46 protein-coding genes (2 of these 46 cut by a window edge) are annotated in these 57671 nt (G+C 73.0%); 35 read left to right on the top strand and 11 right to left on the bottom strand.

Annotated features, from left to right (window positions below):
• Window positions 1-1389 carry the 3' portion of an alkaline phosphatase gene (phoA, locus tag PD653B2_RS11230; protein ID WP_085872464.1) on the top strand. Its footprint begins 297 nt before the window's first position, so 1389 of the gene's 1686 nt are visible here — the last part of the coding sequence; its start codon lies off the left edge, out of view; the stop codon is at window positions 1387-1389.
• Between the two features lie 91 nt (window positions 1390-1480).
• On the opposite strand, the gene PD653B2_RS11225 is transcribed toward phoA, so the two are convergent.
• Window positions 1481-2242 (bottom strand): SDR family NAD(P)-dependent oxidoreductase, encoded by a 762-nt coding sequence (locus PD653B2_RS11225; RefSeq protein ID WP_085872517.1) that lies wholly within the window; start codon window positions 2240-2242, stop codon window positions 1481-1483.
• 194 nt (window positions 2243-2436) lie between these two features.
• Here PD653B2_RS11225 and leuS point away from each other — a divergent pair, with 194 nt between their 5' ends.
• The 5 genes from leuS (at window position 2437) to holA (ending at window position 10223) form a co-directional block, all read left to right on the top strand.
• Entirely contained in the window at window positions 2437-4929 is a 2493-nt protein-coding gene (gene leuS, locus PD653B2_RS11220) for a leucine--tRNA ligase (protein WP_085872463.1), read from the top strand.
• A 19-nt stretch (window positions 4930-4948) separates the two neighbouring features.
• The gene (locus PD653B2_RS11215; protein WP_085872462.1) at window positions 4949-5803 is read left to right on the top strand and encodes a DegV family protein; all 855 of its coding nucleotides are present in this window, start codon (window positions 4949-4951) and stop codon (window positions 5801-5803) included.
• A 185-nt stretch (window positions 5804-5988) separates the two neighbouring features.
• Window positions 5989-6876 (top strand): helix-hairpin-helix domain-containing protein, encoded by an 888-nt coding sequence (locus tag PD653B2_RS11210; protein WP_085872461.1) that lies wholly within the window; start codon window positions 5989-5991, stop codon window positions 6874-6876.
• 1 nt (window position 6877) lies between these two features.
• Complete coding sequence (locus PD653B2_RS11205; RefSeq protein WP_242665246.1) at window positions 6878-9184, top strand: ComEC/Rec2 family competence protein; 2307 nt, start codon at window positions 6878-6880, stop codon at window positions 9182-9184.
• Between the two features lie 46 nt (window positions 9185-9230).
• Window positions 9231-10223, top strand: a complete 993-nt coding sequence (holA, locus tag PD653B2_RS11200) for a DNA polymerase III subunit delta (protein ID WP_085872459.1) — start codon at window positions 9231-9233, stop codon at window positions 10221-10223.
• Between the two features lie 193 nt (window positions 10224-10416).
• Here the strand turns inward: holA and rpsT are convergent, their stop codons facing one another.
• Window positions 10417-10677, bottom strand: a complete 261-nt coding sequence (rpsT, locus tag PD653B2_RS11195; protein ID WP_085872458.1) for a 30S ribosomal protein S20 — start codon at window positions 10675-10677, stop codon at window positions 10417-10419.
• A 130-nt stretch (window positions 10678-10807) separates the two neighbouring features.
• The gene (locus tag PD653B2_RS11190) at window positions 10808-11773 is read right to left on the bottom strand and encodes a phosphotransferase family protein (protein ID WP_085872457.1); all 966 of its coding nucleotides are present in this window, start codon (window positions 11771-11773) and stop codon (window positions 10808-10810) included.
• 75 nt (window positions 11774-11848) lie between these two features.
• Between PD653B2_RS11190 and PD653B2_RS11185 the strand changes: the two genes are divergently transcribed.
• The 9 genes from PD653B2_RS11185 (at window position 11849) to PD653B2_RS11145 (ending at window position 21389) form a co-directional block, all read left to right on the top strand.
• A complete protein-coding gene (locus PD653B2_RS11185; protein WP_085872456.1) occupies window positions 11849-13429 on the top strand; it encodes an FMN-binding glutamate synthase family protein in 1581 nt (526 codons plus the stop codon).
• Window positions 13430-13452: 23 nt separating this feature from the next.
• Window positions 13453-15177, top strand: coding sequence for a thiamine pyrophosphate-dependent enzyme (locus PD653B2_RS11180; protein WP_085872455.1), 1725 nt, complete (start codon window positions 13453-13455; stop codon window positions 15175-15177).
• A 148-nt stretch (window positions 15178-15325) separates the two neighbouring features.
• A complete protein-coding gene (gene lepA, locus PD653B2_RS11175; protein ID WP_089503940.1) occupies window positions 15326-17197 on the top strand; it encodes a translation elongation factor 4 in 1872 nt (623 codons plus the stop codon).
• Between the two features lie 240 nt (window positions 17198-17437).
• Window positions 17438-18022 carry a hypothetical protein gene (locus tag PD653B2_RS11170; protein ID WP_133059026.1) on the top strand — a complete coding sequence of 195 codons (585 nt, stop codon included), beginning with the start codon at window positions 17438-17440 and terminating at the stop codon, window positions 18020-18022.
• Complete coding sequence (locus PD653B2_RS11165; RefSeq protein WP_085872452.1) at window positions 18019-18744, top strand: hypothetical protein; 726 nt, start codon at window positions 18019-18021, stop codon at window positions 18742-18744. The genes PD653B2_RS11170 and PD653B2_RS11165 overlap by 4 nt, the downstream gene beginning before the upstream one ends.
• Window position 18745: 1 nt before the next feature.
• Window positions 18746-19159 carry a hypothetical protein gene (locus PD653B2_RS11160; protein WP_085872451.1) on the top strand — a complete coding sequence of 138 codons (414 nt, stop codon included), beginning with the start codon at window positions 18746-18748 and terminating at the stop codon, window positions 19157-19159.
• Window positions 19156-19464: a hypothetical protein gene (locus tag PD653B2_RS11155; RefSeq protein ID WP_085872450.1), complete on the top strand. Its 309-nt coding sequence runs from the start codon at window positions 19156-19158 to the stop codon at window positions 19462-19464. Before PD653B2_RS11160 ends, PD653B2_RS11155 begins: the two co-directional genes overlap by 4 nt.
• Window positions 19461-20378 (top strand): aminoglycoside phosphotransferase family protein, encoded by a 918-nt coding sequence (locus PD653B2_RS11150; RefSeq protein ID WP_085872449.1) that lies wholly within the window; start codon window positions 19461-19463, stop codon window positions 20376-20378. The genes PD653B2_RS11155 and PD653B2_RS11150 overlap by 4 nt, the downstream gene beginning before the upstream one ends.
• A 138-nt stretch (window positions 20379-20516) precedes the next feature.
• Complete coding sequence (locus PD653B2_RS11145; RefSeq protein ID WP_085872448.1) at window positions 20517-21389, top strand: JmjC domain-containing protein; 873 nt, start codon at window positions 20517-20519, stop codon at window positions 21387-21389.
• Here PD653B2_RS11145 and PD653B2_RS11140 read toward each other — a convergent pair.
• Window positions 21358-22410, bottom strand: coding sequence for a GNAT family N-acetyltransferase (locus tag PD653B2_RS11140; RefSeq protein ID WP_165763435.1), 1053 nt, complete (start codon window positions 22408-22410; stop codon window positions 21358-21360). The two genes, PD653B2_RS11145 and PD653B2_RS11140, sit on opposite strands and share 32 nt — an antisense overlap.
• A 187-nt stretch (window positions 22411-22597) precedes the next feature.
• Between PD653B2_RS11140 and PD653B2_RS11135 the strand changes: the two genes are divergently transcribed.
• The 9 genes from PD653B2_RS11135 (at window position 22598) to PD653B2_RS11095 (ending at window position 33894) form a co-directional block, all read left to right on the top strand.
• Window positions 22598-23302, top strand: a complete 705-nt coding sequence (locus PD653B2_RS11135) for a hypothetical protein (RefSeq protein WP_085872446.1) — start codon at window positions 22598-22600, stop codon at window positions 23300-23302.
• A 7-nt stretch (window positions 23303-23309) separates the two neighbouring features.
• Window positions 23310-24107, top strand: coding sequence for a hypothetical protein (locus PD653B2_RS11130; protein WP_085872445.1), 798 nt, complete (start codon window positions 23310-23312; stop codon window positions 24105-24107).
• A gap of 10 nt (window positions 24108-24117) precedes the next feature.
• On the top strand, window positions 24118-26979 hold the full coding sequence (locus PD653B2_RS11125) for an oligosaccharide flippase family protein (protein WP_085872444.1): 2862 nt from the start codon (window positions 24118-24120) through the stop codon (window positions 26977-26979).
• Window positions 26976-27794: a polysaccharide deacetylase family protein gene (locus PD653B2_RS11120; protein ID WP_165763434.1), complete on the top strand. Its 819-nt coding sequence runs from the start codon at window positions 26976-26978 to the stop codon at window positions 27792-27794. Before PD653B2_RS11125 ends, PD653B2_RS11120 begins: the two co-directional genes overlap by 4 nt.
• Window positions 27795-27813: 19 nt before the next feature.
• A complete protein-coding gene (locus tag PD653B2_RS11115) occupies window positions 27814-29190 on the top strand; it encodes an O-antigen ligase family protein (protein WP_133059027.1) in 1377 nt (458 codons plus the stop codon).
• A gap of 2 nt (window positions 29191-29192) precedes the next feature.
• The gene (locus PD653B2_RS11110) at window positions 29193-30314 is read left to right on the top strand and encodes a glycosyltransferase family 4 protein (RefSeq protein ID WP_085872442.1); all 1122 of its coding nucleotides are present in this window, start codon (window positions 29193-29195) and stop codon (window positions 30312-30314) included.
• Complete coding sequence (locus tag PD653B2_RS11105; protein ID WP_085872441.1) at window positions 30302-31363, top strand: glycosyltransferase family 4 protein; 1062 nt, start codon at window positions 30302-30304, stop codon at window positions 31361-31363. The genes PD653B2_RS11110 and PD653B2_RS11105 overlap by 13 nt, the downstream gene beginning before the upstream one ends.
• Window positions 31364-31516: 153 nt before the next feature.
• Entirely contained in the window at window positions 31517-32782 is a 1266-nt protein-coding gene (locus PD653B2_RS11100) for a Wzz/FepE/Etk N-terminal domain-containing protein (RefSeq protein ID WP_085872440.1), read from the top strand.
• 20 nt (window positions 32783-32802) lie between these two features.
• Window positions 32803-33894, top strand: coding sequence for a glycosyltransferase family 4 protein (locus PD653B2_RS11095; protein WP_089503937.1), 1092 nt, complete (start codon window positions 32803-32805; stop codon window positions 33892-33894).
• Here the strand turns inward: PD653B2_RS11095 and PD653B2_RS11090 are convergent.
• Window positions 33839-35281 carry a sugar transferase gene (locus PD653B2_RS11090; protein WP_165763433.1) on the bottom strand — a complete coding sequence of 481 codons (1443 nt, stop codon included), beginning with the start codon at window positions 35279-35281 and terminating at the stop codon, window positions 33839-33841. The two genes, PD653B2_RS11095 and PD653B2_RS11090, sit on opposite strands and share 56 nt — an antisense overlap.
• Window positions 35282-35813: 532 nt before the next feature.
• On the opposite strand from PD653B2_RS11090, the gene PD653B2_RS11085 reads away from it, so the two are divergent.
• The 4 genes from PD653B2_RS11085 to PD653B2_RS11070 all read left to right on the top strand — a co-directional run bounded on the left by PD653B2_RS11085 (window position 35814) and on the right by PD653B2_RS11070 (window position 43423).
• The gene (locus PD653B2_RS11085; protein WP_085872437.1) at window positions 35814-37631 is read left to right on the top strand and encodes an AMP-dependent synthetase/ligase; all 1818 of its coding nucleotides are present in this window, start codon (window positions 35814-35816) and stop codon (window positions 37629-37631) included.
• 178 nt (window positions 37632-37809) lie between these two features.
• Window positions 37810-38499 (top strand): hypothetical protein, encoded by a 690-nt coding sequence (locus PD653B2_RS11080; protein WP_085872436.1) that lies wholly within the window; start codon window positions 37810-37812, stop codon window positions 38497-38499.
• The gene (locus tag PD653B2_RS25875; RefSeq protein WP_165763432.1) at window positions 38499-40025 is read left to right on the top strand and encodes a DNA polymerase Y family protein; all 1527 of its coding nucleotides are present in this window, start codon (window positions 38499-38501) and stop codon (window positions 40023-40025) included. The genes PD653B2_RS11080 and PD653B2_RS25875 overlap by 1 nt, the downstream gene beginning before the upstream one ends.
• A complete protein-coding gene (locus tag PD653B2_RS11070) occupies window positions 40025-43423 on the top strand; it encodes an error-prone DNA polymerase (RefSeq protein WP_085872435.1) in 3399 nt (1132 codons plus the stop codon). Before PD653B2_RS25875 ends, PD653B2_RS11070 begins: the two co-directional genes overlap by 1 nt.
• 37 nt (window positions 43424-43460) lie before the next feature.
• Here PD653B2_RS11070 and PD653B2_RS11065 read toward each other — a convergent pair whose 3' ends face one another.
• Window positions 43461-44384 carry a hypothetical protein gene (locus PD653B2_RS11065; protein ID WP_133059028.1) on the bottom strand — a complete coding sequence of 308 codons (924 nt, stop codon included), beginning with the start codon at window positions 44382-44384 and terminating at the stop codon, window positions 43461-43463.
• A gap of 133 nt (window positions 44385-44517) precedes the next feature.
• Here PD653B2_RS11065 and hemW point away from each other — a divergent pair, with 133 nt between their 5' ends.
• The 4 genes from hemW (at window position 44518) to PD653B2_RS11045 (ending at window position 51650) form a co-directional block, all read left to right on the top strand.
• Window positions 44518-45744: a radical SAM family heme chaperone HemW gene (hemW, locus tag PD653B2_RS11060; RefSeq protein ID WP_085872433.1), complete on the top strand. Its 1227-nt coding sequence runs from the start codon at window positions 44518-44520 to the stop codon at window positions 45742-45744.
• Window positions 45745-45772: 28 nt separating this feature from the next.
• Window positions 45773-46288 carry a TM2 domain-containing protein gene (locus PD653B2_RS11055; protein WP_085872514.1) on the top strand — a complete coding sequence of 172 codons (516 nt, stop codon included), beginning with the start codon at window positions 45773-45775 and terminating at the stop codon, window positions 46286-46288.
• A 105-nt stretch (window positions 46289-46393) separates the two neighbouring features.
• The gene (locus PD653B2_RS11050) at window positions 46394-48031 is read left to right on the top strand and encodes an MFS transporter (protein ID WP_085872432.1); all 1638 of its coding nucleotides are present in this window, start codon (window positions 46394-46396) and stop codon (window positions 48029-48031) included.
• An 88-nt stretch (window positions 48032-48119) separates the two neighbouring features.
• Entirely contained in the window at window positions 48120-51650 is a 3531-nt protein-coding gene (locus PD653B2_RS11045) for an adenylate/guanylate cyclase domain-containing protein (RefSeq protein ID WP_165763431.1), read from the top strand.
• Between the two features lie 2 nt (window positions 51651-51652).
• Here the strand turns inward: PD653B2_RS11045 and PD653B2_RS11040 are convergent, their stop codons facing one another.
• Window positions 51653-52309: a Crp/Fnr family transcriptional regulator gene (locus PD653B2_RS11040; protein ID WP_085872430.1), complete on the bottom strand. Its 657-nt coding sequence runs from the start codon at window positions 52307-52309 to the stop codon at window positions 51653-51655.
• A 47-nt stretch (window positions 52310-52356) separates the two neighbouring features.
• Between PD653B2_RS11040 and PD653B2_RS11035 the strand changes: the two genes are divergently transcribed.
• A complete protein-coding gene (locus PD653B2_RS11035; protein WP_085872429.1) occupies window positions 52357-53592 on the top strand; it encodes a S8 family serine peptidase in 1236 nt (411 codons plus the stop codon).
• Window positions 53593-53689: 97 nt separating this feature from the next.
• The gene (locus tag PD653B2_RS11030; protein ID WP_085872428.1) at window positions 53690-53929 is read left to right on the top strand and encodes a hypothetical protein; all 240 of its coding nucleotides are present in this window, start codon (window positions 53690-53692) and stop codon (window positions 53927-53929) included.
• A gap of 57 nt (window positions 53930-53986) precedes the next feature.
• On the opposite strand, the gene PD653B2_RS11025 is transcribed toward PD653B2_RS11030, so the two are convergent.
• The 4 genes from PD653B2_RS11025 to PD653B2_RS11010 form a co-directional block, all read right to left on the bottom strand.
• Complete coding sequence (locus PD653B2_RS11025; protein ID WP_085872427.1) at window positions 53987-54832, bottom strand: DUF3097 domain-containing protein; 846 nt, start codon at window positions 54830-54832, stop codon at window positions 53987-53989.
• A 49-nt stretch (window positions 54833-54881) separates the two neighbouring features.
• Window positions 54882-55097 carry a hypothetical protein gene (locus PD653B2_RS11020; RefSeq protein ID WP_085872426.1) on the bottom strand — a complete coding sequence of 72 codons (216 nt, stop codon included), beginning with the start codon at window positions 55095-55097 and terminating at the stop codon, window positions 54882-54884.
• A gap of 117 nt (window positions 55098-55214) precedes the next feature.
• Window positions 55215-56075: an MBL fold metallo-hydrolase gene (locus tag PD653B2_RS11015; protein WP_085872425.1), complete on the bottom strand. Its 861-nt coding sequence runs from the start codon at window positions 56073-56075 to the stop codon at window positions 55215-55217.
• Between the two features lie 18 nt (window positions 56076-56093).
• The gene (locus PD653B2_RS11010) at window positions 56094-56813 is read right to left on the bottom strand and encodes a hypothetical protein (RefSeq protein WP_085872424.1); all 720 of its coding nucleotides are present in this window, start codon (window positions 56811-56813) and stop codon (window positions 56094-56096) included.
• Window positions 56814-56963: 150 nt separating this feature from the next.
• Here PD653B2_RS11010 and hrcA point away from each other — a divergent pair, with 150 nt between their 5' ends.
• Window positions 56964-57671 carry the 5' portion of a heat-inducible transcriptional repressor HrcA gene (hrcA, locus tag PD653B2_RS11005; protein ID WP_085872423.1) on the top strand. 306 nt of this gene lie beyond the right edge of the window, so only the first 708 of its 1014 coding nucleotides appear in the window; it begins with the start codon at window positions 56964-56966; its stop codon lies beyond the right edge, outside the window.

The following is a 57671-nucleotide window of genomic DNA, read 5'->3' as shown; positions in this document are numbered from 1 at the left end:
TCCCTCCCGCTGACCGGCCAGTACACGACGTACTCCCTCGACAAGACGACCGGGCTCCCCGACTACGTCCCTGACTCGGCAGCGACCGGCTCGGCGTGGTCGACCGGCACCAAGACCTACGACAACGCGGTCTCGGTCGACCTCGCCGGTGAGCCGCAGCAGACGCTGCTGGAGCTGGCCAAGCAGAACGGCCTCAAGACCGGCGACGTCACGACCGCGGAGATCCAGGACGCCACTCCCGCCGTCATGGTCTCGCACATCTCGCAGCGGTCCTGCTACGGACCGGTCAAGACGTCGGCGACCTGCCCGGAGGCAGCCCTGGAGAACGGCGGCCTCGGCTCGATCACCGAGCAGCTGCTCGACACCCGCCCGGACGTCACCCTCGGTGGCGGTGCCGCCACCTTCGCGGAGACCGCGGCCGCGGGTGAGTACGCGGGCAAGACGCTCGCCGAGCAGGCCACGTCGCGCGGCTACCAGATGGTCAGTGACAAGGCCGGCCTGATGGCGGTCACCGAGGCGGACCAGGACAAGCCGCTCCTCGGGCTCTTCTCCGAGGGCAACATGCCGGTGCGCTACGCCGGCCCGGCGGCCACCGTCGGTGGCTCCAAGCTGCCGGCCGAGACGTGCACGCCGAACCCGGACCACGCCGACACCCTGCCGTCGCTCGCGGACATGACGACGAAGGCGATCGACCTCCTGGACAACCCGAACGGGTTCTTCCTCCAGGTCGAGGGCGCGAGCATCGACAAGCAGGACCACGCCGCCAACGCGTGCGGCCAGATCGGTGAGACGGTCGACCTCGACGAGGCGGTCCAGGTCGCCATGGAGTACGCCAGGACGCACCGCGACACCTCGGTGTTCGTCACCGCCGACCACGCGCACTCCAGCCAGATCATCGAGGTCGGCAGCACCAGCCCCGGCCTGAGCGTCACGCTCACGACCGCGGACGGGGCCCCGATGACCGTCAACTACGGCACGGCTCCGGCGGGTGGCTCGCAGCAGCACACCGGCAGCCAGCTCCGGGTGGCGGGCTTCGGCCCGGGTGCGGCGAACATCGTCGGTCTCACCGACCAGACGGACCTGTACTTCACGATGCGCAACGCCCTGGGTCTCTCCGACAACCCGAGCAGCTCGAAGGCCACCGTGCAGGCGACGCCGTCCTCGGTGAGGTCGGGCCGGACCGTGACCATCACCGCGTCGAAGTTCTTCGCCGACCGGCGGGCAACGATCACGATCACGGGTCCGAGCAAGTCGAGCGCGACGCGCGACGTCTCCGGCGGCACGCTCGTCGCGACGATCACGCCCACGAAGGCCGGCACCTACACCGTCACGGTGCAGGGCGCCGACTCCGGCAAGACCGCGAAGGACACCTTCAAGGTCAAGAAGTAGCTTGCCCTGGCAGCCGGAACCCGCGCGACACGCCGTACCCACTCGGCGTGTCGTGCGGGTTCCGGCGGCCGCCCGGTGAAACCCGCGCGCGTCAGGTGATGGTCAGCCCGCCGTCGACGGCCAGGGTCTGGCCGGTGATGTATCCCGCGGCATCGGAGGCGAGGAAGACGGCGGTCGCGGCCAGCTCGGCGGGGTCGCCCTTGCGGCCGCTGGGGATCCGCGGCGCCTGCGACTCGAGGTAGCCGGGCGGGTACTGCTCGGTCATCTCCGAGTCGAAGAACCCGGGCGCGATCGCATTGACCCGGATCCCCTTGCGGCCGGTCCACTGCTGCGCCAGGTCGCGGGTCAGGCCGATCAGGCCGGCCTTCGACGCGGCGTACGCCGCCTGGGGGAGGCCGGCGGTGGTGATGCCGAGGACCGAGCTGATGTTGATGATGCTCGAGCCCGGCTGCATCACCCGTCCGCAGGCCTGCGCCATCCAGTAGCAGCCGTTGAGGTTGACGTCGATGACCCGGCGGAAGTCGGCGGGCGGCTCGCGGGTCGCGGGCATCGCCGTCGCGATCCCGGCGTTGTTGACCAGGATGTCGACCCGGCCGAACTCCTCCAGGGCGAGGGCGACCAGGTTCGAGCACGAGTCCGGGTCGGCCACGTCGGTGGCGACGGTGAGCGCTCGGCGGCCGGTGGCCTCGACCAGCGCGGCGGTGTCCTTCAACCGGTCGGCACGCCGGGCGCCCAGGGCGACGTCGGCGCCGGCCTCGGCCAGGCCCTGCGCGAAGGCGACGCCGAGACCGCTGGAGGCGCCGGTCACGACGGCGACCCTGCCGTCGAGGCGGAACATGTCGGGGACAGTCATGGTCGCCACCCTAGAGGCGGAGCGGGCAGGCGGAGGTCGTGGTCGGGTACTCTGGGCCCATGCGCAGGAACCTGCTCCTTAGCCAGCCGCACTGATCACCTTCCAGTGCGGCCACCCCTCACGCCCGAGGGGTTTTTTTGTGCCCCGGGCCAGGACGAGCAGAGATCCCGACCGAACGCGGAGAGAGAACACAGATGAGCGAGCAGGAGACCCACCCCGCCGAGGCAGCGACGTACGACGTCGCCGCGGTGCAGGACAAGTGGCTGCCCGTGTGGGACGAGCTGCAGCCGTTCCGCGCCGACGACGACTCCCCGCGGGAGAAGCGGTACGCGCTGACGATGTTCCCCTACCCGAGCGGCGACCTGCACATGGGTCACGCCGAGGTGACCGCGCTGCACGACGTGATCGCCCGCTACTGGTGGCAGCGCGGCTTCGAGGTCCTGAACCCGATGGGCTGGGACTCCTTCGGGCTGCCCGCCGAGAACGCCGCGATCCGCAACAACGAGCACCCGGCGACGTACACCTACGCGAACATCGAGACGCAGTACGAGTCCTTCCGGCGCTACGGCATCTCCTTCGACTGGACCCGCCGGCTGCACACCTCCGACCCGGCGTACTACCGGTGGACGCAGTGGCTGTTCCTGAAGTTCCGCGAGCGCGGGCTGGCCTACCGCAAGAACAGCCCGGTCAACTGGTGCCCGAACGACCAGACCGTCCTGGCCAACGAGCAGGTCGTCGACGGCCGCTGTGAACGCTGCGGGCACGAGGTGACCAAGCGCGAGCTGACGCAGTGGTACTTCAAGATCACCGAGTACGCCCAGGAGCTGCTGGACTGCCTGGACGACCTGGAGCCCACCTGGCCGGCGCGGGTGGTCTCGGCGCAGCGCAACTGGATCGGCCGCTCCGAGGGCGCCCACGTGGACTTCGCCGTGGAGGGCCGTGCCGAGCCGATCACGGTCTACACCACGCGGCCGGACACGATCTTCGGCACGACGTTCCTGGTGGTGGCGGTCGACTCCCCGCTGGCCGAGGAGCTGGTCACCGACGAGCAGCGCGCGGCCTTCGAGGCCTACCGGGAGGAGATCCGCAAGGAGACCGAGATCGAGCGGTTGTCGACCGACCGCGCGAAGACCGGCGTCGACCTGGGCGTCACCGCGACCAACCCGGTGACCGGGACGCAGATCCCGGTGTGGGCGACCGACTACGTGCTGGCCGACTACGGCACCGGTGCGGTCATGGGCGTGCCGGGCGGCGACCAGCGCGACTGGGAGTTCGCGACCACGATGGGCCTGGAGATCGTCCGTACGACCCAGACGCCCGAGGGCTTCGACGGCGAGGCGTTCCACGGCGAGGGCCCGGCGATCAACTCCCCGGCCCCCGGTGTCGACGCCCCCCTGGACATCAACGGGCTGTCGGTCGACGAGGCCAAGCGCGCCACCATCGACTTCCTGGAGCAGCAGCGGGCGGGCGAGGGCACGGTGAACTTCCGGCTGCGCGACTGGCTGCTGAGCCGGCAGCGCTACTGGGGCGTCCCGATCCCGATCATCCACTGCGAGAAGGACGGCGAGGTCGCCGTCCCCTACGACCAGCTGCCGCTGGAGCTGCCGGAGCTGCGCGGCGCGGACCTGAAGCCGAAGGGCGTCTCGCCGCTGGCCGCGGCCGAGGAGTGGGTCAACGTCGCGTGCCCGACCTGCGGCGGTCCCGCCAAGCGGGACAGCGACACGATGGACACCTTCGTCGACTCGTCGTGGTACTTCCTGCGCTTCTGCTCGCCGGACTACACCGACGGGCCGTTCGACGTCGCCAAGGCCAACGCCTGGATGCCGGTCGACATCTACGTGGGCGGCGTCGAGCACGCCGTGCTGCACCTGCTGTACGCGCGCTTCTTCACCAAGGTGCTGCGGGACATGGGGATGCTGGAGGTCGGCGAGCCGTTCTCCGCCCAGCTGAACCAGGGCTTCGTCATCAACCGCGGCAAGAAGATGAGCAAGTCGCTGGGCAACGGCGTCAGCCTGGGGGACCAGCTGGCGGAGTTCGGCGTGGACGCCGTACGCCTGACCCTGGTCTTCGCCGGTCCGCCGGAGGACGACATCGACTGGGCCGACATGTCGCCGGCCGGGTCGCTGCGCTTCCTGCAGCGCGCCTGGCGGCTGTCCGGTGACGTGACCTCGCCCGCCGGCACCTCGCCGGAGGGCGGCGACGTCGCGCTGCGCCGGGTGACCGCGCGGACCGTGCACGACGCGGCCGAGCTGATCGAGGCCTACCGGTTCAACGTGATGGTCGCGCGCGTGATGGAGCTGGTGAACGCCACCCGCAAGGCCATCGACTCGGGCTGCGGTCCCGCGGACCCGGCCGTGCGCGAGGCGGCGGAAGCGGTCGCGATCCTGCTGTCCCTGGTGGCGCCGTACACCGCCGAGGAGATGTGGTCGCGGCTGGGCCACGAGCCGACCGTGGCCCGGGCCGGCTGGCCGGTGGTGGACCCGGCGCTGCTGGTCGAGGACTCGGTCGTCGCCGTCGTGCAGATCCAGGGCAAGGTCAAGGCCCGGCTGGACGTCGCGCCCGACATCGGCGACGCCGACCTGGAGCGGCTGGCGATGGCACACCCCGACGTGGTGCGCGCGATCGACGGTCGCGAGGTGCGCAAGGTCGTCGTCCGCGCACCGAAGCTGGTCAACGTGGTGGTGTGACCCGGCTACCCTCGCCGTCATGCCGGCCGTGATCGTCACCGACTCGACCGCCAGCCTCCCTCCGGAGGTGGCGGCCGAGCGCGGGATCGTCGTCGTACCCCTCCAGGTGGTGATCGGCGCGACGGTGTACGACGAGGGCGCCGACGGGGCCACGCCCGACCTGGTGGCCGCGGCCCTCAAGGAGTGGAAGCCGGTCAGCACGTCGCGGCCCGGCCCGGCCGCGCTGCTCGAGGTCTACGAGAAGGCGGCGCGCGACGGCGCCACCGAGATCGTGTCGATCCACCTGTCCGGCGACATGAGCGGCACCTTCGAGTCCGCGCAGGTCGCGGCGCGCGACGCGTCGGTCCGGGTGATCCCGGTCGACACCCGCCAGGTCGGAGTGGCGACGGGGTACGCCGCCCTGTCGGCCGCCGACGTCCTCCACGCGGGCGGGTCCGCCGATGATGCGGCCGAGGCCGCGCGTGAGCGGGCGGCACGGGCGTCGTCGCTGTTCTACGTCGACACCCTCGAGTACCTCCGTCGCGGGGGTCGGATCGGCGCCGCCGCAGCGCTGCTCGGCGGAGCGCTGTCGGTGAAGCCGCTGCTCCAGATCGAGGACGGGAAGGTCGCCTCGCTGGAACGGGTGCGGACGTCGTCGCGCGCGCTGAGCCGGCTCGAGGAGCTGGCCGTCCAGGCCGCGGGGGAGGCGCCCGCCGACGTCTGCGTCGCCCACCTCGCCAACCCCGAGCGCGCCGGCCAGCTCACCGAGAAGCTGTCGCAGCGGCTCGAGGTCAACCTCGAAGGCCGCGACGTCTGGTGCGGCGAGCTCGGGGCGGTCCTCGGCGCCCACGTCGGGCCCGGCATGATCGCCGTCTGCGTGGCGCCGCGGCTCTGACCGGGACCGGTCAGCCCGACCGGAAGGCAGCCGGTTGCCGGGGACCTGCTCTCCCACGGCCGTCGACCCCACGGCGTAGCGAGGAGTCGGCCCACTTTCCATCCCCCGTGGTTCTCCCTCCATCCCTCTCCACAGGACGCCGAGACGAGGCTGCGCAGCGAGCCGCCGCTGCCTAGCGTCGGCGCATGCCGAATCGCCGTCCGAGCCCCGAGCACCAGGAAGCCGTCTCGCGACGGCTCGCGCTGCTGAGCGCCGAGCTGGCCGCGGCCCGACCGGAGCCCGACCCGGACGAGTGGTCCTCCCACCACACCCGGATCCGGCCGCTGCGCGTGGTCGACGACGCCGACGACGACCCCGCGGCTGCCCCGCCGCTGGTCCCGACGCCGGGCCGGCACGCGTCCCGCCGGGTGCTCACCGGTGTGGTGCCCGAGACGTTGCGGGGCCGGTTCGCGCTCGGGCCGGCCCACGTCGCGGTGGTCGCGGTGCTGGTCGCGGTCGCCCTGGCGGCGACCTGCTGGTGGGTGCTGCGCGGCGACGCCGACAGCCTGGAGGCCCCGACCATCAGCACCCCCTCGGCCGCGGGCACGGGGGAGACCCTCAGCGACGCCTCGCCGGTGGCGGCTCCTGCCGCGGCCGCCGCCGGCGGGTCGGTCACGGTCGACGTCGAGGGCAAGGTGCGACATCCGGGCATCGCCGTGCTCGATGCCGGCGACCGGGTCGTCGACGCGATCGAGGCGGCCGGCGGCGCCCGCCCGGGTGCGGACCTCACCGGGCTGAACCTGGCCCGCGTGCTGATCGACGGCGAGCAGATCCTGGTGGGGATGCCGGCGCCGACCGGCGTCGCGGCCTCGGCGGTGCCGACACCGGGTGCGCCGGGCGGACCGCTGGTCAACCTCAACACCGCCTCCCAGAGCGAGCTGGAGGCGCTGCCCGAGGTGGGGCCGGTCACCGCGCAGGCCATCCTCGCCTGGCGCGACGAGCACGGTGGCTTCACCGCGGTCGACGAACTGCTCGAGGTGGACGGCATCGGCGATGCGACCCTGGGCCAGCTCGCGCCCTACGTCACGGTGTGAGGTGCCGACGCCCGATGCGCGACGTGAGCCCCCCGACCTGCGGATGCTGCTCCTCGGTGCGTGCGCCTGGGCCGGCGCGCTCGCGGGTCGGTGGGCCGGGTGGTGGGCGCTCCTGCTCCCGGTCGCGATGGTCGTCGGCGCCGCGCTCGGCCGCCGGGGGAGCGGCCGGGTCTGGCGGACGGGCGCCGCCGCGGCCCTCGTGCTCGGGGCGGTCACCACGGTCGCCGCGCTGCGCCACGACCAGCTGGCCGGGAGCCCGGTGACGCGGCTCGCCGCCGAGCGGGCGGTGGCGGGCGTGACCGGCACGGTCGCCTCCGACCCGCGCCGGACCGAGGGTCGGTTCGGCGACGTGGTGCTGACCCGGCTCGAGGTCCGGGAGGTGACCGGGCGCGGGACGACCTACGCGCTGTCGGTGCCGGTGCTGGTCATGGCCGACGACGCCTGGGGCGACGTCGCGCTGGGCAGCACCGTGCGGGTCACCGGCCGCCTGTCGCCGGCCGACGGCGACGACCTGGCCGCGGTCCTGGGTGCCCGGGGGCCGCCCGAGGTCGTCGCGGCCCCGGACCTGTGGTGGGACGGTGCGGCCGCTGTGCGGGCGTCGGTCCGGAGCGCGGTCGCGCACCGGCCGGCCGACCAGCGCGCGCTGGTGCCGGCGCTGGTGGACGGCGACGACGCCGGCCTCGACCCCGCCCTGGCCGACGACTTCCGGACCACCGGCCTCACCCACCTGCTCGCCGTCTCGGGGACGAACCTGACCCTGGTTGTCGGCTTCCTCCTGGTGCTCGCCCGCTGGGGCGGGGTGCGCGGGCGCTGGCTGTACGCCGTCGGCGCGGCCGGCATCGTCGGCTTCGTGCTGCTGGCGCGCACCGAGCCGAGCGTGCTCCGGGCCGCGGTGATGGGCACGGTGGCGCTGTTCGCGATGGGGACCAACGGCCGGCAGCGCGGCACCCGCGCCCTGGGTGTGGCCGTCCTCGCCCTGGTGCTGGTCGAGCCCGGGCTGGCGGCGTCGGTGGGCTTCGTGCTGTCCGTCCTCGCGACCGGCGGCATCCTGCTGCTGGCGCCCGGCTGGCGTGACGCCCTGGCGCGGTGGCTGCCGCGCTGGGTGGCCGAGGCGGTCGCCGTGCCGGCCGCGGCCCAGCTCGCGTGCACGCCGGTCGTGGCCGCGATCTCCGGTCAGGTGAGCCTGGTGGCGGTCGCCGCCAACCTGGTGGTCGCGCCCGTCGTCGGCCCGGCCACGGTCCTCGGGCTGGGCGGTGGCCTGGTCGGCCTGCTGTGGGACCCGGCCGGCCGGGTGCTCGGCACGCCGGCCGCCTGGTGCGTCGCCTGGATCGTGACGGTCGCCGAGCACGAGGCGGGGCTGCCGACAGCCTCGCTCGCGTGGGGGACCGGGGCCGGCGCGCTGGTGCTGCTCACGGTGGTGGTCGTCGTGGTGGCGCTCGGGGCGCCGTACCTGCTGCGCGGCCCGGCGACCGGCGTCGGCTGCTGCCTGCTGCTCGTCGTCGGCGTCCTGGTGCGGCCGCCGACGCCCGGTTGGCCGCCGGACGGGTGGTTGCTCGCCGCCTGCGATGTCGGGCAGGGCGACGCGCTGGTGCTCAACGCCGGCCCCCACGCCGGGGTGGTCGTCGACGCCGGGCCCGACCCGGCCGCAGTAGACGCGTGCCTGGACCGGCTGGAGATCCGGGTGGTGCCGCTGGTGGTGCTCACGCACTTCCACGCCGACCACGTCGACGGGCTGTCCGGGGTCCTCGACGGACGACAGGTCGGCGCCATCGAGACCACCCGGCTGCTCGACCCGCCGCAGGGCGTGCGCGAGGTCGACACCCTCGCCGCCGCGGCCGGGCTGGCGCCGGCACCCACGCCGTACGGCGTGACCCGCGTCGTCGGCGACGTCTCCCTCCAGGCGCTGTGGCCGCCCCCGGACTCGCCGACCGCCGGGCCGGGCGACGGCAGCACCGCCAACGAGGCGAGCGTGGTGCTGCTGGTCGAGGTGCACGGGGTGCGGATGCTGCTCACCGGCGACGTCGAGCCCGAAGGACAGGAGGCGCTCGCGGCGGCGCTGCCCGGGCTCCAGGTCGACGTGCTCAAGGTGCCGCACCACGGCAGTCGCTACCAGGACGAGGACTGGCTGGTCTCGCTCGGCGCCCGGGTGGCGCTGGTGTCGGTCGGCGCCGACAACGACTACGGCCACCCTGCGCCGGAGGCGCTGGCACCGCTCGCGGCGACCGGGGCGCGGGTGCTGCGCACCGACCTCGACGGTGACCTGGTGGTGGCCGAGCGGGACGGTGCGCTGAGCACCGAGACGCGCTGACGCCCGGTCCTCGGACGTCGGCGCGCTGTGGCAGGCTTGCCGCACCATGGCAGGTCCCTCGCATCCGCGCGCAGCAGACGTCCTCGGCCGGGTCACGCTCGTGACCGGCAAGGAGGAGTTCCTCAACGAGCGCACGGTCGCCGCCGTCCGCGACGTCGTGCGTCACCACGACGCCGAGTCGGAGTTCTCCGAGACGGTCGGCTCCGACCTCTCGCTGGCGACGCTCGGCGAGCTCGCCGCCCCGTCGCTCTTCTCGAGCATCCGGTGCGTGGTCGTCCGCGGGCTGGAGAACCTGCCCGAGGAGTCGGTCGAGGGGCTCCTGGCGTACGCCGCGGCGCCGGCCGACGAGGTCGCGCTGGTCCTCGTGCACGGCGGCGGGCAGAAGGGCAGTGGCACCCTCACCAAGCTGCGCAAGCTCGACACGGTCTCCGAGTCGAAGTCCGGCGAGCTCCGGGCCTCGGAGTACGTCAACTTCGTCGCCGCCGAGGTCCGCAGCCACGGCTCGACGATCGACCAGGACGCCGCCGACTTCCTCGTGCAGGCCGTCGGTCAGGACCTGCGCTCGCTGGCGGCGGCGGCCGACCAGCTGACCAGTGACTTCGCCGGCGCGGCACTGACCGTCGAGAAGGTCAAGCAGTACTTCGGCGGTCGCGCGGAGGCGAAGTCCTTCGCGGTGGCCGACGCGGCGTTCTGGGGGCGCCGCACGGTAGCGCTCGAGGAGCTCCGCTGGGCGCTCGACGGCGGCACCGCGCCGGTGCTGGTCACGTCGGCGTTCGCGGGAGGTGCGCGCGGGGTGGCCCGCTACAAGTCGGCGCCGCGCGGCATGCGGGAGGCGGACCTCGCGCGCGAGGTCGGCGTGCCCCCGTGGAAGCTGCGCACGATCCGTGACCAGTCCCGCGGCTGGTCCGACGGCGCCATCGCCCGGGCCATCCAGGCGATCGCGCGCGCCGACGCCGACATCAAGGGCGCCGCCAGTGACGCGTCGTACACCCTGGAGCGGCTGGTGCTGACCGTCACCGGCCTCCACGACCAGCGCTGACGTGGCCTGATCTCGACACGCCGGTCGCGGCCTCCTCCGTCGGCCGCGCGGCTGCTCGATCTGGCTGCCGGGTCTCGGCCTTCGCACGCTCAGGCCGAGGCACCTCAAAATGACGTCGACCCGCCCGTCAGAGTGACGAGCGGGTCGACCAACGACCGACGTGCCGCCCGAGGTGCTCAGGCGGCGGGGTGGATCAGAGCGAAGCGGCCTTCTTGGCGATCGCGGACTTGCGGTTCGCGGCCTGGTTCTTGTGGATGACGCCCTTGGAGGCGGCCTTGTCGAGCTTGCGGGCCGCGTCGCGGCCGGCCGCCAGCGCGACGTCCTTGTCCCCGGCCTCGGCGGCCTCGCGGAACTTGCGGACGGCGGACTTCAGGCCCGTCTTGACGGCCTTGTTGCGCTCGTGCGCCTTCTCGTTCTGCTTGTTGCGCTTGATCTGGGACTTGATGTTCGCCACTGGTGTGCCTTTGCGTCGAGGATGATCGGTCGTTGTGAACGTCGGGTCGCGCGCACGGTGCAACCACACGTGACGCGACGGACAAGGCTAGCAGCGGCGCTCGGCACCGCCAAAATGGCCGGCGCCCGGCTCACGTCCAGCCACGCCGGTCACCCAGCCAGCGCCAGCACACCTCGCCCTGCCAGCGCTGCGCCTCCCGGATGTAGGGAGAGGTCGGGGGCACCGGCTGCTCCGCGGACATCAGGAAGTAGCCCGTCACGAGCGCCAGCACGATGTCGACCGCCTCGGCCGGCACGTCCCTGGTCAGCGCGGCCCCGGCGAGCACCCGGTCGACGTCGATCCCGTCGCCGCGCGGGCCGATCATCAAGAACACCGTGTCGAGCCACGCGGCGCCGACGACCGGCCAGTTCCAGTCGCAGAGCAGCACCCGGCCGTCGGCGGCGAGCATCAGGTTGTCGTCGCGGATGTCGGTGTGGACCAGGGTCGAGCCGCCGGTGACCTCCCGGAAGCGCGCCGCCAGCGCGGCCGCCTCGTCGAGCCGCTCGGCGAGTGCGGGCAGGTCCGGCATCGTCCGGCGGACCTGGTCCCAGTACGCCGGCCACCCGGCGAACTCGGTCGCGAAGTCGTCGGTGACCAGCGCGGCCGGCGGGGGAGTGAGGACGGCGGCCATCTGCTCGGCCATCGCGACGCACGCCTGCAGGTCGGCCTCGCGCCAGGGCCGGCGCGGCTGCCGCGACTCGACGTGCTCGGTCGCGAGCACCACCCAGTCGTCGGCGTCGTGCAGCCAGAGCAGGCGCGGCGCGGGCGCCGCGTCAGGGAGGCCGGCGAGCTTGGCGGCCTCGACCCGGTAGGCCTCGGCGAACATCCGCTGTGCCTTGAGGGAGGCCGCCTTCACGAAGTGCCGGGTGCCGTCCGCGCAGGTCAGCACGGACGCGAAGCCCGGCGTGAAGCCGGCGCCCTGCGACCGGGCCTCGACCACCGGCGAGCCACACCGCCGCTCGACCAGGGCACGCACGTGCGGCGGCAGGTGCGCCCACTCGAGCCGCCGGGCCGTGCGGCCGTGCGGGATGGTCGTCGGGAGGGGTACGGCGCTCACGCACCCATCCTCGGACATGCGCCGGCCCGCTCCATCACGCGGGGCGATGGCGGGCGCGGTGGTAGAACTCGACACGTGCTGCGCTTCTTCGTGATCGGCGTCCTGGCGTTCCTCGGTGCTGTCGCGACGCTGGCGGCCACGATCGGCGGACCCGGATGGTGGTTCTTCCTCGCCGTGATCGTGGTGCTCCTGGCCGTCGGGGTCTACGACCTGCTGCAGAAGAAGCACTCGATCCTGCGCAACTACCCGGTCCTGGGCCACATCCGGTTCCTCCTCGAGGAGGTCCGGCCCGAGCTCCAGCAGTACTTCATCGAGCGCAACTTCGACGGCCGCCCGTTCGACCGCAACACCCGCTCCTCGATCTACCAGCGTGCCAAGGGTGTGAAGGAGGAGCAGCCGTTCGGCACCGAGCGCGACCTCTACGCGGTCGGCTACGAGTACCTCGTCCACTCCACCGTGCCGGTCCCGAAGATGGCGGAGCCGCCGCGGGTGCGGATCGGCGGGAAGGACTGCACGCAGCCCTACGACATGGCGATGCTCAACGTGTCGGCGATGAGCTTCGGCAGCCTCAGCGGCCACGCGATCGAGGCGCTCAACCGGGGAGCGGCGGCCGGCGGCTTCGCGCACGACACCGGCGAGGGCGCGATCAGCCCCTACCACCGCCACGGCGGCGACCTGGTCTGGGAGATCGGCTCCGGCTACTTCGGGTGCCGCACCGACCAGGGGGGCTTCGACGAGCGCGAGTTCGCCGACAAGGCCGCCGACGACCAGGTGAAGATGGTCAGCCTCAAGCTCAGCCAGGGTGCCAAGCCCGGCCTCGGTGGGGTGCTGCCCGGCGCGAAGGTGACCCGTGAGATCGCCCAGACCCGCGACGTCCCGGAGGGGGAGACGGTGATCTCCCCGCCGTACCACCAGGTGTTCTCCACCCCGCGCGAGCTGGTCCAGTTCATCGGGCACTTCCGCGAGCTCGCGGGCGGCAAGCCCGCGGGGTTCAAGCTCTGCTTGGGCTCGCGCACCGACTTCCTCGCGATCTGCAAGGCGATGGTCGAGGAGGACACCTATCCCGACTTCGTGATCGTCGACGGGGCCGAGGGCGGCACCGGTGCGGCGCCCTTGGAGTATGAGGACCACGTCGGCATGCCGCTGACCGAGGGGCTGATGACCGTCCACAACGCGCTCCGGGGCGCCGGGGTGCGGGACAAGGTCAAGGTCGGCGCCTCCGGCAAGGTCGCGACCGGCGTCGACGTCGTCAAGCGGGTCATCCAGGGCGCCGACTACACCAACGCGGCGCGGGCGATGATGATGGCGGTGGGCTGCATCCAGGCCCAGACCTGCCACACCAACACCTGCCCGGTCGGGGTCGCCACCCAGGACCCGAAGCGGCAGCGGGCGCTCTACGTGCCCGACAAGACCCAGCGGGTCACCAGCTACCAGCGCGGCACCGTCGAGCAGGCCATGCAGGTCATCGCCTCGATGGGCCTGCACTCCTTCGACGAGCTGCGGCCGCACATGCTCCGGCGCCGGATCGACCACGGCACCATCTCGTCGTACGCCGAGATGTTCGAGCACCTCGCTCCGGGCCAGCTCTACCGCGACCCGCCGCGTTCCTGGGAGCGCGACTGGGTACAGGCGAACCCCGACCGTTTCAATCCCTGAGCCGGTCGACTCCGAGGAGGACCATGCCCACCGTTGCCGAGCTGCTCATCGACGCCCTCGCCGAGCACGGCGTCACCCAGGTCTGGGGAGTGGTCGGTGACGCGCTCAACCCCGTCACGGACGCGATCCGTCGCGAGGACCGCATCGCGTGGATGGGCGTGCGCCACGAGGAGGCCGGCGCGTTCGCGGCCGGGGCCCAGGCCCAGCTGACCGGCCGGCTCGGTGTCTGCATGGGGACCGTCGGGCCGGGTGCGATCCACCTCCTCAACGGCCTGTACGACGCGAAGAAGTCGCACGCGCCGGTGCTCGCGATCTGCGGGCAGGTGCCCCGCGAGGAGATCGGCAGCGACTTCTTCCAGGAGGTCGACAACGACGTGCTCTTCGCCGACGTCTCGGTCTTCTCGGCCACCGTGTCCAGCCCCGACCAGCTGCCCGGGCTCATCGAGCAGGCCGCCAACGCCGCGCTCCAGGAGCGTGGCGTCGCGGTCCTGACCCTCCCCGGTGACGTCGGTGGGATGGACCTGCCGAAGCACACGGCGACACCGAGGTTCGTGACCGACCGTCCCGCCACGCCCCCGAGCGACGCGTCGCTGTCCGAGGCTGCGGCGGCGATCAACGCGGCCGGCGCCGTCACGCTCCTCGTCGGCCAGGGCGCGAGCGGCGCCCGCGCCGAGGTGCTCGAGCTCGCCGAGCGCCTCTCCGCGCCGATGGTGGTCACCCTCAAGGGCAAGGAGGCCTTCGACGCCGACAACCCCTACGAGGTCGGCCAGTCCGGGCTGCTCGGCAACCGGGCCAGCGCGGTCGCCTTCGACGGCTGCGACCTGCTGCTGATGGTCGGCACCGACTTCCCCTACAAGGACTTCTACCCGCAGGGGAAGGTCGTCGTGCAGATCGACGTCGACGGCAGCCACGTCGGACGGCGTACGCCGGTCGACCACGCCGTGGTCGGCGACGCCCGGCTGGCCGTGCGCGGACTGCTGCGGCTGGTGGACGAGAAGCGGGACACCGGCCTCCTCGAGAAGGCGCGCTCGTCGTACGCCCACTGGCGCGAGCGGCAGCAGCACCTCACCAGCCCGGACTACGAGCGGAAGCCGGTGGGCCTCCTGCGCCGCAAGGTCGAGAACCCCGAGGGCCGGGTCCGCCCCGAGCTGCTCGCCGCCGCGATCGACCGGTTCGCCGCGACCGACGCGGTCTTCACGACCGACACCGGGATGGCGACGACGTGGCTGGCCCGGTTCGTCCGGATGAACGGGGGTCGGCAGCTGCTCGGCTCGTTCAACCTGGGGTCGATGGCCAACGCGATGCCCCAGGCCCTCGGCGCCCAGGCGCTCGACCGGCACCGCCAGGTCGTCGCGTTCTGCGGCGACGGCGGCCTGACCATGCTGCTGGGCGACCTGATCACCGCCGTCACCCATGAGCTGCCGGTCAAGCTGGTCGTCTTCGACAACGGCCGGCTCGGGATGGTCAAGCTGGAGATGGAGCAGGTGGGGCTGCCCGAGTTCGGCACGGTCCTGCACAACCCGGACCTCGCGAAGGTCGCCGAGGCGATCGGCATGAAGGGCATCCGGGTCACCGACCCGCACGCCGTCGAGGGTGCGGTCCTCGAGGCGCTCGCCCACGACGGCCCGGTGCTCCTCGACGTGCTGACCAACCCCGACGAGATCGCCGTACCTCCGAAGCCGACGCTCGAGCAGGGCTGGGGCTACGCGATCGCCAGGTCGAAGGAGTTCATCGACAGCCCGGAGTGACCGATCCGGCCACCAGTTCCTCGCGCTCCTGCTCCTGCTGCTCTCCGGCCACCTCGTGCGCAGGTCGAGGCGGCTCCGGCGAGGCGGTCCGGGCACCACCCGTGTGGGAGGATGAGGCCGTCCCCCGCAAGTGACCCGAGAGACGTCTGTGCCCACGAACACCGCCCCCCCGCCGGGGCACACCGATCCCGCGATCATCAGGAACTTCTGCATCATCGCGCACATCGACCACGGCAAGTCCACGCTCGCCGACCGGATGCTGCAGCTCACCGGCGTCGTCGACGAGCGGTCCTCCCGCGCCCAGTACCTCGACCGGATGGACATCGAGCGCGAGCGCGGCATCACCATCAAGAGCCAGGCCGTGCGGATGCCGTGGACGGTCCCCGAGGGCAACGAGCAGGGCGCGGAGCCCGGCAACTACGTGCTCAACATGATCGACACCCCCGGCCACGTCGACTTCACCTACGAGGTCTCGCGGTCGCTCGAGGCGTGCGAGGCGGCGGTCCTGCTGGTCGACGCCGCCCAGGGCATCGAGGCGCAGACGCTGGCCAACCTCTACCTCGCGCTCGGCGCCGACCTCCACATCATCCCGGTGCTCAACAAGATCGACCTGCCGTCGGCGCAGCCCGAGAAGTACGCCGCGGAGCTGGCCGGCATCATCGGCTGCGACCCCGCCGACGTGCTGCAGACCTCGGCCAAGACCGGCCGGGGCGTCGAGGCGCTGCTCAACGAGATCGTCAAGCAGACCCCCCACCCGGTCGGCGACCCGGACGCCCCGGCGCGGGCCCTGATCTTCGACTCGGTCTACGACACCTACCGCGGCGTGGTCACCTACGTCCGCGTCGTCGACGGCAAGCTCAGCCACCGCGACCGGATCAAGATGATGTCGACCGGCGCCGTGCACGAGATGCTCGAGGTCGGCGTGATCAGCCCCGAGCCGGTCAAGGCGAGCCTGCTCGGTGTCGGCGAGGTCGGCTACCTGATCACCGGCGTGAAGGACGTCCGACAGTCGCGGGTCGGCGACACCGTCACCAGCCAGCACCACGGCGCCGAGGAGGCGCTCGGCGGCTACAAGCACCCGAACCCGATGGTCTACTCGGGGCTCTACCCGATCGACGGCGACGACTACCCGACGCTGCGCGACGCCCTGGAGCGGCTGCAGCTGAACGACGCGGCCCTGGCCTTCGAGCCGGAGACCTCGGGCGCACTGGGCTTCGGCTTCCGCTGCGGGTTCCTCGGCCTGCTGCACATGGAGATCACCCGCGACCGCCTCGAGCGCGAGTTCAACCTCGACCTGATCTCGACGGCCCCCAACGTCGTCTACGAGGTGGTGATGGAGGACGGCAGCGTCATCACCGTCACCAACCCGAGCGAGTACCCCGAGGGCAAGATCGCCGAGGTCCGCGAGCCCGTCGTACGCGCCACGATCCTGTCGCCGTCCGACTACATCGGCACGATCATGGAGCTCTGCCAGACCAAGCGCGGCAACCTCCAGGGCATGGACTACCTGTCCGAGGACCGCGTCGAGATGCGCTACACGCTGCCCATGGGCGAGATCGTCTTCGACTTCTTCGACCAGCTCAAGTCGCGCACCAAGGGCTACGCCTCCCTGGACTACGAGCGCTCCGGCGAGCAGGCGGCCGACCTGGTGAAGGTCGACATCCTGCTCCAGGGCGAGCCGGTCGACGCCTTCTCGGCCATCGTGCACAAGGACGCCGCCTACGCGTACGGCGTGATGCTGGCCGGCAAGCTCAAGGACCTGATCCCGCGCCAGCAGTTCGAGGTGCCGATCCAGGCCGCGATCGGCGCCCGCGTGATCGCCCGGGAGAACATCCGCGCGATCCGCAAGGACGTGCTCGCCAAGTGCTACGGCGGTGACATCACCCGCAAGCGCAAGCTCCTCGAGAAGCAGAAGGAGGGCAAGAAGCGGATGAAGATGGTCGGCCGCGTCGAGGTGCCCCAGGAAGCCTTCATCGCCGCTCTCTCCAACGCGCCGACGGCGGAGAAGTCGAAGAAGTAGGGGTCGGGCCTGCGCGTCGCGCTCGACGTCGTCGTCAGGCATCCGGGCGCGTCGCCCGGGCCGCCTTCGCCGATGGGTGGGCCGAGACCGAGGCGCACGTGCCCGGCAAGCCCGGTGTGCCGCCGGACCACTGGATCCGCACCGAGTTGCCGCGGTCGTGAACGGGACCGTTTGGGTGCCCCCGACCAGGGGTAGACCGGACGGTGTCACCGATCTGGGGATCGCAGCACGGGGGAGACGATGACCGAAGAAGTGCGAGTGTCCTGGCAGGGCACCCAGGAGCTGGTCCAGCTGACCCACGACCAGTACCTCAACCTGTCGGATGCGTCCGGGTTCATGTGCTCGGCGCAGCTGGCCGACACCGGTGCCTTCAGCGGCTTCCTGAGCCTGTTCCAGGGCACCTACCAGGAGGCGCTCGACGCCGTGACCGCCAGCCTGAACGACGCGATGACCGGCGCCCAGCGGCTCTCCGACCGCATCGCCGACGCCCGCGAGCACCTGCGGCAGACCGACCACGCCGTCGAGACGCTGCACACCAAGCTCGAGGAGCAGGTCGGCTGCCAGTCGTACACGCCGGGATCCGGGGGCGACATCCCCCAGGTGCCCGACAACCTGGTCAACGCCAACAACCTGCTCGACCACGTCGAGACCCCGATGAGCGGGCCGCCGGTGCCCGACTTCGTCCAGCACCATGCCGGCTCGACGCCGGCCGCGCCGCTGGACCTGATCGACAACACCGCCAGCCTCATCGGCAACGCGAGCGACACGGGCGACGGCTTGGACCACGCCGACGACGCCGACGACTTCGTGGAGGCCCACCGATGAGCTCGATGACGGTCAGCCTCGTCGACCCGTCCTGGTCGCCCAGCACCGCGGGCAGCGAGGGCGACCTCATCGACGAGATGCGCGACAACTGCGGCTTCATCATCCAGGGGATCGACTGGCTGCTCCGCAAGGTCGGCTTCGACCTGATCGGCGCGATCCTCGACCCGATCGCGGGCGACTTCAACGCCGTCGACGCGATGGCGAGCAACTGGGGGGTCCTGGGCAACGGGCTCGGCCAGATCGGCCACAACTACTCCGCGATCAACGGCGCGCTGCCGTCGGTGTGGGCCGGCCGGGCGGCGGACGCGGCCTCCGGCAAGATCACCGGCTTCGCCGACGCGTTCGCGACCCAGGCCGAGGGCGCTCAGCTCGTGATGACCGCGATGCAGGACATGCTCACGGCGACGAAGGCCGTGGTCGAGCTGGTGGCCGACGCGATGTCGATGGTGGACGACCTGGCGGTGTCCCTGATCTGCAGCTGGTTCAAGCTCGCCAAGGAGCTCGCCACCGGCGGCGCCACGATCCGGAAGATCGTCCACCTGGTCGAGGGCGCGATCGAGGCGATCAAGACGCTCCACAACGTCATCCCGCCGCTGCTCCAGGCCTGCGCGATCATGTCCTCGATGATGAAGGCGCTCGACGTGGTGTTCCAGATCGGCAACGTGGCCGCCAACGCCAACAGCGGCAGCAAGGCCGACGACGTCGCGAACGCGGGCTTCTGACGTGGCCACCCCGGACGCCGCCCAGGCCGAGCTCGCCGAGCTGCGCGCCGTCGTGTCCCGAGCCCGCGAGCAGGCCCAGCAGATCACCCAGGCCGCTCAGGCCTCGCGGGCCGGGCTGCGCCAGGAGGCGGAGCGGATCCGTGCGGAGCGGGACCGGGCCGAACGCGAGCTGCGCGACGACGTACGCCGCGGGTCCGTCGACCCGGAGACCCGGCAGCTGGCCGAGAAGCTGGTCCGGGGCGAGGTCAGCTGGCGCGACGTCCTGACCGGCGACGAGGGTGCCGAGCTGCGCAGCGAGCTGGGCGACCAGGTCGAGACGATCGTCGAGGAGCTGCGCGCGACCGACTCCTCGTTCCGCGAGGCCCACGACAGCACGCTCCGCGCGGCGGCGGAGCTCCGGGCGGAGGGTCCGTGACCGATAGCCCGACACCGCCCGTCCGGGAGCAGACGTTCGGCGAGGCGACGCGCCAGGCCTGGCGCCGGAGCTCGACCGGGCTCACCCGCTACGCCTCCTTCGCCGTCGGCGCCCTGATCATGCTGGGCGTCCACGTCGCCCTGATCGTGGTGACCGGCAACGCCTGGTCCTGGCTGGCGGTCGTCGCGCTCCCGCCCGCGGCGTACTTCCTCCTTGCCGGGTTCGTCTACGGGCGGGTCTGGTGGCGGGTGCTCGGCCTGGCCCTGTTCGTCGTCGGGGCGATGCTGCCGTTCTACCTGATGTGAGCGTCCCGATCCCCGCGACCTTCGCCCGGTACGCCGCTCGCGGCCCGGCCTGGGCCGACTTCCTCGACCGGCTGCCCCGGCTGCTGGGCGACCTGGTCGCCGACTGGCAGCTCACCGTCGACGGCGAGCCTGCCCACGGGCACGCCGCGCTCGTCGTCCCGGTGCGCACGCGGTCCGGCCGTCCGGCCGCCCTCAAGGTCGGGTATCGGCACGAGGAGGCCGAGCACGAGTCCCTCGCGCTCCAGCACTGGCACGGTCGCGGGGCCGTCCAGCTGCTGCGGGCCGACCCGCACCGGTCCGCCCTGCTGCTCGAGCGACTGCACGCCGAGGACCTCGGCGACCTCTGGGACGTCGAGGCGTGCGAGATCGTGGCCGGCCTCTACGGGCAACTGCACGTGCCGGCGCCGCCGCAGCTGCGCCTGCTCCCGTCGTACGCCGAACGCTGGGCGCGCGAGCTCGACGCGCTGCCGCGCGACGCCCCGCTCCCGCGGCGGCTGGTCGAGCAGGCAGCCGCGCTGGCGCGCGACCTGAGCCGCGACGAGGCGAGCAGCGGCCGCATGATCCACACCGACCTGCACTACGCCAACGTCCTCGCCGGGGACCGCGTGCCCTGGCTGGTGATCGACCCGAAGCCCCTCAACGGCGACCCGCACTACGAGGTCGCGCCGATGCTCTGGAACCGGTGGGAGGAGATCGGCTCCGCACGGAGCGTGCGCGACGGCGTCCGGCGGCGCTTCCACACGGTGGTCGACGCCGCCGGCTTCGACGAGCGGCGCGCCCGTGACTGGGTGGTCGTGCGGATGCTGGTCAACGCCCTCTGGCGTCTGCAGGACCCGCCCGGCACCCGTCGGCTGACCGCGGACAACGACCACGTCACGCGGTGCGTGGCGGTCGCCAAGGCGGTCCAGGACTAGGCCGGAGCGACTGAGGGGTTTCCGAAGGCGCCCAACTGGAGACATTCCAGGTGAGCGGGATCGGGACATGCCCGAACCGTGGAGAGCGCGCGCGACCACGCAGAGCGTCGGACGCCGCCACTGACACCCGGGGGATTCATGAACACCAACACGCCGTGGCCTGCCGTCGACCAGTCGTTCCTGGCCGACCTCGCCACCCGCACACCCGCGCCGTTCACGCATGGCCTGAGCGGCGATCCGCGCTTCTCGCTCGACGCCATCGCCCGGCTCGGGGACGAGCTGGGCGCGGAGTCGATCTCGGCCGAGCAGGCCTCCAAGCCTCTCGTGTCGGCCGACGCCGGCGCGGCCACGGCCCTCGAGGTGGTGGCCGTGTCCGACCAGATCCGTGCGCTCGCGGCCAACGACTCGTGGTTCACGCTGCTGAACATCGAGCAGTCCGAGCCCTATCGCGAGCTGGTCGACCAGCTGCTCGAGGGGATGGCGGCGAACGCCGGGCTCGACCCGCGCACCATGAGGCGCCGGATGGGGTTCGTGTTCGCGAGCTCGCCCGGCTCGGTGACCTCGGCGCACTTCGACATCGAGCACAGCTTCCTGCTGCAGCTGGAGGGCCACCGCAAGCTCGGCTTCGGGAAGTTCGCCGACCGGGAGCAGCGCGAGCGCGAGGTGCACCGCTACTGGAACGGCTCCTACGGCCGGCTCGACACGATGCCCGAGCAGGTCGCGGAGTTCGACCTCGCGCCCGGGCTCGGCGCCTACATCCCGCCGTACCACCCGCACTGGCTGAGCAACGGCGACAGCACCTCGTTGTCGCTGACCGTCACGTTCTTCGACCGGTCCAACGGCGACGAGTCGATGGTGCAGGCGTTCAACGAGAAGATCAGGCGGCTCGGCATCGACCCGAGCGTGTACGGCGACGCCCCCCGCAGGGACCGCGCGAAGGTCGCGTTCATGCGGGTGTACGGCGCGGCGAAGAGCCGGATCACGGGGCCGGAGACCTCAGCCTCGCACTGACCCGGCGGGCGGCGTCCTCGGCGGCGAGCACGCCCCGGGCGAGGGTGCCGTGGGCGGCTCGGAGCCGTCCCACCGACCGGGTCGCGTCGGTGAACGAGGACTTGTAGCCCTCGCCACCGCGCAGCAGGTCGGCCTCGTGGCACCCCGCGGCGAGGGCGTCCTCGATGACCCGGACGATCAGCACGGTGCCGGCACCGTCGTGCCGGGAGTCGAGGGAGCGGGCCACCTGGTAGAGGCTGAGCCGGCCGTCGGTGACGAACGCGATCGACACCGCCGCGACCTCGTCGTCGGACGCGAGCACGTCGACCCGCGCCTCGCCGCGGGCCACCCCGTCGGTCACCGCGCGCTCGAGGGCCGCCATCTCGGCGAGCAGGGGAGCGCGGCCGTCGCGGCCGTCGTGCAACGACCGGAACGCCGCGAACCCGTCGGGCAGGTCCTCCCCGGTGAGGCGGCGGTGCTCGATCCCGGCCGCGGCCAGGCTCCGCGCCGAGCGTCGGACGCTCCGGCGGAAGTTGGAGGAGCGGCCCGCCAGGTAGTCCTCGGCTCGGTCGGGCAGCGGCTGGAACGGCGCCACGTCCGACGGCTCGGCCTCGGCGTCGACCGCCCGGGCGAGCAGCGAGCCCTCCACGACCCCGCGCAGGTCGAGGATCCGCTGCCCGGGCCGGGAGAACCACGACCCGACGGCGCCCACCACCGCGTCCTCGGCGCCGGGCTCGGCCATCAGGTCCAGGTGGTCGGGGCACAGGACGGCCGGTCCTGGGGCGACGTAGGTGGGCACGCCGCAGGTCCGTCGCTCGCGCAGCGCCAGCCCGCCGACGAGCCGCCCGCCGTCGAGCACGAGGAGGTACGTCGTCCCCTCCGGCGCCACCCCCTCGAGCCACCACGACCGCTGGAAGGGCGACGCGACGGGCTGGCTCCCGGCGAGCGCGTCCCACGCCGCACGGTGGCTCCCCAGGGCGGCGACCGTCGACACCGGCGCACTCCGGGGGCCGGACCTGGGGTCTCGCTCGGTGTCCGGCACGAGATGCACCCTAGGCCAGGTGACGCTGCTCTCGTTCCCCGCTGGGGAGCCGTCCACAGGCGGCACACAGTGTTTGAACGATTCATCATCGGGCACGGTTCGTCCGTACGGGATTTGCGTTGTCCGCTCTCGGGGCCACGTCTGGCGGTGCGCGCAAGCCATCAAGCACCACAGGGGGATTTCGCGCATGCCGAACGACGTGTCCAAGCAGTCACCGATGATCGCCAAGTCCGGTGCGGTCGACGACGACGCCGGCGGATCCGGGACCGCGGCCGCTCAGGCCCAGGCCATGCGCGCCCAGCTGGGCGTCCAGCGCGACAACGAGAAGCTGTTGGCCGAGGCCAGCGAGATCAAGCGTGCCGCCGCCGACGAGGCCGACGCCATCGTCGCCGCGGCCGAGGCCCTCGCCGCCCGGCTGGTGAGCGAGGCCCGCGAGAGCGCCGAGGCGCTGACCGTCGAAGCGCGCGAACGCGCCGACGGCATCGTCGCCCGGTCGCGGCTCGAGGCCGACGAGCTGCAGCGCCAGACCGAGGCCGAGCGCGCGCGCATCCGCGAAGAGGTGCTGGCCGCCGGGCGTGCGGAGATCGAGGAGTTCCGCACCCGCACCGCGGGCCTGCTCGACGACGCCGAGGGCGGGCTCCGCCAGGTCGGCCCGACCCTCGAAGGCGCCGTGTCGACCCTGGTCGAGGTACTGCGGTCCCTGGAGCAGGTCCGCACCGGACCGTCGGACCCCGAAGCATCCGGCCAGTCGGCTGCGGCCCGTGCGCTGGTGGCCGCCCCGGGCGGTGACGGGCAGCAGCGGCCGGCCGACCAGGCCGTCGCCGACCCGACCGCCCCCCACGACCCCGACGCGCGTCCGCTCGGGTGGCTCTTCCGCGCCTCACAGTCCTGACCGCCCGGTGACAACGACACGCACCGGGCCGACGTACCGCGCCCACGTCGCCCCCGGAGGGACCCTGCGCACCAGCCTCCTGGTCGTGCTGCTGGTCGTGGTCGCGCTCCTCGGAGCCGGCTGCTCCCAGATCTCGGCACAGATGAACGGCGAGACGGTCACCTCCGTCCCCACGGAGGCGCCGGCGCAGCCGATCCTCGTGACCCGCGACTGGGGCGTCGTGGACGGCATGGTGTCGGTCGTCGTGATGAACACCACCGACCGCACCCTGCACAGCGCGGACGCCGTGATCACCGCTCGCGACGAGAACGACGTCCTCGTCGCGACCTCGCTCGAAGGCCCTGAGGGCCGGTGCTGCCCCGTCGTAGACCTGCCGCCGGGTCAGCAGTTCGGCTTCTACCTCGACGTCGGAGACCCCGCCTCCGACATCAGTCACGTGGACGTCGCCTACCGCAACGTCGCCTGGGCAACCGCCGACGCCGCGACCGAGAACCCGCTCAAGGCGCACCCCGTGCGGCTGGAGTCCGCCGCGAGCGAGACGGTCGTGGTCGCCGACGTGCTGAGCTCCGCCTCGGTGGTCCCCCAGGCCAGCGTGCAGGCGTTCCTGACGAGGCCCGGCGGTGAGCTCGTCGCCGTGGTGGCCGGTCGGTGGTTCTGCTTCTCCGAGGGGCGCCACGAGATCCGGATGCAGCTCCTGCACGCCGTCCCGCCCGGCACCGAGGTCAACCGCGTCACCATCCGTCCCGCCACGAGCGACCCGGACGGGACACCGCTGCACTGCGCAGGCCCGGCCGAGAACGGCTGAGGGGCTGCTCATGACTGCCGGAGCCAGCACCACCGAGGAGCGCATCGAGGCACCGCACTGGACCGTCGGCGACCGGCTGGCCGCCTTCGCGGCGCTGCTGCCCGCCGACGCGGCCGGCCCGGTCGTCCTCGCCCTCACCGACGACCTCACCCCCCACCTCCAGGCGGCCTTCCCGGGTGCGCTCGTGCTGAGCGACGGGACCCGCCTCGACGGGTGGCCGGACCCCGGCCGGGTCGTCCGCTGGGACGGCACCCACCCACCCGTCGCGCCCGGGTCGGCAGCCCTGGTCGTCGTCGACGCCCGGCGATACGACGAGCAGGTGCTGGCGGCACTCGTCGCCACCGACGGGGTGGTCGCCGTGCTCGGCGATGCCGGGCCCTATCTGCTCTACCCGAGCGCCGAGAGCCCCGAGCTCGTGTGGCACCGCTCGTGGCCCGTGAGCATGCCGAGCGGACCCGTGCCCTGGCTGCGGCGCGTCCTCGGCCTGACCGTCGGGCGTGGTGACGCGGTGCCCCGGTTGCGGGTGAGCGGCGACCGGCCGTCCCTGGCCGACGAGGTGCGCCGCGACCTCGCCCGGGCGACGGGGCTCGACAGCGACCTCGTCGGGCTGCTCACCGCAGGCCAGGTGGTGCTGCGTCTGCGCACCGTCGAGGGTGACCTGGCCGTCCGCCTGTCCCTGACCGACCCGGAGCGCGAGGTCGACGTCGCGTCGCGGATCCTCGACGACGTGCCGGAGGCGCGCCGGTTCCTGCCCGTCGTCGTGGCCGAGGGGCGGACGCGGGGGCGGCCGTGGACCGCGACCGAGTGGACCCCCCGGCGGCATCGACCCCTGAGCTGGCCGTGGCCGAATGCATCCCGGCAGTGGGAGGTCGCCCGCGAGCTCGCGGAGGTCCTGGCCGGCCGCGAGACCGGCCGCACCGGCGCCGGTTGGGCCGAGCGGTGGAGCTCCGGGGCGCACGTGGTGCCCGTCGGGGTGCGGGTGCGGTGGGCGGCGGCCCTCGAGGTCCTCGACCGGGGCGTCCCCACCGGCTGGTGCCACGGCGACCTCTGGCCGGGCAACGTGCTCCTCGACGGGGCCGTCAGCACCGTCATCGACTGGGACAACGCCGGCGACGACGCACCCCTCGGCATCGACGGCCTCCTCGTCCACGCGCTGCAGGGGGTGGCCGGCACCGACGGACTCGTCACCGACACCCTCCTCCGGCTGGTCGATGACCCGCACCCGGTCGCCGCGATGATGGTGGGCGGCCGGCGCTGGGCCGACTGGGAACGGCCCGAGCGGCTGGCCCTGGCGCTCGCGGCGGTGGTGCTCTACCTGCGCAACCGGTCCCTGCACGACCTCGGACACGACGAGCTGGCCCGGCACCTCGCGGCCGTGGCCCGGGTGCTCGACGGTGCGGTCGCGCCACCCGACGCTGCGGCCCCGGCTCCCGAGCCGCCCAGCATCGAGGCAGCCCGCACGGCCCGGGGAGTGCTCTGGCTGGCCACGAACGGGATCGTCGTCAAGACGTCCCAGACGGTCGTCCTGCTCGCCCTCGCGGCCCTGCTGGCGCCCTCGGCGCTCGGCGTCATCGCGCTCGGCACGGTGGTCGCCAACGTGTCCGCCGTGGTCACCAGCCTCGGCACCGCCAGCGCGCTCGTCTACTGGCGCGGCGACGTGCTCCGGGTGGCGCGCACCGCCGTCACCGTGGGCATCGGGATGGGGACGGCGGTCGCGACGCTCCTGTGGTTCGCTGCGCCCTGGCTGGCGGCCAGCTTCCACGCCACCGACGGCGGGGCCGCGGTGATTCGCGGCCTGACCGTCACGCTGCCCTGCCTCGCGGTCGCGGCCGTGAGCAACGAGCTGCTGCGCCGCCGGCTCGCCTTCGCCCGCCGGATCCTGCCCGACACCGTCTCGTCGGTCGTCGGAGCGGTGGTGGCGATCGTGCTGGTCACGCAGGGCCACGGCGTGATGGCGCTCGTCGTCGGACAGATCGTGCAGGGGGTGCTCACCCTGCTGCTCACCTGGCTGGTGCACCCGCCGGTACTGCCCGGCTGGAACCTCGAGGACGCCCGCGGCCTGCTGTCGTACGGCGGGCCGTACGCCGGTGCGAACCTCCTCGAGCTGGTGCAGCTCAACATCGACTACCTGATCGTGTCGCGGGTCCTGGGCGGCGAGGCGCTCGGTCAGTACTCCCTCGCCTTCCGGCTCGCGTTCATGCCGTACCTGATGATCGTGGTGGTCACGACCGGTGCGGCCTTCCCGTTCCTCTGCCGCCAACGTGGAGTCGACCTCGGCCGGGCCGCCGTCACGGTGATGACCGCGACCCTCACCCTGGTGGCCCCGATCTGCCTGGGTCTCGCCCTCTTCGCCGACGACCTCGTGCTGCTCGGCGACAAGTGGCAGCCCGGTGTCCCGGTGGTCGCGTGGCTCGCGCTGTACGCGGTGCTGCTCAGCGTCGGTCAGCTGGTGCAGACGGCGCTGAACGCGGCCGGTCGCCCCGCCCTGTCCATGGGCCTGCGGCTGTGCCACCTGCTCGTCCTCTTCGCCACCCTCGTGCTCCTCGCTCCGCGCGGCATCACCGCGGTCGCGATCGGTCAGGTCGCGGCGGCGGCCTTCATGTCGCTCGTGGCGCTGGCCTTCGCGCGGCTCCACGTGACCGGCTTCTCGCTGCGCCGGCTGGCGTCGTCGCTGCGACCCGCGCTGGCCGGCGTGGCCGTGATGGCGGCCGTGGTCCTGATCACCCGCGAGCTCCTCGAGATCGACACACCCTCGCTGGTCGGGCTGCTCGTGGTCGGTACGGCGGGGCTGCTCGGGTACGCCGCAACGGTCTGGACGCTGGACCGCGACCATCTGCGCGAAGCCGGCCGCCTGGTCAGGAGACAGTCGTGAGGGGCGGGGTGCGCGCGCTCGGCACCGCGCTGCGCCCGATCACCACCACGGCCCGCCGGCTGAGCCGCGGTCGCGGCCTGACGATCATCGGGTGGCACCGGGTCGACGGGCACAGCGACGGGCTCTCGACGGGTGTCGACGACTTCCGCCGCCACCTCGACGTGCTCGACACGTGGGGCGCCACGGTGCTGCCGCTCGACGCGGCCGTGGCCGCCCTGGCAGCCGGCACCCTTCCCGACCGGGCGGTGGTGCTGACGTTCGACGACGGCTACGCGAGCGTCGTCGAGACCGCCTGGCCGATCCTGCGCGAGCGTGGCCTGCCGACCACGCTCTTCGCCGTGACCGCGAGCCTCGCCGGTGATCTGCGCTTCGCCTGGGACCGGCACGAGCCCGAGCACGACCGGCTCCGCCTCGCTCGGCCCGACGAGCTGCTCGACGCCGCCGGCGAGGGGCTCGACATCGGGTCCCACACGGTCAGCCATCCGTGGTTGCCGCGGCTCACCCCGGCCGACCTCGTCCGCGAGCTCGTCGACTCCCGCGTGAGCCTCGAGGAGCTGCTGGGCAGGCCGGTCACCTCGCTGGCCTACCCGACCGGAGGCTGGAACCCCGCAGTCCGCGCGGCCGCGGACGCGGCGGGCTACCGGATCGCGATCACCGTCGACCGCGGCCTCAACACCGTCCGGACCCCGCACTTGTCGCTGCGCCGGTCGTTCGTGCCCGCCGACCCCGAGGACCTGCGCCTGATCCTCGACGGCGCCTACACCGTGCTGCGGCCGCTCGACTCGTGGCGCAGCCGCAAGGGCCCCCCGTGGTGACCTCCGTGATGACCCCGTGGTGACATCGGCGCAGGGCCGCGCCACGGCGCCGCCGCTGAGGTCCGCGGCGCCGCGTGACCGCCGTACCCGCACGGCCTGGACCGTGCTGCTGCCGCTGGCCTGCGCGTCCGCGATCGGGGTGGTCGCCGGGCTGGCCCCGATCCCGGTGCTCGTGGTCACGCTGGCCGCGGCGGCGGTCTGCGGGATCGTGCTGGAGCTGGAGTGGGCGGCCCTCGTGGTCGTCAGCGCGTCCGTCTTCGAGGACTACCTGGTCCGCACGGACCCCCGCGCCGTGAAGGTCCTGGGCGTGCTGCTCGTCCTCGCCTGGATCGTCCGCCGCTGCTCGGGGCGGCTGCACCGCGAGCAACGCAGCCCGGTCCTGGTGGCCGCCCTGGTCTTCGTGGTCGCCCTGCTCGTCTCGACGCTCGTGCACAACAACGGTGACACCGGCACCGCCGTGGTGGTCCGGTACGCCGGCTTCCTCGCCGTGCTGCTCGTGCTCTCCGACGTGCTCCGGGGCCGGCTCGCCCCCGAGAGGCTGGCCCGCGTCTACGTGGCGGCCTGCACTGCCGCCGCCGTCTGTGGCCTGCTCACCTACGCGCTCGCGGAGGACCCGCGGGTGGGAGGGCCGATCGCCGACCCCAACGACTTCGCGTTCTTCCTGCTGGCGGCGGTGCCGCTGGCGTTCGCCCTGCGGCGGCGCGGCCGGCACGGCTGGGTGTGGAGCGTCGCCGCGGTCGTCGTGGTGCTGGCCGTGATCGGCACCCTGTCCCGGGGTGCGCTGCTCGGCCTGGTGGCGATGGGGGTCTTCGCCCTGGCGACCCGGATGGTGCGGCTGCGTGCCGCGGTGGACCTGGCGGTCGTCCTCGTCGCGCTGGTCGCCCTCACCGCCGCGTTCTTCCCGAGCCTGGTCGAGACGAGCCTCCACCAGAAGGGCCACGTCGCCGACCAGAACGTCTCCGAGCGGCTGGCGCTGTGGCGCGAGGCGAGCCAGATGACGCTCGAACGCCCGCTGCTCGGCATGGGACCGGGCGCGTTCTCCCTCGACCACGGGGCGTTCTCCCCGGAGCTGCCGGACGACGTCAACCATCCACTCGACGTCGCGCACAACACCTGGCTCGAGATCTCGAGCGAGCTCGGCCTGTTCGGGCTGACCGCCTTCGTCGCGATGCTCTCGGTGGCGTTCGCGCAGGCCTGGTCCGGCTGGCGACGGGCCCGCGACCCGATGTCCGCGGCGGTCTCTGCGGCCCTGGTCGGGGCGGCCGTCGCCGCGACCTTCGTCACCGAGCAGTACTACCTGCCGCTGTGGCTGCTGTGTGCCCTGGCGGTCGGCGTCGGGTCACGCAGCGCGCCCTGCGTCCACCTCGCACCGGGCACGACCGCGGGGGAGGACTGAGCATGCGGATCGCCCAGCTGCTGACCCTCGACGCCGGAGGGCCGGTCGACCATGCCGTCGACGTGGCCGTCGGGCTGGCCGCCCGGGGGCACGAGAGCCACGTCGTCGGGCCCGAGTCCGCCGGCACCGCCCGCGCCCGCGCCGCCGGCGTGGTCTGGCACCCGGCGGCGATGACCTCCATGCGCGACGTCGGCGCCGGCGCCCGGATCGTGCGCACCCTCCGGTCGCTGCGCCTCGACGTGGTGCACCTCCAGGACCGCAGGGCCGGCTGGCTCGGCCGCGCCGCCGGACGTCGCCACGCCCTGGGCGACGCGGGACTCGTCTACACGCTGCACGGGGTGCCCGACGGGCTCTCGGACCTCGTGGCCGGCAACGCGTTGGCCGGACCGCGCCGCCGACGCGACCGTCTCTACTACCTGGCCGGCGAGCGTCTCGTCACCCGGTGGGGCCGGTGCCGGGTCGTCGTCCCGAGTGCCGCCGTGGCGCAGTACGCCCTCGACCACGTCGGCCTCCCGCGCGACCTGGTGGACGTCGTGCCCAACGGCGTCGACCCGGTCCGCTTCGCGCCCGCGGCCCAGCCGGCGGGCGACCGCCCTCCGACGGTCCTGTGGCTCGGCATGCTCGCGGAGGTGAAGCGGGTGCGGACCCTCCTCGACGCCGTCGAGCGGGTGCCCGGCCTGCAGCTGCTCCTCGTCGGCGACGGGCCGCTGCGCGGTGAGACCGAACGCCGGGCCTCGAGCGCCGGCCTGGCGGGCCGGGTCGAGCTGGTGGGCCGCGTCGCCGACCCCGCATCCGTCCTGGCCCGGGCCGACCTGTTCGCGCTCTCGTCGGCGGCCGAGAACTGCCCGATGGCCCTGCTCCAGGCGATGGCCGCCGGGCTGCCCGCCGTGGCGACCGCGGTCGGCGGCGTGCCCGAGGTGGTGCGCGACGGGGTCGACGGGCTGCTCTGCCCGGTCGACGACACTGATGCGTTCGCCGACGCGCTGGCTGCTCTCGCCGGTGACCGGCTCCTGCGCGAGCGGATGGGCCGCTCGGCGCGGGCCCGGATCCTCGACGGCTACACGGTCGACGACTGCGTCGACGGCCTGCTGGTCAGCTACGAGGAGGCCCGGTGCGCGCGCTGACGGTGATCGCGGAGATGGGCTCCGGGGGAGCGGAGACGGTGGTGGCGGACCTCGCCGTCCACCGGCTCGAGCAGGGCGACGACATCGGTGTCGCGAGCAGCGGCGGGTGGCGGGCCGACGAGCTCGCCCGCGTCGGTGTCCACACCGTCGACGTGCCCCTGCGCGCGCCCGGTCCGGTCTCCGTGCTGCGTACCGCAGGCCGGCTGCGGCGCGAGGTGGCGAGCCGGCCGGTCGGCCTCGTCCACGCCCACAACGTGCGCGCCAGCGTGGCCGCGCGCCTCGGCACCCGCGGCTCGCCGATGGTCACCACGGTCCACGGCCTCGCCGACGAGGACTACCCCCGGGCGGCTCGGCTGCTGCGCCGGTCCGACCTGGTCGTGGCGGTCTCGCAGGACGTGGCCGGCCGGCTCAGCACCGCCGGCCTGCCCGAGCAGCGGCTCCGGGTGATCGAGAACGCCGTACCGACCGCCGACGACGTCGACCGGGCGGCCGCGCGCCGCGACCTCGGCCTGGACCCGACGCGGCCCGTGGTCCTCTGCGTCGCCCGGCTCGCGCCGCCGAAGCGGGTCGACCTGCTGCTCGACGCCTGGTCCGGGACCGCGATCGACGCGCTGCTCCTCGTCGCGGGGGACGGACCGGACCGGTCGGCGCTCGAGCGCCGGGCCGCCGGGCTCGACGGGCGGGCCCGGTTCCTGGGCGATCGCCGCGACGTACGCCGGCTGCTCGCCGCCGCCGACGTGCTGGTGCTGCCGAGCGACCGCGAAGGTCTGCCGATGACGGTCCTCGAGGCGATGGCGGCGGGTGTCCCCGTGGTCGCCTCGGCCGTCGGCGGCCTGGCCTCGTTCGACCCGGAGACGATCGCGCTGGTCCCGCCGGGGTCCGCGTCCGCCCTGGGCGACGCGGTGCAGCGGGTGCTCGCCGAGCCGGGCCGGAGCCGAGGGATGGCCGAGGCCGCACACGAGGTGGTCCGACGACGGTATTCGTCGTCGGGAATGAGATCTGCCTACGAGAACTTGTACGAGGAGCTGCTCGGTGGCCGGAAGTCGTAACCAATTCACAGCAGTTGCGTTGAAAATGACACTACTGTCGGCGGCGCCGACCGATCGTCGGCGCCTGCGACAGTCTCCACTCGGGGGAGTGCGGCCGGAAAGATCTTCCTGGTCGCTCGGACTGCGTGCCCACGGCACGCAAGGGGGAGCACCATGGAGTTGAAGGACGTCGGTCGCGCTGTCTGGCGGCACCGAGTCTTGGCCATCGCGATCGTGCTGACGACGGCCGTGGCCGTGGCGACGGGCCTCTACCTGTCGCCGAAGACCTACACCGCGTCGGCCACCGTCTCGGCGGCTGCCTCCGACGAGACGGCGAGCGCCGAGGACCTGAACGCCCTGCGCGGCACGCTCGGTGAGCTCAGCAACTCCCAGGACGTCCTCGAGGGCGTGGCGAGCCAGCTCTCCGAGCCGCGCTCGACCGATCAGCTCCGTCGCGAGATCTCGGGACGCTGGGTGGAGGGCACGATCCTGGTCCAGATCACGGTCAGCGACGAGGACCCCGACATGGCCGCGGAGATCGCGAACACCGTCGCGGAGGTGCTGCCGCTGCACGACCCGAGCAACGGGTCCTTCCTGTTCACGACCAGCAACCCGGCCGCTCCCGCCACCACCTTCTCCAGCCCCAACCTGCTGCTCGGCATCGGGGTGGGCGCCCTGCTGGCGCTGGTGCTGGCGGTCTGCGGTGCCCTGCTGCGCGACCGCTACACGAACCGGATCGGCAGCGCCGCGGAGGTCGAGGAAGCCGGGGACGCCCCCGTCCTCGCGCACGTCTCGCCGCCCCGCGACCCGACGACCCTGCCCGCGCTCTACCCCGGCACGGCTGCGGCCGACGTCTTCCGCACGCTGCGCATCGCGCTCGAGGCCGAGGCGAGCACCGTCCCGGTCAGCCGGGTGGTGGTCTCCGGGGTGACCCCGGGCGAGGTCAACGTCTGGCTGGGCGCCAACCTGGCGATCTCGCTGGCGAGCGTGGGCCGCCGCGTCCTGCTGGTCGACGGTCGGATCGGTGACCGGCACGGCCAGTCGATCGCGGCCGGCCCCGACACGTCGGGTCTCTACGAGCTGCTCCTGGGCGGCGACCTCGACACGGCCCTGAGTGCGGGGCCGGTCGACAACCTCAGCGTGCTCCCGGCCGGCGACTGGGGCGGTGAACCTGCCGACGTGCTGCTCGAGACGCGCTTCTCGACCGTGATGGCCGAGGCTGCGGCGCGCTTCGACGTCGTGGTCGTCCTCGCGCCGCCCCTCGACCTCTGCGACGACGCGCGGGTGATGGCGGCCGGCGGCTCGATGCTCCTCGCGGTCCCCGAGAGCGGCGTCTCCCCGCGCACCCTGCGCCAGCACGCCGACCGGGTCCGCTCGGTCGGGGTGCGCGTCCTGGGCGTCGTGCTGATCGGCAAGACCGCCGAGCGGGTCCCCAGCTGACCGGGTCGCCCGCGCCCCCGGTGCGGGTCCTCCACGTCTCGGTGCCGACCACCGAGGGCGTTGCGGTGGTGCTGCTCGGCCTGGTCCGCGACCAGGTCGCCCGCGGCTGGCAGGTGACCGTGGCCTGCCCGCCGACCGGCTGGCTCGGCGACGCCGTACGCACCACCGGGGCCCGGGTGGTGCCGTGGTCGGCCCGCCGCGAGCCCGGGCCCTCCGTGGCGGCGGAGGCCGCCCGGCTGCGCCGGATCCTGCGGGCCGAGGCGCCCGACATCGTCCACCTCCACAGCGCCAAGGCCGGGCTGGCCGGCCGCCTCGCCGTCCGGGGCCGGCTGCCGACGGTCTTCCAGCCGCACGCCTGGTCGTTCCTCGCCGCCAGCGGAGCGACCGCCCGCGCGTCCCTGGCCTGGGAACGCCTCGCCGCGCGCTGGACCACCCGGCTCGTCTGCGTCAGCGAGGCCGAGCTGCGCGAGGGCCGGGTGTGCGGCATCCGCGGCGCGGCCACGGTCGTGCCCAACGGCGTCGACCTGACGACGGCCCGTCACGACCGGGCGTCGGCCCGCGCCGGGCTCGGTCTCGAGGACCGGCCCACGGCGGTCTGCGTCGGGCGGCTCGCCCCTCAGAAGGGGCAGCAGGACCTCCTCGACGCCTGGGCGCTGGTCGGCGAGCGGCTGCCCGAGGCCCGCCTCGTGCTGGTGGGCGACGGTCCCGACCGGGACCTGCTGGAGTCACGTGCCGGAGCGGGAGTCTCGTTCGCCGGCGTCCGCCGAGACGTGCCGGCCTGGCTCGCTGCCGCCGACGTCGTGGTGGTGCCCTCGCGGTGGGAGGGGATGGCCCTGGTGCCCCTCGAGGCGATGGCCGCCGGGCGCAGCGTCGTCGCCACCGACGTCGCCGGGATCACGGAGAGCGTGGTCGCGGGGACGGGTGCGGTGGTGCCCGCGGGGCGGGTCGACGCGCTGGCGGCGGCCATCGGCGAGCGACTGCGCGACCCGGGCCTCGCGGACGCCGAGGGCCGTGCGGGGCGCGCTCATGTCGAGACCCACCACGGCACCGACCGGTCTACACGCGCGGTCGCGGAGCTGTGCCTCGCTCTGCTGGCGGCTCGCCGAGGGTGAGCCTCAGCGGGGCGTCCGAGCCCGGCTGGGACCGGGTGACCGCCCGCACCGTGCGCATCATGATCTTGACGTCGGTCCACAGCGACCAGTTCTCGATGTAGTGGTTGTCGAAGCGGGTGCGCGCGTCGATGGGGGTGTCGCCGCGCAGGTCGTTGACCTGCGCCCAGCCGGTGAGGCCGGTCGCCACCCGGTGCCGGTCGTCGTACCGGACCTGGGCCTTGGAGAACTCCCGGACGAAGAACGGCCGCTCGGGGCGGGGACCGACCAGGCTCATGTCGCCGCGGACGACGTTCACCAGCTGGGGCAGCTCGTCGAGGCTGGTGCGCCGGAGGAACCTGCCGACCGCGCCGAGCCGGTCGTCGTTGTCGATCGACCACTGGGTGGCGCTCTCGAGCTGGTTAGTGGGCTTGAGCGAACGGAACTTGTAGAGCGTGAACGTGCCGCCGCCGCGGCCGACGCGCACCTGGCGGAAGATCACGCCGGGGCCGGTCTCGAGGCGCACCGCGATCGCGCAGGCGAGGAGCACGGGGGACAGGACGACGAGCGCCAGGCACGAGAGGGCGACGTCGAAGGCCCGCTTGAGGAGGAGCGTGTGCGGGCGCAGGCCCCAACGCCGCAGCCGCATCACCGCGACGTCGCCGATGACCTCGGTGCGCCGGTGGTGGTCGAGGCCCATCATCTCGAAGAACCGCGGGACCACGAAGACCTGGTGGTCGTTCTGCACGCAGCGGCGCACGACGGCGATCGTGTGGTCGTCGGGCGGGTCCGGGAACGCGAAGACCACGTCGTCCACGCCGAGGTCGGTCATCGCGCGCTCGAGGTCGTCGACCCCGCCGAGCAGGGGGAGCGGGAGCTGCTGGGCGGTGAGGCCCGGCGCGCAGTCGATCATGCCGACCGGGTGCAGGCCGTACTCGCCCCGGGCCAGGAAGGTCCGGGCCAGCCGCTGACCGACCGCGCCGGCACCGACGATGATCGCCGGGTGCGAGCTGCGGCCGTTGCGTCGGCGGGCGAGTGCGCGGGAGTAGACGATCCCGCGGAGCACGACCAGATGCAGGAACGCGGACCCGCTGAAGATCAGCAGCATGCCCCACGGGGGGCTCGTCAGCTCGGGCGCCGGAGTGATCGCCATCAGGGCCAGGGTGGCGACCAGCGTGGCCAGGGCCAGCTGGGGCAGGTCCTCGAGCAGGGACAGCACCAGGCGGGACCGGTGCAGGTCGGCCTGCCGGCACACCAGGGTCGCGGCCACGGCGGCCGTGGCCACCGCGAGCGGGCTCACCGAGGCGTGGACGGCGAGTCCGGCGAGGACGATCGCCACCGGGTCGACCAGCGTCAGTGCCGGTCGGATGCTCTTGAGCCATGGAAGTACGTCGATCAGGCCTGCTCGCACGTGCCGATCCCCCCGGGTCGTTGGTGCAGTGCCGCGCCCGCGCAAACTGCGTCGGGCGCCGGGACCGCCGGCTGTCCCGAGCCAGGGCGTTGAAGTCCTTCTACTAGGTGCCCCACGAGCCCGTGATGAAACGTCGGTACGGCGTGACGCAGCCCTCGGTGGGTGCGGGAATCGGGTCGGCGCCGACCGTCGGGACCGCCGGCATCGGGCCGTGCCGCCATCGGTCCTCCCCCTCGACCTCGGCGACCCTCGCGAGGCGGAACAGGGCGCGGTCGGCCGGCCCTCTCTCGACAACGACCGATGGCCGAAACAGTTCCGGTCGACCGGGTCGGCCTGCGCGGTCGAGAACGTCACCACCGCCCCGGGCACGGCGACGTCGTCAGCCTGATGCCCGCACGGTGACGACCGGGGCGGGAGCGGCCCGGGAGTCACGTCGCCGCGCGGGCCCGAGCAGGGTTGCTACCCACGAGTTGGGCCAGTGATCTAGGTTACTCCGCATCCCCATTCGTCTCGGCCGCCCTGCAGGAGTGTCATGCCCACCACCGACACCAGCTTCGTCGACCACCTGACCAAGAACGTCGCGGTGCAGTTCCTCGACCGCGTCGCCGCCTCGGCCGACCACGAGGCGTTCCGCTACCCCCGGGGTGAGGGCTGGGAGTCCGTCACCTGGCGGCAGGCGGGCGACCTCGTCGAGAAGCTCGCCGGAGGCCTGCTGTCCCTCGGCATCACCTCGGAGCAGCGGGTCGGCATCGTGGCCGGCACCCGCTACGAGTGGATCCTCGCCGACCTGGCGGTCATGTGTGCGGGCGCCGCGACCACGACCGTCTACCCGTCGACCAACAGCGAGGACACGGCGTACATCCTCAGCGACTCGGACAGCCGCGTGGTCTTCGCCGAGGACGACGACCAGATCGCGAAGCTCACCGCGCACAGGGACGAGCTACCGCAGGTCATCAAGGTCGTGACCTTCGACGGGACGACCGACGGCGACTGGGTGATCGGCCTCGACGACCTCGCCACGCTGGGGGAGGCCTACCTCGCCGAGCACCCGGGCGTGGTCGGCGAGACGGCCCACGCGATCGAGCCCGACCAGCTCGCGACGCTCATCTACACCTCGGGCACGACCGGCAAGCCCAAGGGCGTCCGGCTGCTGCACCGGGCCTGGGTCTACGAGGGCACGGCCATCCAGGTGCAGGACATCCTCGGCGAGGACGACCTCCAGTTCCTGTGGCTGCCGATGGCCCACTCGTTCGGCAAGGTGCTGCTCTCGGCGCAGCTCGCCTGTGGCTTCGCCACCGCGATCGACGGCCGGGTCGACAAGATCGTCGAGAACCTCGGCGTCGTGAAGCCGACGTTCATGGGCGCCGCGCCGCGGATCTTCGAGAAGGCGCACGGCCGGATCGTCACCATGCAGGCGGCCGAGGGCGGCCTCAAGGAGAAGATCTTCAAGAAGGCGTTCGAGGTCGGCATCAAGGTCGACAAGCACAAGCGCGAGGGCAGGTCCGTCCCGCTGCTGCTCAACGTCCAGCACGGGCTCTTCGACAAGCTGGTCTTCAGCAAGGTGCGCGAGCGGTTCGGAGGCCGGGTCCGGTTCTTCATCTCCGGCTCCGCAGCGCTGAACTCCGAGATCGCCGAGTGGTTCCACGCCGCCGGCATCCTCATCCTCGAGGGCTACGGCATGACCGAGAACGCCGCCGGCGCCACGGTCAACCACCCCGACGACTACAAGATCGGCACGGTCGGCCCCGCACTGCCGGGCAGCGAGGTCAAGATCGGCGAGGGCGACGAGGTGATGCTGCGCGGGCCGCACATCATGGCGGGCTACCACAACCTCCCCGAGGAGACGGCGAAGACGCTGACCGAGGACGGCTGGCTGCACACCGGCGACAAGGGCAGCCTCGACGCCGACGGCTTCCTCACCATCACCGGCCGGATCAAGGAGCTCTTCAAGACCTCCGGCGGCAAGTACGTCGCGCCCCCCGCGATCGAGTCGAAGTTCAAGGCGATCTGCCCCTACACCAGCCAGTTCATGGTCTTCGGCAACGAGCGGAACTTCGTGGTCGCGCTGATCACCCTCGACCCCGACGCGATGGCGGGCTGGGCCGAGGAGAACGGCATGGCCGGCGCGTCGTACACCGACATCGTCAGGTCCGACGAGGTCAAGACGATGATCGGCGGCTACGTCGACCAGCTCAACGCCCGGCTGAACCGCTGGGAGACCATCAAGAAGTGGGAGATCCTCGACCACGACCTCACCATCGAGTCGGGCGAGCTGACCCCCTCGATGAAGGTCAAGCGCAACGTCGTCGAGGTCAACAACAAGGACCGGATCGACGCGTTCTACTCGTGAGCTGGCGGCGTGCGGGTTTCACCGGGCAGCCGGTGAAACCCGCACGACACGCCGGCCCGGCACGGCGTGTCGTGCGGGTTTCGGCGGGCAAGTTCACGCCGGTGTGACTGCTGGGACGGGTGAGGCGGTACGGCGAACCCGCTGTTGACCTGTTCGAACACATGTTCGATCATGGGGTGTGACCCCACCGACCAGCACCCCGACGAACGCCGCGGACACGATCCAGCAGCTGCGCGCCCGGATGACGCGGATGCAGGACGGCGTGCCGCGGCTGGAGCTGGAGACCCACCCGGCGCTGGCCGGCCTGGTCCAGCTGCGGGCGGGCGGCAGCTACTCCGTCGACAGCTCGAGCCTGGCGCTGGCGCTGATGGCCGGGCCCTCGCGGGCCGGGGGCTGGTGCGCGGTCGTCGGCGTCACCGACTTCGGCGCCGAGGCCGCCCTGGCGCTCGGGGTCGACCTGACCCGCACCGTCCTGGTCCCCGAGCCCGGCGACCAGTGGCTCGAGGTCACCGCTGCGCTGGTCGACGTCGCGACGGTGGTGGTGGTCCGGACCCGCGGCCGGGTGCCCGCGCACGTCGCCGAGAAGCTCGGCGCCCGGCTGCGCAAGCGGTCGTCGGTCCTGGTCGCCCAGGAGCGGACATCGGGGGACTGGCCGCGCTGCGAGGTGCGGCTGACGACGCGGGAGCCCGCGTGGTCCGGTGTCGGCGAGGGGCACGGCCACCTCCGCGCGCGCCGGCTGGTCGTCGAGGCGCAGCGCGGGTCGGCCCCGCCGCGGCGAGGTGCGCTGTGGTTCCCGGCCGAGGACCAGTCCTACGTCCGCGCCGAGCGCGACCTGACCGCCGTACCCGCTGTCGAGGCGGCGAGCTGATGCGCGTCATGGTCGTCTGGTGCCCGGACTGGCCGGTGGTCGCCGCGCTGGCCGACGAGGGGCTGCCCACCCACCTGCCGGCCGCGGTCTTCAGCGCCAACATCGTGCAGGCCGGCAACGACGCGGCCCGCGCGTCCGGCGTACGACGGGGCATGCGTCGCCGCGACGCGCAGTCGCGCTGCCCGGAGCTGAAGGTGTACGCCGCCAGCCCCGACCGCGACACCCGGGCCTTCGAGCAGGTGTTGGCGGCGGTCGAGGAGCTGCGGCCGGGGGTGTCCCCGCTGCGGCCGGGGCTCCTGGCGCTGCGTGCGCCCGGACGGTTCTACGGCGGGGAGCCGTCCGCGGCCGCGTTGGTCGCCGAGCGGCTGGTCGGGCTCGGCGTCTGGGACTGCCGGGTCGGGGTTGCCGACGAGCTGTTCACCGCCGAGCAGGCCGCGCGGCGTGCGCAGCGGCAGGACTGCCGGGTCGTCGAGCCGGGGGAGTCGGTCGGCTTCCTGCGCGGGCTGCCGGTCGACGTCCTCGAGGACGCCGACGCGGTGAGCCTGCTCCAGCGGCTCGGGCTGCGCACCCTCGGCGACCTCGGCGACCTGGCGGCGGCCGACGTGCGCGACCGGTTCGGCCCCCAGGTCGCCTGGGTGCACCGGGTGGTCGGCGGCGACGGCGCCGTCCTCCTCGCGACCCGCACCCCGCCTCCCGACCTCGCCTGCCACGTCGACTTCGAGCCGCCGCTGGACTCCGCGGAGACGATCAGCTTCAGCGTCCGCCGGACCGCCGACCGGGTCGTCGACCAGCTGGCCCGGCTCCACCTGGTCTGCACCGAGGTGCTGGTCGAGGCGCGCTGCGAGGGGTCGGTCGAGCCCGCCTCGTCGCGCACCTGGCTGCACCCGCGCTGGTTCTCCGCAGCCGACCTGGTCGACCGGCTGCACTGGCAGCTGCAGGGAGGCTTCCGGGGCGGCGACATCCGGTCGCCGGTCGACCGGGTGGTTTTCACGCCGGTGACCGTCGTCCCCGACGCGGTGCACGCCGACGGGCTGTGGGGCGGCACCGACGAGCGCGTCGAGCGGGGCATCGCCCGGGTGCAGGGGATGCTCGGCCACGAGGCTGTCGTCCGGCCGGTCCTCCAGGGCGGCCGGGCGCCCGCCGACCGCCAGGCGCTGGTCCCGTGGGGCGAGCGCGCGACCGGGCTGCGGCCGACCGGCCCCGCCTGGCCGGGCCGCATCCCGCCACCCGCGCCCGCCCGGGTGCTCGCGACGCCGGTGTCGGCGGCGGTCGTCGGCGTGGGGATGCGCACCGTCGGGGTCGACGACCGGGGCGCGGTGACCTGCGAGCCCGAGCGGTTCCGCCCCGGGCCGTCCGGCGACTGGCAGCCGGTCGCCGCCTGGGCCGGGCCGTGGCCGGTCGAGGAGCTCTGGTGGGAGACGAACCCGCGCCGGGTGGCCCGCTTCCAGGTGGTCGGCGTCGACGGGCGCGCCTGGCTGATGACGTGGGACGACGGCGTCTGGTTCACGGAAGCCGCGTACGACTGATGGGCTGGAACAACCCCTCGATCTCCTGGGGTGAGCTCGAGAAGCGCCTCTCCGGCCGCACCCACACCCCGCAGGACCCCGAGGCGCCGATCTCGACGAAGAAGCGCAAGCGGCGGCGGGTCGAGATCGACCGGCCGACCGGCCCGCTCACGCCGTACGCCGAGCTGCACTGCCACTCCAACTTCAGCTTCCTCGACGGCGCCAGCGGGCCCGACCACCTGGTGCTGGAGGCGATCCGTCTCGGCCTGCACGCGTTGGCGATCACCGACCACGACGGGTTCTACGGCGCGCCGCTCTTCGCCGAGACCGCGCAGCTGCACGGCGGCATCCAGACCATCTACGGCGCCGAGCTCTCGCTGGGCCTGCGCACGCCGCAGCAGGGCGTCGCCGACCCCGAGGGCAGCCACCTGCTGGTGCTGGCCCGCGGGGTCGAGGGCTACCACCGGCTGGCCGCCGCGATCACCGACGCCCAGCTGCGCGGCGACGAGAAGGGACGCCCGGTCTACGACCTCGACGAGCTCGCCGAGCGGGGGCGCGACCACTGGCTGGTGCTGACCGGCTGCCGCAAGGGCGCCGTACGACGGGCGCTCACCGACCGCGGGCCGACGGCTGCGGCGGCCGAGCTCGACCGGCTGACCGCGCTCTTCGGCCACGAGCACGTCGCCGTGGAGCTGACCGACCACGGCCACCCGACCGACAGCGCCCACAACGACCTGCTCGCGGCGCTGGCCGCCGACCACGGGCTGCCGGTGGTCGCCACCAACAACGTCCACTACGCGCACCCGTCCGGCCACCGGCTCGCCGGGGCGATGGCGGCGGTCCGGGCCCGGCGCAGCCTGGCCGAGATGGACGGCTGGCTGCCGGCGACCGGCGCCGCGTGCCTGCGCTCGGGCGACGAGATGGCGCGCCGCTTCGCCCGCTACCCCGGCGCGGTCGCGCGCACCGTCGAGCTCGCCGACGAGATCGCCTTCGACCTCCAGAAGGCCAGCCCCCGGCTGCCCAAGAAGGGCATCCCCGACGGGCACACGCCGTCCAGCTGGCTGCGCGAGCTCACCGAGCGGGGCTTCGCGATCCGCTACGCCGGGGGCGCCCTCGAGGACGAGGCCAGGGACAAGGTCGAGCACGAGCTGAGGGTGATCGAGGAGAAGGACTTCGCGGGCTACTTCGTGATCGTCCACGACATCGTGGAGTTCGCCCGCTCGCAGGGGATCCTCTGCCAGGGCAGGGGATCCGCGGCCAGCTCGGCGGTCTGCTACGCCCTCGGCATCACCGCGATCGACCCGGTCTTCTACCGGCTCCCGTTCGAGCGGTTCATCTCCCAGCACCGCGACGAGGAGCCCGACATCGACGTCGACTTCGACTCCGACCGTCGCGAGGAGGTGATCCAGTGGGTCTACGAGCGCTACGGCCGCCACAACGCCGCGCAGGTCGCCAACGTGGTCGGCTACCGGCCCAAGATGGCGGTCCGCGATGCCGCCAAGGCGCTCGGCCACTCGCCGGGTCAGCAGGACGCGTGGTCGAAGCAGGTCACCAGCTGGACCACGGTGGCGTCCCGGGACCCGGGCGGCGACCACGACGTACCCCCTGCCGTCGTCGACCTCGCCAACCAGTTCCTCGGCGCCCCGCGTCACCTCGGCATCCACTCCGGCGGGATGGTGCTCACCGAGCGGCCGATCGGCGAGGTGGTGCCGATCGAGCGGGCCCGGATGGAGAAGCGCACGGTCCTCCAGTGGGACAAGGACGCCTGCGAGTTCATGGGGCTGGTGAAGTTCGACCTGCTCGGTCTCGGGATGCTCAGCGCGCTCGACCACATGATGACGATCGTCCGCGAGCACCTCGGGGAGTCGTGGGAGCTGAGCACGATCCCCAAGGAGGAGCCGGCGGTCTACGACATGCTCTGCCGGGCCGACTCGGTCGGCGTCTTCCAGGTGGAGAGCCGGGCCCAGATCGGCACCCTGCCCCGACTGCGGCCACGGGAGTTCTACGACCTCGCGATCGAGATCGCGCTGATCCGGCCCGGCCCGATCCAGGGCGGCGCCGTGCACCCCTACATCCGGCGGGCGACCGGCCGCGAGGAGGTGGAGTACGCCCACCCGCTGCTGATCCCGGTGCTGGAGCGCACCCGCGGCGTACCCCTCTTCCAGGAGCAGCTGATGGACATGGCCCGGGTGCTCGGCGACTGCAACCGCGACGAGGCCGACCTGCTGCGCCGGGCGATGGGCTCCAAGCGCGGGATCGAGCGGATCGAGTCCATCAAGGAGAGGCTGATGGCGGGGATGGCCGCCAAGGGGATCGTCGGTGACGCGGCCGACGCGATCTACGTGAAGATCCTGTCCTTCGCGAACTTCGGCTTCGCCGAGAGCCACTCCCTGTCCTTCGCCAAGCTCGTCTACGCCAGCTCGTGGTGCAAGCTGCACTACCCGGCGGCGTTCCTCGCGGCGCTGCTGCGCGCGCAACCGATGGGCTTCTACTCGGCGCAGTCGCTGGTGCACGACGCGCGGCGGCACGGCGTCGAGGTGCGGCGTCCCGACCTGGTGCTCTCCGCGGCCACGCCCGACCTCGAGCTCGTCGGCGCTCCTGGCGCGACCGGGCTCGACTCCTGCCTCCTCGACGGCACGCGCACCGAGTGGGTCGACGGCACCCCCGACCCGACGCCCGAGCACCGGCGCGACACGGCGTACGCCGTCCGCCTCGGGCTCGACTCCGTCCGCGGCATCGGCACGACGGTCGCCCGCCGGATCGTGGCGGCCCGCGCCGAGCGGCCGTTCGCCGACCAGGTCGACCTGTCCCGGCGGGCCGGTCTCGACGCCCGGCAGCTCGAGGCGCTGGCGACGGCGGGGGTCTTCGACGGCACGGGGGTCAACCGCCGGCAGGCGCTCTGGAACGCCGGCTGGACCGAGACCGACGAGCACCTCGAGGGGATCCGGGTCGCCGGCCCGGCCCCGATGCTCCCCGAGATGGACGACGTCGAGATCACGATGGCGGACATGTGGGCGACCTCGATCACGCCGGCGGGGCATCCCTTCGTGCACCTGCGCGAGCAGCTGCGCCGCCACGGGATCCGCTCGGTGGCCGACACCGCGACCGCGGAGGCGGGGCGGCGGGTGCACGTCGCGGGCCTGGTCACGCACCGGCAGCGGCCCGGCACCGCCGGGGGAGTCACCTTCCTCAACCTCGAGGACGAGACCGGGATGCTCAACGTCATCTGCACGGTGGGGGTCTGGCGGCGCTACCGCACGGTCGCGGCCACCGCCGCCGGCATGGTGATCCGGGGGATGCTCGAACGCTCCGACGGCGTCACCAACCTGCTCGCCGACCGGCTGGCGCCGATCGAGGACGTCTACCCCGAGGCGGGGCGGGCGCTGCGGGCCCGGCACCGTTCGCGCGACTTCCACTGAGCGGGTCGTCCGCCTCTCGACAAGCCATGGGTGCGTGTCAGGCGGACGACCCGAGTACGCCGAGCGCGCGCAGGTCTCGGGCCACTCGATCGGGATGGTTGCGCAGCTCGAGGGCAGTGCATCGGATCACCGTCACGCCGGTGGCGACGAGCTGGCGCTCCCGTTCGATGTCGGCGCTCCAGTGCTCCACTCGCATGTGGAACCCGCCGTCGACCTCGAGCACGACCACGCGCCCATCCGGCAGCCGCCACTCGGCATCCGTGAACCGGAGGCGGCCGGCGGAGTCTCGCCGTGGGGTCTGGCGCCCGGGCCGAGGGATCAGGAACGAGTCGCACATCGTGAGGACGTCGCGTTCCGCAACCGACTGGGTGCCGGCGGCCAGCTCGCCGAGGAATCGACGAAACGGCTTGGCCCGGCGCAGCGGCCGCATCCGCGTGATCCACCCGTCGAGGCGGTACGGCGTCGTCAGGCCCTGCTGGACGCAGGCCGCGAGGAGCCCGTACGCCGACCGCGTCACCGGGTGGTAGCCCGCCCACAGGAGGGCCGTGGGTTCCACCCGCCAGGTCGACAGGGGCAGCGGGGAGGTCAGCAACGGGATCGGCCGTCGGGTCTCGACGAAACGGATGCCGTTGACCGGCTCCAGGTTGTGCGACTTCCGGACCAGGACGGTGATCTCGTCGCGGTGCCACCGTGCCAACCCGTGTCTCTCCAGTGCGGTGAGGCCGCCGAGAGCACTGCAGGGGCCGGCGTGCAGGACCCCGGCCCACATCAGCTGGGCGCGGGTGAGCGCCCCGGTCGTCGTGCACACAACCACGCTGCTCACCTCCTGCCATCGGCGGGCACTGAGCTGGGCGTCGACGTAGTGGCTTCCCATGCCGAGTCGATTCAGCTGGCGCCGATGCAGCATCCCCTCCTGGGCTGCGGCGAGCGGCAGCCAGCGGGGTGGCGTCGTACCGGACATGCCCTCGAGCCTCCCCGAACTGCGGCGATGGCGGCGGCCGTCATCCACAGCATCCGAGTCGTCCGCCTCCTGCGCACCTATGAGTAGCGGAGAGGCGGACGACCCGCCCATGGCCGGGTGGGAGGATGGCGCAATGCCTTCCGCCCTGCCCGCCGGTGACCCGGTCCCCGACGACGGGTCGCTGCCCGAGAGCGCGCTGGCGGGGCTGGGGCAGCGGCCGTTCGGGATCTACGTGCACGTGCCGTTCTGCACGGTGCGCTGCGGCTACTGCGACTTCAACACCTACACGTCCGAGGAGCTCGGGCCGGCCGGAGGCGCACCCGGGGCGTCGCGCACGACGTACGCCGAGGCAGCGATCGCGGAGGTACGGCGAGCCCGCGTCGCCCTGGGCGACGTGGACGTCCCGGTGCAGACGGTCTTCTTCGGCGGCGGGACGCCGACCCTGCTGAGCCCGGCCGACCTGGGATCGGTGGTCGCGGCGATCGCCTCGGAGTTCGGGCTCGCCGACGACGCCGAGGTCACCACCGAGTCCAACCCCGACAGCGTGGCGCTGTGGGACCTCGAGGAGCTGCGGCAGGTCGGGTTCACCCGGATCTCGTTCGGGATGCAGTCGGCCGTCGACCACGTCCTCGCGGTGCTGGACCGCACCCACGACCCGCTCCGGGTCCCGGCCGTCGTCGACTGGGCCCGGCAGGCGGGCTTCGAGCAGATCAGCCTGGACCTCATCTACGGCACCCCGGGGGAGTCGCTCGCCGACTGGGAGACCAGCGTCGAGACGGCGCTGGCGTCCAGCCCCGACCACGTCTCGGCCTACTCCCTCATCGTCGAGGACGGCACCGCCCTGGCCCGACGGGTCAAGCGCGGCGAGCTGCCGATGCCCGACGAGGACGACCTCGCCGACAAGTACGTGCTCGCCGACGAGCGCTTCGCGGCGGCCGGCCTCGGGTGGTACGAGGTCTCGAACTGGGCCAAGGACGAGGCGAGCCGCTGCCGGCACAACCTGCTCTACTGGACCGGCGGCGACTGGTGGGGCGTCGGACCGGGCGCGCACTCGCACGTCGGCGGTGTGCGGTGGTGGAACGTCAAGCATCCCGCGGCGTACGCCGACCGGCTGGCGGCCGGCCGCAGCCCCGCCCACGCCCGCGAGGTGCTGGACGACGAGAGCCGCCGCGTCGAGCGGGTGCTGCTCGAGCTGCGGCTGCGCGACGGGCTGCCGGTCAGCGTCCTCGACGCGACCGGACGGGCCGCGGTCGCACGGCTGATCGACGACGGCCTGCTGACCCGGCACGCGGAGCGCCTCGTGCCCACCCAGCGCGGCCGGCTGCTCGCGGACGCCCTCGTGCGCGACCTGCTGCCCTGAGGACCCGGCGGGCCCTACTGTGGTCGCCATGACCACAGGCCCCGAAACTCCGGACCCCACCCAGCCGCCTGAGGGCCAGCAGCCTCCCTCGCCCTCCGGCGACCAGGCCCCGCCCCCGCCGTACGGCGAGCCGACGCCCCCGCCGTACGGCCAGCCCACCCCGCCCCCGTACGGCGGACAGGTGCCGCCGCCCGCCGGCGGCCAGCAGCCTCCGCCGTACGCCCAGCCGAGCGGCTACCCGCCGCCGCCCGCCGGCGGCTACCCGGGACAGCAGCCCTACAACCCGGCCGCGCCGTACGGCGTGCACCCGGTGACCGGCATCCCCTACTCCGACAAGACCAAGCTGGTCGCGGGCCTGCTGCAGATCCTGATCCCGCTCGGCATCGGCCGCTTCTACATCGGTGACACGAAGACCGGTGTCTGGCAGGTGATCGTGACCGTGCTGACCTGCGGCATCGGCGCGCTGTGGCCGTTCATCGACGGCATCATCATCCTCGCCACCGACTCGGTCGACGCGCAGGGACGACCACTGCGCAGCAGCTAGCAAGCCCCAATGTCAGCGAACTGACAGTACGACGGCCCCCGTCGGCGTCATGATGACGCTGCTCCTCTCGGAGCAGCCGAGTCCGGAGCCACGGGGGTCTGTCGTATGTCGGGGTCACTGAAGCAGGTCCTCACCAACCCGGCCCTGCGCCGGATCCAGCTGGCGTTCTTCGGCTCCACGCTGGGTGACTGGGCCTACGCGACCGCGGTGACGGTGTGGGCCTACCAGGTGGGCGGCGCCACCGCGGTCGGGGTCTTCCAGGCCGTCCGGTTCGTCTCGGTCGCGATCGCCGGACCGCTCGGCGCGCTGGTCGCCGACAAGGTGTCCCGCAAGCACTTCATGCTGACCGTGGACGCGATCCGCGGCGTGCTCGTCGCACTGGCCGCCGTCTCGATCGGGCTGGGCGGGCCACCGATCATCGTCTACGTGCTCGCCGTCCTCTCGGGGATGGTCGGCGCGTCGTTCCGCTCGGCCCAGGCCGGGCTGATCCCTCGCCTGGTCTCGACGCCCGACCAGCTGACCGCCTCCAACGCGGTCGCCTCCAACCTCGAGACCGCCGCGATGTTCGTCGGTCCCGCGATCGGTGCGCTCCTCATCAGCGTCGTCGACGTCGAGCTGGTCTTCTGGCTCAACGTGGTGAGCTACGCCTGGTCCTTCGCCCTGGTCGCCGCGGTCCGGGTGCCCGCGGCCGAACCGGCGCTCGTCTCGAAGGACGAGCCCGACGATGCCGAGAGCTTCCTCCACGAGGTCACGGTGGGGTACGCCGAGCTGGTCCGCGACCGCGACCTCGCGATCGTGGCCGGGCTGGCCGCGGCCCAGGGACTGATCTGGGGCGCTCTCACCGTCTTCACGGTGATGATGTCGCTGACCGTGCTCGACGCAGGGGCTGCCGGCGTCGGCTACCTCAACTCGGTCCTCGGGATCGGCACCGTGGTGGGCGGCCTGGTGATGCTGACCCGGCTGACGAAGGGCCGGCTCGGCCAGGACATGGCGATCGGGGTGCTCGGCTGGGCGCTGCCGCTGGTGGTGCTCGCGATCTTCCCGTCGCCGGTCGTCGTCTTCGTCGCGCTCGCCCTGATCGGCTTCTCCGACGCGTGGGTCAACCTCGGCCTCGACACCATCCCGCAGCGGATCGCTCCGGACCGGATCCTGTCGCGCGTCTACGCGGCCGTCGACAGTGCGCTGATCGGGTCCATGGCGCTGGGGGCCGCGATCGCCCCGCTGCTCGTGCACCTGCTCGGCTTCCGTGGCGCCCTGGCGCTCCTGGGCGGCGGTGTCACCGCGCTGGTGCTGGCCGCGTTCGCTCGGATGCGCCGGCTCGACGCCCGCCTCGCCCTGCCGGAGTACCAGCCCGCGCACCTCGAGCTGATTCGCTCGCTCGACCTCTTCGCCCCGTTGTCGCCTCCGGTCCAGGAGTCGCTGGCGCGCAAGCTCGAGCCGGTGTCGGTCCCCGTCGGAGCCACGATCCTGGCGGAGGGCGAGACCTCGGACCGCTTCTACCTGATCGTCTCCGGGGCGGTCGACGTCACCAAGAACGGGCGCCTGCTGCGGATCGAGGGCCCGGGCGACTTCTTCGGCGAGATCGGGCTGCTCCGCGACGTGCCGCGCACGGCGACCATCAGCGCTCTGGAGCCGACCGAGCTGCTCGCGTTGGACCGCGACGACTTCCTCGCCGCGGTGACCGGTGCCGCGGAGTCCGCCCGCGCGGCCGAGGACGTCGTACGCCTCCGGCTCGGGGTGTGAGCAGATGGCGAGATCGACCGGTCCTGGCCCGGGTGATGCGTCATCCTTGCCTCGGGACGCGGAGTCAGCGATCGATCGGGAGGCCCTGGTGACGACGTGCGGGAGCTGCGGCACGGGCGGTCAGCCCGACGGTGCGAGGTTCTGCTTCACCTGCGGTGCCACCCTGCAGGCGCTGGCCTGCCGGAGCTGCCAGGCCGAGGTCGTGCCGGGTGCTCGCTTCTGCAGCACCTGCGGCGCCGACCAGGGCGCGTCGGTGGCCACGACCGTCCAGCCGGTCGCGTCGCGACGGATCACCAGCGTCCTCTTCGGCGACCTCGTCGGCTTCACGGCGCTCTCGGAGACCCGCGACCAGGAGCAGGTCCGCGAGCTGCTCTCGCGCTACTTCGACGAGTGCCGCGCGATCGTCGCCCGCTACGGCGGCACGGTCGAGAAGTTCATCGGCGACGCGGTGATGGCGGTCTGGGGAGTCCCGACCGCCCACGAGGACGACGCCGAGCGCGCTGTCCGCGCCGGACTGGAGCTCGTCAACACGATCGCGGCGATGGGCTCCGACGTCGACGTCCCCGACCTCGCCATGCGGGTCGGCATCGTCACCGGCGAGGTCGCCGTGACGATCGGCGCCGAGCAGCAGGGCATGGTCGCCGGCGACGCCGTCAACACCGCCTCCCGTGTGCAGTCCGCCGCGACCGCCGGCCGGGTGTGGGTCGACGAGACCACGAGGTTGCTGACCTCGTCCGCCATCACGTATGTCGATGTCGGCAGCCACGCCATGAAGGGCAAGGCCGAGCCGATGCCGTTGTGGTCGGTGCGCGCCGTGGTCGCCGCGGTCGGCGGAGCCCAGCGCGCCGACGGGCTCGAGGCACCGCACATCGGTCGCGACCGCGAGATGCGGCTGGTCAAGGAGCTCTTCCACCGGGTGGAGGAGACCGAACGGCCGGCACTGCTCGTCGTCGACGGCGACGCCGGGCTCGGCAAGTCCCGGCTGGCGTGGGAGTTCGAGAAGTACGTCGACGGCCTGAGCGCCGACGTTCGCTGGCACACCGGTCGGTGCGTGTCGTACGGCGAGGGTGTCGCGTTCTACGCGCTGGCCGAGGCGATCCGCGGCCGGTTGCAGGTGATCCGCAACAACGGCGGCGGCATCGAGGTCGCCGACGTCGCCCACGGAGACGAGGACCAGGCAGAGCTGCTCGCCGCAGGGCTCGACCTGCTGCTGACCGACGCCGACGAGCGGGCCTGGCTCGAGCCGCGGATGGAGGCGCTGCTGGGGATCGGGGCCGTCGGGTCCTTTCCCCGCGAGGACCTCTTCTCGGCCTGGACGACCTTCCTCCACCGGGTCAGCGACAGCGTCCCCGGCCGGCAGACGCCGGTGGTCCTGCTCATCGACGACGCCCAGTACGCCGACGACGGCCTGGTGCTCTTCGTCGAGCACCTGCTCGCCTTCGCGACGTTCCCCTGCTTCGTGGGCCTGTTCACGCGGCCCGGGCTGCTCGAGGCCAACCCCGGCCTCGCCACCAACCGGCGCTCGACCGTCGTGCACCTCGACGCCCTGGGAGCCGGGCAGATGGGGGAGCTCCTCGACGGCCTGGTCGGGGGCCTCGACGACGCCGTGCGCGACGCGTTGGTCTCACGAGCGGAGGGCATTCCGCTCTTCGCGGTGGAGACGGTGCGCTCCCTGATCGACCGCGACCTCGTCGTGCCTCGCGGCGGGCAGTACGTCCTCGCCGGCGAGGGCACCCTCGACCTCGACCAGATCGGCGCCCCGGCCTCGCTGCAGGCGCTGATCGCGGCCCGGCTCGACAAGCTCTCGCCCGATCAGCGTCGGGTGATCGACCGTGCGAGCATCGTGGGCCGGTCCTTCGCCCGCGACACGATCGCCCACCTGTGCCCGGACGTCGCCGACCTCGACGACGTGCTCGCGGCGCTGGTCCGGCTCCAGCTGCTGCGCCAGGAGTCCAACCGGCTCAGCGTCGAGGTCGGCCTCTACCAGTTCGTGCAGGCCGTCGTCCGTCAGGTCGCCTACGGCACCCTCTCGCGCCGCGACCGCAAGGCCGGCCACCTGACGGTCGTCGGGCTGCTGACGTCGACGGAGGACTCGTCGGCGGAGGTCGCGGCGATCGCGGCCCAGCACTACCTCGACGCCCTCGACGCGGTGCCGGAGGACGATGACGTCGCCGAGCTGACCGCGCGGGCCATCGGCGAGCTGCGCCGGGCTGCCGTCCGCGCCCTGGCCCTCGGCGCGCCCGCGGAGGCGGCGGGTCATCTCGGGGTCGCGCTCGAGCGGGCCGCCGAGCCCGTCGAGCGCGCGCGGATCGAGCTCGACCTGGCTCGGGCGCTCCGGGAGGCCGGCGACCTGGAGGGCGCGATCGAGCACAGCGAGTCCGCGCGCGACGCCTTCACCGCGCAGGGCGACGAGCTCTCCGCGTCCTCGGCCGTCGCGATCCTCGCGGCGGCGATCGCGGTGGATCGCAACGACTACGAGGCCGCGATCGCGATGGCCCAGGCGCGCTATGACGCTCTTCGTGGTCGCGACGAGGCTGCGTGGGTGCTCGTCGAGCTCGCCCAGACCCTGATCCAGCTGCAGATGCGGACCAGCCACGACTTCCGCGAGATCGCGGACGAGAAGGCGCGGCTCGCGGAGCTCGTCGACGACGAGGCAGAGATCGCGGACAGCTACGTCGGCCTGGCCCTCCACTACATGCTGACCGGCACCCGCGGGCTCGGCCGGGCGCTCTTCGCGTCGGCGGTGGAGATCGGGCGACGGATCGACCGGCTCGACATCGTCAACCGCTGCCTGACCAACCTCAACGTGTCGTGGACGCCGGACGACGCGCTCCGGGCCCTGGAGTACGGGCGCCAGGCGATCGTGGTGAGCCGCCAGGCGGGCTCGCTCTACGCCCACTCCAACACCGCGATCAACCTCGCGCTGGCCCAGCTGCTCGCCGGCGACTGGGACGGTGTCGCGGCCACCTCCGCCGAGGCCGAGACCGAGCGCGTCATCGCGGACTTCGTGATCGGCCGGATCGCGCTGGCGCGTGGCGAGGGATGGAGTCCCTCCACGGACTTCGCCCTCGAGCTCGACGGCGACGACCTCTCCCTGCGCTCGTTCGTGTTGGTCTCGGCGGCCATGCACGGCCAAGCGAGCGGCAACGGGCTCGCGGCCCGGCAGGGTCGCGAGGCAGCCGAGACGATGTACGCCGCGACCGGCCTCTACGACGACTTCACCTGTGTCTGGCAGATCGCCACCGAGATCGCGTGGGAGGCGGGCGACCGAGCGGAGCTCGACGCGCTCCTCGCGCTGGTCGACGACCACCGCGGCAGCAATCCCACGACCGGCCTGCGTGCCCAGCGCGCCCGGATGGCAGGACTGATCGCCGCCGAGGAGGACGATCCCGCGGCGGCCGAGGAGCAGCTGCGGAACGCTCTGGCGCTTGCCGAGCAGTGGCACTCCGAGCCCACCGTGGCCTGCTGCCTGGCCGACCTCACCGTGCTGCTCACCCGGCAGGGTCGCGCCGACGAGGCGGCGCCCCTGGGTGAACGCGCCCGGGAGATCTTCGGACGACTGGGCGCGGTGCGCTGGAGCGAGGAGCTCGACCGGGCTCTCGCCGGAGTGGCCGCGTGAGGTCAGGCGCTCCGCTTCGCAAGCCACGCGTGGTCCAGCACGGTCACCTTGCCGCGGCCGAGCTCGACGACGCCGCGGCCGGCGAGCTTCTGCAGGATCTGGTTGACCGTGGGGCGGGTGCCGCCGACGAGCTCGGCCAGGTGCTCCTGCGTCAGTGGGATGACGACCGGGCCGGAGCCGTCGCCGTACAACGCGGTCAGCTCGACCAGCCGCCGGTAGACCCGCAGGTCGAGGCCGTCGTACATCGCCTCGAGCAGTCGGGCGGACAGCTCCTCCACCCGTCGGGCCATCAGCGTCAGCAGCAGCTGGTCGGCTGCGCGGTGCTTGGCGCGGAGGTCGCGGAACTCCGCCGCCGAGAGCGACAGCGTCTCGGACTTCTCGAGCGCGACGATCGTCGCCGAGCGCACCGGCGCCTGGCCGCCGAGCAGCGAGAGCTCGCCGAAGTAGTCGCCGTGCGTGAGCAGGTTGATGGTCGCGTTCTCGCCCTCGGCCGTCGTCACCCGCACCGCGAGCCGGCCGGACGCCACCAGGTGGAGGGCGTCGGACGGGTCGCCCTCGCGCACCAGGACCTCGCCGCGGGCGTACGTACGCCGGCGCGCGGCGGACAGCACCCGGCGACGTTCCTCCTCGTCCAGCGAGGCGAGCAGCGGCCAGTCCATGGCGTCAGTCAACCAGCGCAACCCCCACGAGACCGGGAGACGAGCCGATGAGCGGGCCGGAGTTCACCCGGGCCGCGGCAGACCTGCGCCGGATGCTCGACGCCGCCGCCTGCTCGGTGGCCGTCGTCGCACCCGACCGCGAGACCCTCCGCTACGTCGCGGCCGACGGCGAGGGTGCCGCCGAGATCGTCGGGGTGGAGCTGCCGGTCGGCCGCGGTCTCGCCGGCTGGGTGGCCACCTCGGGGCAGGCGATCGCGGTCCGCGAGGCACGCGCCGACGCGCGGTTCGCCGCGGATGTCGCCGAGCGCACCGGCTACGTGCCCGACGCGGTGCTGGTCGCGCCGTTCCTGGCCGCGGACGGCGAGGTGCGGGGTGTCCTGACCCTCCTCGACCCCGGCCTCGACCCCGGCGACCCGCTGCCGCTGCGCGACGTCGAGGAGGCCGCCGCGCGGCTGAGCCGTCCCGACCTGCCGGCCTGGTCGCTGTCCTTCGACGCGGCCACGCTGGCGACGGTCCCGGCGCTGCCGATCGGCGACGTACGAGACTGGGCCTTCGGTGCCGGCACCGGCGCGGGCGTCCGGGTCGCGGTGCTCGACAGCGGGATCGACGCCGACCACCCGCGCGTGGGTGGCGTCGCCGGTGCCGTCGCCTTCGAGCCTGACGACGAGGCACCGCTGGGCTTCCGGAGGGTCGAGGGCCCGCACGAGGACCTGGTCGGCCACGGCACCGCCTGCGCCGGCATCATCCGCAGCCTCGCGCCTGACGCCGAGATCTACTCCGTTCGCGTGCTCGGCTCGAACCTCAAGGGCCGCGGCGCGCTGCTGCGTGCCGGGATCGCGTGGGCGCTCGAGCACGACATGGCGGTCGCCAACCTGTCGCTCTCGAGCCGCAGCGCCGCGATGTTCGGCCCGCTGCACGAGTCCGCCGACGCGGCGTACTTCGCCGGCACGGTCCTGGTCTCGGCCGCCAACAACGCGCCGGGCCCGACGTACCCCTCGCAGTACGCCTCCGTGGTCTCCGTCGCGGCCCGCGAGGGCGACGACCCGTGGAGCGTCGCGACGAACCCACGCCCGCCGGTGGAGTTCGGCGCTCGTGGCATCGACGTGGACGTCGCCTGGGCTGACGGGGGGTCGATCGTCGCCACCGGCAACAGCTTCGCGGCGCCGCACGTCACCGGCCTGGCCGCGCTGGTGCTCGGGCAGCACCCGGGGCTGAGCGTCTACCAGGTGAAGTCGGTCCTCCAGGCCCTGAGCCAGAACGCCGCGGTCAACGTCGGCAAGTGAACGCTGGTTGTGTCAGCCACGCGACGGAACGACGGCACGATCCCGGGCAGAGTTCTGGTCACCGGGACGCGCCCGGTCCCACAGCCAGGAGGAATCCATGAACGAGAACCACAAGCTCGAGGCCGACAAGATCGAGGACGTCGAGGGCCACCGCGTCGGAGTCAAGGCCGACGGTCCGGACGACGTCGAGGGTCACCGGCTCAACGTGCCGAAGATCGATGGTGCCGACGACGACGTCGAGGGCCACCGCCTGAACGTGCCGAAGGCCAACGCTGACGAGGCCGACGACGTCAGCGGCCACGTGCAGCCCCGTCGCGACCTCGACATCGAGCGCTGACCCCGATCCATCGATCTCGTCGGCTGACGACGACCCGCGCGGGGGTCGGGTCGTCGCTCAGTCCGAGGTGACGAAGTCGATGAGCTCCTCGACCCGACCCAGCAGGGTCGGGTCGAGGTCGTTGTAGGACCCGACCCGGCCGAGGATGTGCTTCCAGGCCCGCGCGATGTCGGCCTGGTCGCGGTGCGGCCAGCCGAGCTGTTGGCAGATGCCCTTCTTCCACTCGATGGTGCGCGGCACGTCGGGCCAGCGCGCCAGGCCGAGCCGGTCGGGCTTGACCGCGGCCCAGATGTCGATGAAGGGGTGGCCGACGATCAGCACGTGCTTGCCGACCGGCGACTTCGCGACCGCGTCGGCGATCCGGCTCTCCTTCGAGCCGCGGACCAGGTGGTCGACCAGGACGCCGACCTTGCGGTCCGGGCCGGGGCCGAAGTCGCGCAGCTGGTCGCCGAGGTCGTCGACACCGTCGAGGTACTCCACGACGACACCCTCGATCCGCAGGTCGTCACCCCAGACCTTCTCGACCAGCTCGGCGTCGTGGCGACCCTCGACGAAGATCCGGCTGGCCCGGGCGACCCGGGCCGGGGCGCCGTGGACGGCGACCGAGCCGGACGCCGTGCGCGTCGGCTTCGCGGGTGCACCGGCGCGGGGCGGCGCGACGAGGATGACCGGCCGGCCCTCGAGCAGGAAGCCCGGACCGAGCGGGAAGGTGCGCCGCTTCTCGCGGCGGTCCTCGAGCGTGACCGTGTGGAGGTCGCGGTCGACGGCGACGATCTCGCCGCACCAGTCGGTGGTGACCTCCTCGACCACGGCGCCGAGCTCGGCGGGCGCTTCGACGGCTCGGCCGCGCTTGGGGGCGCGCCAGTCGGAGGCGAGGACGTCGGAGCCGTAGCGGTCGTTCACCCGCTCCACGCTAGGTGGCGCCGCCGACAGAGCCGGTGAGGGCGCGCCGTCAGTCCTCGGAGTCGTCCGTGGTGTCGGTCTCGCTGCCGCCGTCGTCGGACTGCTCCGGCGTCTTGCCGCTGAGCACGTCGAGCTCCTCGGGGGACGGAGCGTCGTCCTCCTCGGAGAGCGGCTTCGCCAACGGGTTGTCGTCGCTGGGCTGGAGGTCCTCCGGGAGGTCCTCGTCGCTGATGCCGGTGGTGGGCTCGTCGCTCTGGTTGCTCATGACCGGGTCGTACCCACCTCATGGTCTCGATACGCCGGTCGCGAGCTCGTGCCTCGCTCGCTCGGCTACTCGACCTGGCTGCTGGTCTCGGCCCTCACAGGCTCAGGCCGAGGCAGCTCACACCAGCGGCAACCGCTTCTGGCTGCGCGGCAGGTGCAGGTAGCCACGGCGTACGGCGGCCGCGAGCTCCTCGCGCGGGTAGGGCCAGTCGGCGGCCTCGAGGGCCTGGCCCTCCGGCACGCCCCGGCCGGCCAGGTCGCGGATCGTCTCGGCCACGATGCCGATCGCGTTGCGCTGCTCCTCGACGAAGTCGCGGTCCACGGGCGCGCCGTGGCCCGGGACGACCACGGAGGCGTTCGTCGTCAGGCCGAGCACGATGTCGAGGCTCAGCGGCCAGTCCATGGGGTAGCAGTCGTCGCCGAAGCCCGGCACGGCCTGGCGCAGCGTCGACTCCTCGACCAGGTCGCCGGCCAGCATCACGTCGGCGTCGGGCACTCGGACGACGAGGTCGCCGCTGGTGTGCCCACGGCCGGGGTGCACCAGCTCGACCATCCGGTCGCCCAGGTCGAGCGCGACCGCGGAGGAGAAGGTGTGGTCGGCGGCCACGATCTCCGTCGCCCGCACCTCGTCGCGGTGCGGGTCGTGCGGCTCGGCGTCGTAGAGACCTTTGACCCGCTCGCCCGCGGAGACGGTCCGTTCGGCGGCGATCTCGTGGGCGTGGATCGGGACCTCGCCGTACGCCGCGCGGAACTCCGCGTTGCCGAAGGTGTGGTCGAAGTGCTCGTGGGTGTTGACGATCCCGACGATCTCGCCGACTCCGAGCCGTCGTACGTCGTCGATGACGCCGCGCGCGGCGAGGCCGGAGGCGTGGGTGTCGACGACGAGCAGCCCGCGGTCACCGCCGACCAGGGTCACGTTCACGTCGAACCAGTCGTAGCGCGCGACCCAGATGCGGTCGGCGACCTCGGTGAATGCCACCCGGCCACCCTAGGCGGCTCAGCAGAGGCCGGCGTGCAGTCCCCGGCGCAGCAGTTCGCCCAGCTCGTCGAGGCTGCCCGCGGTGCGCGGGAACGACACGACGGTGCGGTGGGCGCCGTCGACGTCGACCCACTGGATCTCGACCCGGCTCGGGGTGAGCCCGGCCAGTCGTACGCCGAGCAGGTCCCCGGGGCGGGTGCCGGTGCCGAGCGAGACCGCCTGGCGCAGCTCGTCCTGGTGGCAGTCGTTGGCGTGCTCGACGCAGCGCTGGAGATGCCCCCGGTTGAGGTGGTGGGCCGGGCTGTGGAACTGGTCGAGCGGCACCCGGAGCTGCCGGTCGGCGCGGGCGAGCAGCACGAAGCTGAGGTCCAGGGTGACGACGTGGCGGGTCTCCCGGCAGCAGTCGCAGTCCTCGATCCCGGTGCGCTCGAGGCGTCCGGCGAGGGTGAGGGTGTCGGCGCGTTCCGCCGACCCGCGCGGGCCGAGGCCGCTGGTGAGGGTCAGCAGCGCGCTGCGCCGGGAGTCGGCGGCCCGGGCGACGGGGGAGTCGACGGTGCAGACGAATGTCGGGGCGCCGAGCTGGTCGGTCAGGCCCAGCTGGTGGTCGGCCCCGACCAGCCGGGTCTCACCCTCGACGACCATGCTCACCGAGGAGGGGCAGGCGAGGATGCTGCGGGCGTCCGCAGCGAGCCGCGGCGAGTCGTCCGTGCGGGGGGCGGGGCGATCGGGAGAGGTCACGGGTTCTCCTGAGGGTAGTTAGGTAAGCCTAACCTACTACATGGGCGACCGCGGGTCCCGGGGCGTCCGCGGGCCGCGCTCCGGTCGGCCTAGTAGCATTGGCACTCCGGGGAATCGAGTGCCAGAGCACTGGCAGGTCGGAGGCGAGCAGTGCAGGAAGAACGCAGGCTCGCCGTGCTCCGCGCCATCGTCGAGGACTACGTCGCCACCGAGGAGCCGGTCGGCTCGAAGTCGTTGGTCGAGCGGCACGGCCTGGGCGTCTCGCCGGCCACGGTGCGCAACGACATGGCCGCCCTCGAGGACGAGGGCTACATCACCCAGCCCCACACCAGCGCCGGCCGGGTGCCGACCGACAAGGGCTACCGGCTCTTCGTCGACCGGCTCACCACGGTCAAGCCGATGAGCGCCGCGGAGAAGCGGGCCATCGCCACGATCCTCGACGGCGCCGTCGACCTCGACGACGTCGTCAACCGCTCGGTGCGGCTGCTCGCCCAGCTCACCCGTCAGGTCGCCGTCGTCCAGTACCCCACGCTCTCGCGCTCCACCGTGCGTCACGTCGAGCTGATCGCGGTCGCGCCGACCCGGCTGCTCGTGGTCCTGATCCTCAGCACCGGTCGCGTCGAGCAGCGCGTCGTCGAGGTCACCGAGGAGCTGAGCGAGGAGCAGCTCGGTGAGCTGCGCGCGCTCGTCAACCGGGCGGCCACCGGCGAGATCATCGCCGACGCCGCGACGGCGGTCCGGGCCCTCGCTCCGGCCGACGGCGAGACCGCCGCCAGCGCCGTCGTCGAGGTGCTGGTCGAGGCGATGTCCGACCACCGCTCCGACGAGCGGATCGCGGTCGGAGGTGCCGCCAACCTG

Source organism: Nocardioides sp. PD653-B2 (assembly GCF_002117935.1).
Lineage (GTDB): Bacteria > Actinomycetota > Actinomycetes > Propionibacteriales > Nocardioidaceae > Nocardioides.
The sequence above is the reverse complement of the archived record's forward strand: the minus strand, read 5'-3'. Positions and strand labels throughout refer to the sequence as shown.

Bases quoted from the DNA above. Each gene is read 5' to 3' on its own strand.
- PD653B2_RS11225 (WP_085872517.1), bottom strand. From the start codon at position 2,242: ATGACTGTCCCCGACATGTTCCGCCTCGACGGCAGGGTCGCCGTCGTG.
- leuS (WP_085872463.1), top strand. From the start codon at position 2,437: ATGAGCGAGCAGGAGACCCACCCCGCCGAGGCAGCGACGTACGACGTC.
- PD653B2_RS11215 (WP_085872462.1), top strand. From the start codon at position 4,949: ATGCCGGCCGTGATCGTCACCGACTCGACCGCCAGCCTCCCTCCGGAG.
- PD653B2_RS11210 (WP_085872461.1), top strand. From the start codon at position 5,989: ATGCCGAATCGCCGTCCGAGCCCCGAGCACCAGGAAGCCGTCTCGCGA.
- holA (WP_085872459.1), top strand. From the start codon at position 9,231: ATGGCAGGTCCCTCGCATCCGCGCGCAGCAGACGTCCTCGGCCGGGTC.
- PD653B2_RS11180 (WP_085872455.1), top strand. From the start codon at position 13,453: ATGCCCACCGTTGCCGAGCTGCTCATCGACGCCCTCGCCGAGCACGGC.
- PD653B2_RS11170 (WP_133059026.1), top strand. From the start codon at position 17,438: ATGACCGAAGAAGTGCGAGTGTCCTGGCAGGGCACCCAGGAGCTGGTC.
- PD653B2_RS11165 (WP_085872452.1), top strand. From the start codon at position 18,019: ATGAGCTCGATGACGGTCAGCCTCGTCGACCCGTCCTGGTCGCCCAGC.
- PD653B2_RS11145 (WP_085872448.1), top strand. From the start codon at position 20,517: ATGAACACCAACACGCCGTGGCCTGCCGTCGACCAGTCGTTCCTGGCC.
- PD653B2_RS11135 (WP_085872446.1), top strand. From the start codon at position 22,598: ATGCCGAACGACGTGTCCAAGCAGTCACCGATGATCGCCAAGTCCGGT.
- PD653B2_RS11125 (WP_085872444.1), top strand. From the start codon at position 24,118: ATGACTGCCGGAGCCAGCACCACCGAGGAGCGCATCGAGGCACCGCAC.
- PD653B2_RS11110 (WP_085872442.1), top strand. From the start codon at position 29,193: ATGCGGATCGCCCAGCTGCTGACCCTCGACGCCGGAGGGCCGGTCGAC.
- PD653B2_RS11100 (WP_085872440.1), top strand. From the start codon at position 31,517: ATGGAGTTGAAGGACGTCGGTCGCGCTGTCTGGCGGCACCGAGTCTTG.
- PD653B2_RS11085 (WP_085872437.1), top strand. From the start codon at position 35,814: ATGCCCACCACCGACACCAGCTTCGTCGACCACCTGACCAAGAACGTC.
- PD653B2_RS25875 (WP_165763432.1), top strand. From the start codon at position 38,499: ATGCGCGTCATGGTCGTCTGGTGCCCGGACTGGCCGGTGGTCGCCGCG.
- PD653B2_RS11070 (WP_085872435.1), top strand. From the start codon at position 40,025: ATGGGCTGGAACAACCCCTCGATCTCCTGGGGTGAGCTCGAGAAGCGC.
- PD653B2_RS11065 (WP_133059028.1), bottom strand. From the start codon at position 44,384: ATGTCCGGTACGACGCCACCCCGCTGGCTGCCGCTCGCCGCAGCCCAG.
- hemW (WP_085872433.1), top strand. From the start codon at position 44,518: ATGCCTTCCGCCCTGCCCGCCGGTGACCCGGTCCCCGACGACGGGTCG.
- PD653B2_RS11055 (WP_085872514.1), top strand. From the start codon at position 45,773: ATGACCACAGGCCCCGAAACTCCGGACCCCACCCAGCCGCCTGAGGGC.
- PD653B2_RS11050 (WP_085872432.1), top strand. From the start codon at position 46,394: ATGTCGGGGTCACTGAAGCAGGTCCTCACCAACCCGGCCCTGCGCCGG.
- PD653B2_RS11040 (WP_085872430.1), bottom strand. From the start codon at position 52,309: ATGGACTGGCCGCTGCTCGCCTCGCTGGACGAGGAGGAACGTCGCCGG.
- PD653B2_RS11035 (WP_085872429.1), top strand. From the start codon at position 52,357: ATGAGCGGGCCGGAGTTCACCCGGGCCGCGGCAGACCTGCGCCGGATG.
- PD653B2_RS11030 (WP_085872428.1), top strand. From the start codon at position 53,690: ATGAACGAGAACCACAAGCTCGAGGCCGACAAGATCGAGGACGTCGAG.
- PD653B2_RS11020 (WP_085872426.1), bottom strand. From the start codon at position 55,097: ATGAGCAACCAGAGCGACGAGCCCACCACCGGCATCAGCGACGAGGAC.